This window comes from Halocatena marina (genome assembly GCF_023276375.1).
Lineage (GTDB): Archaea > Halobacteriota > Halobacteria > Halobacteriales > Haloarculaceae > Halocatena > Halocatena marina.
The window spans coordinates 1,151,914-1,209,332 of record NZ_JALLPK010000001.1; the positions used below are offsets into that span (position 1 = coordinate 1,151,914).

Sequence of the window (57,419 nt, forward strand, 5' to 3'; positions counted from 1 at the left end):
AAGATCTCGGTCGGTTCGGCCACTACCATATCGGAATGCCTCCTTCGGGAGCGATGGATCAGTTCTCTCACACGGTGGCAAACGCGCTCGTCGGTAACGAATCCGATGCTGCGACGCTCGAAATGACCTATGTTGGGGCAGATTTGCGGTTCGGCGCGGACTGTGTCATTGCTCTCGCAGGTGCACCCATGCCTGCCGAACTCGACGGTGGCGCTGTCCCGATGCACGAGGCGGTGCGTGTCGAGGCGGGACAGAAACTCGAAACAGAGTTCACGTCTGACGGTTCGCGCACCTATCTCGCAGTGAGCGGCGGTATCGATGTGCCGAAAGTGATGGGAAGCCGGTCGACGTATACGCTGGTTGGCATCGGTGGCTACGAGGGACGAACACTGGAAGCCGGAGACGAACTAGCTATTGGTCAAAACGGAGCGAACCACAATGACATCGTCGGCAATAGCGCTCCCGAAGAGAACCTCCATGACTTCGAAGATAATGGGCTGAGAATTGTGATTGGACTCTGTGACTACCGGCTTACGGACGAAAGCAGAGACGAGCTCTGTGAGGTTGGCTGGACGGTAACTCCCGAAGCCGATCGGATCGGATACCGTTTGGACGGTCCTGAACTCGAATTTGTCGAGCGTGAACAACCCTTCGGTGCGGGAACTAACCCTTCGAACGTCGTCGATGTCGGATATCCGATCGGTTCGATACAACTCCCTCAAAAACCAATCATTCTGATGTGCGACGCCGTGACTGGTGGGGGCTATGCCACCGTCGGGACTGTGATCAGCGCAGACCGAGATTTGCTTGCACAGCGACGGACACACGAAACTGTACGCTTTGATCCAGTAACCGTCGAGGAAGCTCTCGAAGCCCGCCAGACACGCCAAGAAGATCTGGACGCAATCCAGAATTCACTCGCGTAGTGTTCCAGCGACGATTGATTTGGAATGGTTAATGGTATATGTGTATCATTTTCAGAAGTGGGTCGATACTGGTAAGTAGCAAGACAACCTCATGCATGGCATGGCGACGGAATACGTAGCAGCCCCGATGCCCGGTGTGTTTTACCGACGCACGGCCCCGGATGAGCCTGCACTTGTCGAAGTCGGAGACGAAGTGAGCGAAGGCGACACGGTTGCACTCATCGGAGTAATGAAGAATTTTCACGACATTACTGTTCCCAGCGATGGCGTCGTGGCGGATATCCTAATCGAAAACGAGGCGGAGGTCGAGGCCGGACAAGACGTCATTGAGCTAACTATAGACGGCTGAATCACCTATCGTCAACGACGCTCGGCACCCCAAGTCATAGCGAAGCACAACCGACGTAATCTACAACGCACCAGATGTGCGTCAATGAACGAAAATTCACACACTGTCAAAAGCAGCCGTAAATAAAGAAGTCAGTGAATGGAATACAGATTTTCCATACTAAATTGATATAGTTGGGGACAATCTTTTTATTGAGGTACGATGTTGGGAGAATATAGGAATAGTTCATGATGAAACTGACCGTTGTACCTATCGACACCTCATCCGCTGCTGGAGGTCCAATCGATGGCTGAAAATGATATATCGCTGATCGTAAATGGAACCGAGCACGAACTGACCGTCGAGCCGCGGACATTACTTGTCACGGCACTCCGAGAGGAACTCGGGTACACTGGCGCGAACGTCGGGTGTGATACTGCACGGTGCGGTGCGTGTACCGTTCGGTTAGATGGAGATGCGATCAAGTCCTGTCTGCGCTTTGCCGTTCAGGTCGATGGTGCGGAGGTCGAGACAGTCGAGGGACTTGGAGAACACGGCGACCTTACACCGCTTCAAGAGTGTTTTCAGGAGCACCACAGTCTCCAGTGTGGCTTTTGCACACCGGGAATGCTCATGACAGCGGATACGTTCCTACAGGACGCAGAGGCTCCATCGCGCGAGGAGATACGTGAAGCGATCGAAGGGAATCTCTGTCGGTGCACCGGCTATCACAACATCGTCGACGCAATCGAAGACACGGCCAATCGACTGGGTGAACGCTAATGAGTGGGGCAGAATCAGAGCGCGAGGAGCCAGACGTCGAGGGGGTATTCGGTGCTGGCATCAAACGGGACGAGGACCTCCCGCTGCTGCTGGGTGAGGGAACCTACACGGACGATATCTCTCTTCCCGGAATGACATACCTTGCGATCAAACGCTCAGATCACGCTCACGCGCGAATCGTCGATATAGACACGAGCGAGGCCGAGTCGAAGGCGGATGTGGTAGCGGTGTACACCGGTGACGATGTCGAGGCAAGCGGCGTTCCAAACACCATCCCGACGGCTTGGGATCTCCCCGGTCTCGTTCAACCACAGTACCGTATGCTTGCTATCGACAAGGTTCGTCACGAAGGAGATGGTGTCGCCGCAGTCGTTGCCGAAACACCGCAGGCGGCCCACGAGGCCCGCAAAAGGATTCACGTCGAGTACGAAGAACTCGAAGCTGTTACTGACCCGGTTACGGCTGTCGAGCGTGACATACCACAGATTCACGAAGAAAGCGATGACAACATTGCATTCGACTTCGAACTCGGGGACGCAGACGCGGTCAATGAGTCGTTCTCTGCCGCCGATCGCACAGCATCGGTGACTCTTCGCCAGCCCCGTCTGATTCCGAACGCGATAGAACCGCGGGCGGCCGTTGCCGACTGGAACGATTCGACCCAGAAACTGCGCCTCTGGATGACGAGTCAAAATCCACATCTTCACCGAATGTTGCTTTCGGCGGGCACACTCGGCATTCCGGAAAACAACATTCGGGTTATTGCGCCCGAAGTTGGCGGCGGCTTCGGCAGTAAGATCTATCACTACCCAGACGAGGCTATCACCGCCTGGTGTTCGATGCAACTCGGACGACCAGTCAAGTGGCGAGCGAGCCGTTCCGAGGGGTACCTGACCGATTGTCACGGCCGCGATCACGTCACGGACGCCGAAATCGCCATCGATAACGATGGGACGATACAGGGTGTCCGTGTCGAAACTCACGCCGGACTCGGTGCACACCTTTCACAGTTCGGTACCGCAACGCCATCGTATCTGTATGCGACCGTCCTCTCCGGTCAATACACGATCCCAGCGATTCACTGTCGCGTCATCGGCGCGTTTACCACCACAACGCCTGTCGACGCCTACCGTGGGGCTGGTCGTGCAGAGGGGATCTATGTCATCGAACGGCTCATGGATGTAGCAGCGCGTGAACTCGGAATGGATCCCACCGAAATTCGACGGAAGAACCTCATACCAGCCGACGAATTCCCTTACGAGAGTGCTGCAGCCCTCGTTTATGATAGTGGCGAATACGAGCGTGCAATGGAGACGGCCCTCGAGCACGTCGATTATGAAACTCTTCGTGAGCAGCAGCAGACGCTTCGAGAAGAGGGCCGATATCTCGGTATTGGCGTTGCCAATTTCATCGAGTCGGCCGGGCTATCCCCATCGGGACTTGCAGGGCAGCTTGGTGCACAGGCAGGCGGATGGGAGAGTTCCATCGTCCGTTTCGACTCGACAGGCAGCGTAACCGTTCTCGCTGGGACAGCTGATCAAGGACAAGGTCATCGCACGACGTACGCACAAATTGCTGCCGAGGAACTCGGGATTTCGGTGGACGACGTCGAGGTTGTAGAAGGTGACACCGACCGGATTCCACAGGGAATGGGGACGTATGGGAGCCGGAGCGCCTCGGTTGGTGGCGGTTCCATCGCTCGTGGTGCCCGCGACGTGCGCGAGAAAGCCCGCCGGATTGCTGCCCACCAACTTGAGGCGAGTGTCGACGATATCGAGTTCGAAGACGGAGAATTTTACGTCGCTGGCGCATCTGACCGGTCGCTTCACATTCAGGCGATCGCCCACGAGGCGTATCTCGGGCACGATCTGCCCGAAGAGATGGATCCCGGACTTGAAGCGACGAACTTCTACGATCCGGAGAATTTCACCTACCCGTTCGGGACGCACGTTGCTGTCGTCGAGATCGATCCCGAAACGGGTGCAATCACCATCGAGCGATACGTTGCTGTCGACGATTGTGGTGAAATTATCAATCCAACGATCGTTGAAGGGCAGGTTCATGGTGGTATCGCACAGGGGATCGGCGCGGCGCTGTACGAGGGGGCTGCCTACGACGAAGATGGTCATCTCCAAACTCGCCGAATGGACGAGTACGCCGTCCCACACGCGACGTATCTCCCTGACTTTGAGACGGACTCCACGGTCACACCCAGTCCTCACAATCCGATTGGCGTGAAAGGCGTCGGCGAGTCAGCGACTATCGCGGCAGCGCCGGCCGTCGTCGCAGCTGTCACAGACGCGCTCGAACCGTTCGATGTCGATCATCTCGACATGCCTGTGACGCCGGAAACAGTCTGGCGGGCAATGGAGGAGGAGTAATGTACACGAACGATTTCGAATACTACTGCGCTGAGAGCACTGACGAGGCGATCGAGTTGTTGACCAACCACGATGGAGCCGAACTCATCGCAGGTTCGCACGGATTGCTCCCTCGAATGCGTACTGGCGAGGAGGAACCACCAGTACTCGTGGATATCAACGCTCTGGACGAGCTCTCACTCATTGAGCGGGCTGACGGAGAACTCTCCATCGGTGCACTCGCCACTCATGCCGAGATTAGCGCATCCGAGATGATTCGAGAGGACGCGCCGGCGCTTTCGGATGCTGCCAGCGAGGTGGGTGATGTGCAAGTGCGAAATGGGGGGACTATTGGCGGTAATCTCGCTCATGGTGATGCTCGGACCGATCACCCTGCTGCCGTGCTCGCACTCGGTGGTTCACTCTCTGTTCACGGACCGGACGGAGAACGGTTGATCAACGCTGACGATCTCTTCGAAGGTCACTTTGAAACCGCCATCAGCGACCACGAGATCGTAACCGAACTCCGAATTCCGATAGATGAAAACACTACAAGCACGTATCTCAAGCGACGTAACCCTGTCTCCGGCTATCCCCTAGTAGGCGTTGCGGTGTGGCTGCAAACCGACAGCGATTCGATCGAAAACGCCCGGATCGCGGCAACCGGTTCTCTTTCCCATCCCACTCGCCTCCACTCTGTCGAAGACGAACTCAACGATACGACAATTGACGAGGAGACGGTTGCTACCGCAGCAGATCGAGCAGCGGAATCCTTTGATGAAACCGATTTCCGTTCAGATATGCGAGCATCACCTGCGTACTGCAGCCATCTGCTCTCGGTCTATACCGAGAGAGCGCTTCGGACTGTGCTGGATTAGACCGAGCGTTGATCTGGAATTAGACAACAAACGATTAGCAGCCTCACAAGATACAAGACAACCGCTGCGAACCATATCATATGGTAGCAATAGACATCAACTGTGACATGGGTGAGAGCTTCGGCAACTACTCAATGGGGAGAGACGATGCAGTGATGCCCTTTATCACCTCTGCCAACGTGGCGGGGGGCTTGCACGCCGGTGACCCACACGTGATGCGCGAGACAGTCGCGCTCGCTACGGAGTACGATGTTGGTATCGGCATTCATCCTGGATTGCCAGATATGATGGGCTTTGGACGACGGACAATGGATGCTACGCCGGAAGAGGTACGCGATTACGTCGTGTATCAACTGGGTGCACTCATGGGGTTCGCCGAGTGGATGTCGGTTGACGTTCAGCACGTCAAGCCACACGGGGCGATGTACTCGATGCTCTCAACGAGCGAAGCTCACGCTCGGGCCGTCATGGAGGCCGTCCTTGAGGTCAACCCCGACCTTATCTATCTGGCAACAGATATGAACATCTACGAGATCGCACAGGAGTACGACGCTTTGGACGCGGTGTTCGAGGGATACGTCGATCTCGATTATCGGTCTGATCGCACCTTAATCGTCGAGAAAGAGAAAGCAGCACCTGATCCCGAACTAGTAGCTGATAGGTTCGTCAGCATCGCAACGCGTGGTGAAGTCGAAGCGACCGACGGAACAATGATCGACGTTCCTGCCGATAGCATCTGTATCCATGGTGATGCGTCGAACGCTGTCGAAGTCCTCGAAACGATCCACGAGCGTATCGAGAGCGAAAACATCGAACTAACTCGTCTCGACGAACTGGTTGCCTGAACGTCTATACCTGTTTGCTGTCATAGAACGAGAACTGCCACATTCTTGTTCGTCGATGATTAACGAGAGACCGATTCAGACGTTCGAATCGCTCCTCTCGTCGAAGTGAATATATTCAGATGAGGTGTTATAGACCGTACGCTCGTAGACGAGCGTGATGCTATGCAACCTATGCGGCAATCCGTCGAAGAGAACAAAAGCGCACTGGCTGTACTCGACAGTCGAACGCTCGGCCTCCTCGGTGAAGGCGCACTGCCCCATTAGAGCGAGATAGAATGAGTAACGAGCCAACTGATCAGAGCCGAAAGCTACTCGATCGCCCGACGGCTCAGCAGTCCCCAACAAATGAGCAGGCCGTAACCCAGATTGAGGAGCGCTTCGTAACGCTCGAAACCGGATTCAATCAGAACGACCCTACGATGCTCGATCGCCTGTTCACCGCCGATGCGGTTGTGGTCGTTCCCGATGGAACCGTGGTGCGAGGATGGGAGGAGATCTACGCCTACCACACGGCGCGGTTAGAGAGCCCTGCTAATAACTGGCATACAAACTATTCGATCCCCATAATTATGTTCCCGAATGAGGATATTGCTGTCGTGCATACACGCCAGACCACGACAACCCCAGAGCGGACATTCACCAATCACGGCACTTCTGTGATGATCGAGACGGATGATGAGTGGTGGATCTGTGCTATGCAAAACACCAATGTGGTCGACAGGAGTCCGGAAGACGGGAGAGGTGACCCGGGCTGAACGCACACTGCTCTCTCGTCCAGTATCAGCAGGTGTTGACAGCGTGCACATCGATGACGTCGACGTACGTGTGTGCGACTACAGACGTTACAGAGTCAGTTGTTTTCTTATTTTCAGTCGATAATTCGAATTCGACGCGCTCATTTCAGGGCGAATGACTGTACGAAAAGTATTTGTTTTACGTGTCTGTGGGTTTCTCAACGATCTTTGAGGGCTTCGGCTGCGTTGTCTTGGGGTTCGTATTCAAGTGATCGGAGCGTGTGCGTCAGCGCAAGGCACCGTTCGTCGTTTTGAGAGATGGCATGGACGGTGAGTGGGTTCTGCGGGATCGGTGCCGTAGCGGCAGCAAACATGGCTGCTCGACAGTCCCGGAGACTCAGCCACATCGCACGTGCAAAGCGGGCATTCGCCTTTGGGAAGGGATTCTCCGACTGTTGTGTCTCGTGGAGTTTTTCCTCTGACATCAACCATCCGATCCGAACGTTGACGGCCTCGATATCGTATCGTCGGGCGTAGTAGTTACCGATCGCCTCCCCTGCAACTTTCGTAATCCCGTAGCACGAATCTGGATGCGGTGGGTCGTCGTGGTCGATCACCGGGGCGTCTGATGCCAGCGTTTCTGGTTCTGTCGGATCAACAGTCTCCATCCCGTTCACCGCATGATTCGAACTAGCGTACACGACACGGTCGAGATTGTTTCTCACAGCCGCGTAGTACGCATTGTATACGCCGTTGATATTCACCTCGTACAGATCGTCCCACTCCGCGTACGGTGATGGGTTTGCTGCAAGATGGATCAGTACATCGATATCGGAAATCGCATCGACGAATGCGTCTCGATCCATGACATCGAAAACGGTACTGTCCATATCATCGTGATCACGGTGAGTGAACAGCGTCAAATCCTCGTTGTCGAACGCAGTTGAAAGTTCTTTTCCGACGTTACCAGCGGCACCCGTGATTCCAATGTGAACCATACGTAATCATCGACGAGGACATACATAAAAGATCATTAATGATTTCGGCAGAGTGGGACACATTATCAATACAGGACCGACATTCATCTAACACAGTGGGGTTTGGTTGGTGAAGAACGACGCTCAATTTCGGAGATACTGCTGCTCGAGAAGTCAGCGTGCTCACCCTGTTGGATGTCACAGTAATGCTGTTTATTTATTGAAATCATTCTACCACAAACCTATGTCGATGCTCTCCCTTCTAGATCACTGTCTGGGTCAAGTATCAATCGTAACTGAGTAGCAAATCGCGTTGATCCCTAATCGAATGCCGATCGCAATTCCCGTTGACAGTCCACCGAACTGCTCCAGCCGATACCAGTCTCAAAGCCCATGAATCCACGAAAGCGACTCGGTCAAAATCTGATTGCTGAATCGAAAGCATACGGCTATACACTCACCATTTGGGGCAGTGGGGTGATCCTGTTTCATCACTATGGAACGCCCGGTATTCTCCATATCCTCTCGTATGTTGGCGGTGCCCTCGTCGCGTTTGCCATTCTCGCATTCATCGCATTTGACGCGTTGTTCAGCGACGTTGACAAGGAAAAACGCCCTCGGCTGATCGCCATGTCTATGATTCACATATTTGCATCGTTTGGGAATCTCCTCGTGAGCCACATCGTCGTCGTTGCTGCAGTTGCGCTTACGATACCAACCCTTCCGACTTTTCTTCTTATCGGATTCCAAGCCACTTTCACCTATAATATTCTCCTCCTCGTAGAGGAAGGTCTCGAGTGATTGGTAAACGTAGTGAGTCTCTCGTAGATCTGCTTTCGTGTTCAGTGTTGGCCCTTCTCCATTGACTACTGACGAGCTGTCTGTCTGCTCGTTGAACGGCTCGATCGGCATCTCATCGAGAAGCCGAGCTGTTTTGTAATGGCATAAGCGTGTTGCTGTAAATTACAAGCATACGCTTGTAATGGATTGCGTTGGTGTGTCACGGATGTCTATGTTCGAGAGATGTTACTTTCAAAGCAATCGAATCGTTCACGGTGGTACTTACCGCTCTCCAATTCGAAATTCGGCATGTCAGAGATCGATGCATGGAATGTACTCCGAGTGGTGAGGACCATCACATGTATGGCCAGGCGCGAGCCGCACGTTGCCACGTTGAAATATCGCTGATCCAACGGGCACTGATCGCCTTTTTCAGGAAGCGAGCGGGATGACCGCTAAAGGTGTTGATCGGGACGCCCATGATGCCGTGTGCAACGGCACGATCGCCGATAGAAACGACTGTTCCTTTGTTCACATACTCCCAATCGATTGGTTCTTGCCCGTTCATTGATCGAACGACGTTACGACCCAACACGTCCCCTGCTTCCCAGGCGGCTTGAGATGTTGGCGGTGCGGCGTTCGTCGCCGGTGATCGGCGAGCGATCGACCGCCAAATGAGCTCTTCACCCACTGGTCCTCGTTCCTCGTCCTGATCCATGAGAGCAGCATCCCCAACTGCGAATACGTTATCAGCACTCGTTTCGAGTGCCGAATCCGTATACACTCTGTCGTGGTCTTTATCGAGAGCAGCGTCGTCGAGAGCGGGTGGACCAGTGATACCACCAGCCCAAACGAACACGTCGTAGTCGATCGGATCACGCTCCTCGATTTGAACTGTCGAATCATCGACCGCAGAGATGGCAGCCTCGGTTTCGATGTCGACACCACTCTGTTCCAAGTGGTTCCGGATTGCACCCTGAAGCTCGTGGTCGTGACCGGGAAAGAGCTCAGCAGATCGCTGGAGGATCGAAACGGTGAGAGACGCACTGCTGTGGCTGTTCCCAAACGCCGCGATCTCTCCTGCGACTTCGATTCCCGTGAGTCCTCCGCCACCAACGATGATCTTCGCGGGATCGTCGTTCGATGCCTCGATAGATGTCCATTTAATCTCTTCGTGGATCGAAAGAGCATCATCGAGCGACTTCACAGTCAACCCGTGCTCTTCGAGCCCGTCAATGCCGTAGTACGCCGTTTCGCTTCCAAGGCAGATAATCAGGTCATCGTACTCGATTGTTTCATCGTCGAGTTCGACAACGCGCTCGTCGACATCGACGGCATCTACTGTTCCTTCGATGAAGGTCGTCTCTGGTGGCGTTATCTCGTCGATAGGGATGACAATATGCTCACGAGCCGCTGGTGTTCGGATGCAGCGATGGACTTCGTGAAGAAGGAGGTGGTAATCGTGCTCAGATATCCACGTCAGATCCACATCGTCACCGTCATCCAGTTCTGATTCGATCGCTTTGATGGATGCTGCTCCCCCATAGCCAGCTCCGAGCACAACAATTTGATGTGCCATGTTATCACACACGTCGGAAGAGCACAAAGGAGTATTCCCTGCACGCCAAATGAACATTTGAGCGACTACATTCACAACCCGAATCAAGGTACGTACTTGATCCAGTCAAGTATCGAAGCGACGATGGAGTTATGTAAATAGATAACGTTGTTGAAGCTACTCCAACGAACGACGAGTTGCTAAGCTGTGATTCGTTCGTTTTTGGAGTGGGGAAACAAGAATGTCAACACAAGAGCTTGGAATAATTGGACTCGGTCACATCGGTGGAAATCTTGCGCGCCAAGCGCTCGAAAAAGATATTCGTATCGTCGGGATGGATACGACAGCGAAGCCCGATATCGAAGAGATGGGTGCAACTGTGCTCGATGCGGACGCATACGAGACCTTTGCTGAAGAGCTATCACAACCCCGAGTGATTTATCTATCACTCCCAGCGGGGCCACTGATCGACGACGAATTGAACAATCTCCTTCCACACCTCGATGACGGAGACGTCATAATGGACGGTGGGAACTCGTTTTGGCGGGATTCGATGCGACGAGAGCAGCAGGTTTGGGACGACGGAATCTACTATCTCGACACGGGAACGAGTGGTGGGCCACCGGGTGCCAGAACAGCAGCATGCTTCATGGTCGGTGGCCGTCAGGACGGATTCGACATTGTCGAGCCGATCCTCGATACACTCTCGGTCGACCAAGGGCTGGTATACACGGGCGGGCCGGGTACTGGCCATTTTGTGAAGCTCGTTCACAACGGCGTTGAATTCGGGATGCTTCAGGCAATCGGAGAAGGCATCGAACTGCTCGAAGCGAGCAGTTTTGATCTGGACATGGAAGAAATCCTTACCAACTGGTCACACGGCTCCGTTATTCGAAGTTGGCTCGTGGAACTGATGGCGAAAGGATTCCGTCACGAGGATCAGTTCGAAGACGCACCTGACTTCGAAGACGTTCCAAATTACATTGAAGACACCGGCGAGGTGAACTGGTTGGTCGAGGAGGCAATCAAGAGTGAGACACCCATCCCCGTTATCTCGCAGGCCGTTCAGGAACTGTTCAAGTCCCGCGGAAACCAGAAACACGCGTACCAAGCAATTGCGATGATGCGTCACGGTTTCGGCTACCACCCCTTCGGAGAGTCGGAAGCCATCGCAGCAGAGCGAGAAAAAGGAATGGTTGAGGATAAATCACGTATCGAGATTGAGCGATCACCGTACGAGGAGAATCCGCTTTGAGAGAGCCTATGTCCCTCAGCTATCGTTTGCATCTGGGATATGGGAGACGCCGATACCACGTGGCTCCGGACCGGGATGGACGACGCCCTTCGTTCGTGTGATGTAGAGTGCGCTGTTGATGAGTCCGATGTGACTGAATGCCTGCGGAAAGTTGCCGAGCTGGGAGCCGGTCTTGTTGTCGACTTCTTCGGCGAAGAGTCCCTGTGGACTGGCGTACTCGAGAACGCTTTTGAACATCGATTCGGCGTGATCGATACGACCAGACAGCGCGAGTGCGTCGATGAGCCAGAACGAACAGAGAAGGAACGAGCCTTCATCTCCCGAGAGTCCATCGTCCCCATCGTACCGCTTGACGAGTCCATCGGTCGTGACGAGTTGATCGAGCGTCGCATCGATGGTTCCTTGGACCCGTGGATCATCAAACGGGAGAAATCCTGTTATCGGTATCAAGAGATTCGATGCGTCCAGCGATGACTGATCGTCGAACGAGCGGACGAAGGTCTTTTTCTCCTCGTTGTAACCGTCATCGAGCACCCGTTGCTTGATTGCGTCTCGCTGTTCTTTCCAGTGATCTGTCGGTCCATCGAACCCGGCATCATCAACGAGCTTCAGACCGCGATCAATTGCGACCCAGCACATCACCTTCGAATAGACAAAATGACTCGGATCGCTTCGAACTTCCCAGATACCGCTGTCTTTTTGCGTCCACGTTTTGCAGACGAAATTCACGATATCACGGAGATACGGCCAGTCTTCGGGTGGGAGATCCTTCCCGTATCGTGACGTCTCGTAGATCGCATCGACCAGTTCACCGTAGGTGTCGAACTGTAGCTGATCTTTCGCTGCATTCCCGACTCGAACGGGCTGTGAGTGTTTGTAGCCATCGAGAGGGAGATTGCGTTCACTGAGGTCTGCCCGCCCATGGAGACCATACAACGGCTGCATCTTACTCGGCGTTGCTCCGTGACAGCGCTCAATCACCCAGTGTAGATAGTCCTCGACTTCCTCTTTGTGACCGAGTTTGTAGAGCGCCTGTATCGTGAACGCGGCATCACGGATCCAGTTGTAGCGGTAGTCCCAGTTGCGACTCCCGCCAATCGATTCAGGAAGGGAGGCTGTTGGTGCAGCAGCAATCGCACCGCTGTCGTGGTGTGTGAGCAGCTTCAGTGCGAGCTCGGATCGAACAACGAGATCGTGCCACGCTCCTCCAAAGTCACAGTCGGACGTATCTGGTTCGTCGTGAACCCAGTCCTGCCAGAATGCGATCGTTTCATCCAGTATCGCTTTGGGTGCGTCCGTCAAATCTGAATCGTCGTGTTTCAGCGTGAGCCATCGCGTTTCACCATCGTCCAACGAAAGGGTGGTAACCACGCTGTCACCAGCATCAGTATCGCTATCGTTGCCAGCATCTGTACTCTCATCATCACTGTCGCGGTCACTGTCACTGTGATTGGCGTCTGCTGGTTCCCACGACGGAAGTCCTTCAAGGACGAGTCGTGTATCGTCGCTTGTTGCGATAGCGCCCGACTCAATCGATTGAAATTCCGGTGTCGAATCGGCGTAATCGAACGCCGGAGCGAATGTAACGTTCAAATCTACTGGACCCTCATCCGCACGTATCCGACGAAAAAGCGTTCGGTGTGAAACGTCGTGTTCGTACTCGTGTTCAGCGACGGGCATGAAGTCCGTGACTGTCGCCTGTTGATCCTGTGTTTTGAAGACGGTTTGTAGCACGTTCGTTTTATCTACGTACTGCTGGTCCGATTCGAACGATTCTGTCGGTTGAATCGTCCAATGACCGCCACGATCGCTGTCAAGAATTTTAGCAAACACACTCGGAGACTCCACGTGCGGAACGCAGTACCAGTCGATGGCACCGTCACGTCCGACGAGTGCACACGTTTCGAGATTACCGATGAATCCGTAGTGTTCGATTGGCTTATAATCCATTGTGTCCCTCCCCAGAGCCTCGGATGTGTACCGAGCCGAACCTCACCCAACGTTCGACGGGAAATCGCAAAAAGACTTCGTCGGTCACGTCGTGATTCTGGATCGAAATTCCGCGACACCCGATCCTGCCGATGACAGGTGAAAGAGCGCGCCTGCGCTTTCACCCTCCGTGTCACGATCGTTCCCACCGGCGGTCGTTACGTAGAGGTCTGTGTAGTCCGGGCCAACGAATGTCGGACAGGATACTTTATCGACTGGGAGTTCGATCCGTCCGATCTCTGTTCCGTCTGGCGCGTACTGTACGACGCGATGGCCGTTCCAACGCGCAGACCAGAGATTCCCATCCGCATCGACGGTCATACCATCGGGAACACCATCGTCTGCCGGCGTCTCGACAACGATGCGGCGGTTGGACAACTCGCCAGTCGACGTATCGTAGTCAAAGCAGTAGATGCGCCGTGCATTCGATTCAGTGAGATAGAGTTTCGTTCGATCGGGCGTGAACCCCATTCCGTTTGGGATGTCGTACCCGTCATCGAGTTCGACGATCGATCCGTCACGATCGAGTCGGTAGAGACGACCGAGTCGATCGTCCGTCGGCATCGTGCCACAGAAGACGCGACCTGCGGGACTCGCAATAACGTCGTTGAACCGGGAGTCGCGCTCCTCTGGGATTTCCTCAACGATCGGCGTCGTTGAGCCGTCGTCCCACTGGATGATCTGACCGCGATCCATGAAGAGGAGGAGGCTCCCGTCCGCTTGTATCGTCGTTGCACTGATGACGGAATCCTCATAGCGCAGTTCGTGTTCTCCCGTTTCCGGATCGTAGCTGAAGAGTCGTCCCCGAGGGATGTCGACCCAGTAAACGACGTTCTGATCAGGATGCCAGAGAGGCCCTTCGCCCGTTCGACAACGAGTATTTGCGACTACTTCTGGGTCCATTAGCTAATGTACGCCGGTCTCGACAATCAAACTTTTGTCGATAGCGTGGGTCTGAATAATGGTATGACTGGCTCGACGACCCACGTCGATGACACCGACGGCACTGAGGACGCCAATGAGCACAGTCGGTGGCCAATCGTCGCCGCAATCGGAGTGGCGGGGCTCTACTTCGGGACGGCCCTCGCACTCGTTGGGCTCGCTTCTGATGTCATCCCGTACGTGGTCGGACTCGTCATCGCGGGAAGTGGGATCGTCGTTGCAATCACGGGGCTCGGTGGGTGGCTCGATCAGGCATATATCAGCCAGTACTGGCGACAGCAGATCAGCGAGCGAAAGCACGAGTCGTACGAAGCGACGATGGGGCTGTTCTTGACGACTGACGCTGCGACCTTCGGTGCCGGTTTCGTCTACTACTTTTTTATTCGTGTTGGTGGATGGCCGCCATCAGATCTCCCGAATCTTTTGAGTTCGATTTTGCTCGTCAACACAGCCATGCTCGTTGCGAGCAGTTTCACACTGTATGCCGCACACAAGTCGCTTGAGCGGGGGCTGCGAAAGCGCTTTCTCGGTCTTCTCGGTGTGACGATCGTTCTCGGTGGAGCGTTCGTCGCGGGACAGGTGTACGAATACTACGGTTTCATCGTCGAGCAAGGGTTCACCCTCACCTCTGGAATTTTTGGAAGCGCCTTCTTCGGTCTGACCGGACTCCACGGGCTGCACGTTACACTCGGTGTGATTCTTCTCAGCATCATTTTCATCCGAGCAGTCCTCGGTCAGTATTCGGATCATCGGGACACATCGATCGTAACTATCTCGTTGTACTGGCACTTCGTCGATGTCGTCTGGCTATTTTTGGTCGTCGTTCTGTACCTCGGAGCGTCAATTGGATCGTAGCGGTCAGTCCGACTCTCTGTTCAGTCGATCGCGCGATGCTTCGCGTTCGAGGAGCTTCCGGTACACGGGTGGTGTAAGTATGCCACCGATTCCGAGTAGGATCGAGACGATTCCCAACGGGAAAAGCAGCGGATCGACGCTGAGGCAGTTACTCGCCCAGACCGTCGTCGCATAGCGCTGTTCGCCTTGATAGGTGACGAGTGCACCCTGTTGAAACGCCTGTCGGTGCGGAAACGCACCTCGAACGTCGCCCTCCATCGACGGTTTCCCGACTGCCGTTGTGAACGCTGTCTGTTCGGCGGGTGATAGCTCTGAAAACTGAAACTGCGGTAAGTTCGGACCGGACGGACCAGTCATCGTCTTCGTCTGTTCGGCCGTGGAAACAGCCACTGTCGGATTGCCACAGAGATCGAGCTGCTGTTGGATGACTGCGTATCCGCCGAGGACAGCGCCCGCAATACCGATAGCAACGAGAATCGTCCCGAGCAACGGCACGCCGTACGTGAGAAGTGCGGATCCCCCCGTCTGCTCGGTGCCAGGGAAATCTCGTCTCGGTGGACGATCCGAACTCATGATTCGCCGACCACCCCCGTCGAGAGATATTCGAACGTCGCTGCGAGTCCGACGCCGTAGAACCAGTGGGCGATCAGCACGAACACCACGTACCCGAGGAGCTGAAGTCCGGTCTGGTCGGTGTAAAACGCGATCATGAATCCGGACGAGATGATCGTCGCATACACAAGTCCCGTCACAACGCGGGGTCGTCCCGGTATGTACTCAGCCAGTGTGGCAAACAGCAGCGCCCACGTGGTAATCCCACCGATGAAAAACAGCGCGTAGCCTGCAATAGTTCCTTGTACGCCGACGAGACTAGCAATATCGGCAAATGACGAGAGTTGGAACACGCCAATGACGGTCGCGGCGAACAGCACGCCGCTCATCAACGTTGTCCCGACCAGTCCAGCGACTGCGGCGGTGCCGACGATTCGTACCGACGTGTCCGCGACGGGAACCAAATCACGCCGGATATTCGGACTCCCGACAGATCCATCAGTCGTGAACGATTGTCGAACCGTCTCCGGCTCTGTCGGTTCGATGCCGTACTTCGATTCGAGTTGCCGTTCGAACCACTGCCATTCGAGTGTGAACTGATTTGTCGATTTCAGATCCCAGACATCCGCGTTCGTGACTGGTGACCCGTTCCAGTACGACCAGATCATGTTGTACAGCCACAGGAGGACGCTGAGTCCGATGAGAAACCCACCGATGGTTGCTACGCGCTGAATGGGAGCGAACTGGGCAGGATACAACGCATATCGTCGCGGCATTCCCATCAACCCAATGATGAGAATCGATCCAAACGTCGTGATCGACCCGAAAACGAGCAGCAGCGACTGGAAAAATGCGAGTTGACGGTCGTACATCCGGTGTGTTATGATCGGATACCAGTAGTAGCTCGCAGCGAACATCATGAACGGAATGATTCCCATCAGGATCAGGTGGAAATGACCAACGACGTAGTACGTCCCGTGGTAGTAGATATCCATTGGAATCGTTGCGAGGAACACGCCTGTCACGCCACCAATGACGAACACCCCGATACCACTGATACTGAGCAGCATCGGCGCGGTCAATCGGATATTTCCTGACCAAATCGTCGTGAGCCAGTTGAACACTTTGATCGCACTCGGTACCGCGATAGCGATAGAAACAGCCATGAAACTCGCGCGAAGTCGTGGATCGATCCCCGTCGTGAACATGTGGTGGGCCCAGACACCAAACGACATCACGCCGATTCCAAGCGTCGAGTAGACGATGAACCGGAATCCGAACAGTTTTCGTCCGGCAAACTTCGGGAGCAACTGGCTCATCAGTCCTGTCGCTGGGATAAAGATGATGTACACCTCAGGGTGACCGAAGAACCAAAAGAGATTCTGCCACAGAATTGGACCGCCGCCACCGTCTGTCGCGTAGAACGCCGTGCCAAACGTTCGATCCAGCAAGAGCATAATGAGCGCGCTGCCGAGCAGTGGGAACACAAACAGGATGAGACCGCTCGTCGTCAGCATGTTCCACGTGAAGATATCGAAGTTGGACCAGTTGATGTCCTCGCTGCGCTCGTAGATGATCGTGACGATGAAGTTGATCGCACCAAGTGTCGTCGCAATACCGCTCAAGTGCAACCCAATGAGTAAGACACTGACTTGTGGATTCGCCGACTGGGTCGATAGCGGTGTGTACAGCGTCCACCCGAGTTGTGGCTCCTGCAGCGTTTGGAAGAATCGAACGATCCAACCAGATGCAAAGAGACCGAATATCTGGCTGGCAATGTTCGAGAGCAGCCCTGTCCGTGCCAAGAGCAACGATGGGGGAAGGAGCCAGAACCCGATGGCGTTGAGACGGGGAAACGCCATGTCGTCTGCACCGACCAGGAGCGGGATGAAATAGTTTGCAATACCGAAGAACACTGGTGTCACAAAAAAGAACAGCATCGTGAGACCGTGCATCGTAAAGAGCGCGTTGTACGTCTCTGTTGCCCAAATGTCGGGCGTCGGCGTGAGCAGTTCCGTCCGAATCATCATTGCGTCCGTCCCGCCCCAGAGCGCTGCGAATGTACCAAATACGATGTACAGTATGCCGATGTCTCGGTGGTTCGTCGTCGTCGTCCAGTAGGTTATTCGGTCGATGAGTGACTCGAAGCCACGACCAAACTCTCGCTCTGTCGGGAGGCCTCCGTCGGGTTCTACGGCACGGTGGCGTGCAAGACGAGCGACCAGCCAGCAACCGGCCAGCACTCCCCCGAGTATCGATAGTTCCACGATGGCACGGCTCATATCAAAGAATCTACTGCCACACGCTCTTTCGACTCCCACCCGTCCATATCTACATACCGCAACGCGCAGAAATATAAATTCGCGGGCTTCACTACTGATTGTATTCAAACAGATCTTTGATGTGGTTGCTCTGTGAGTGACTGAACTCACGAGAGTAGTGTCTGTTTTCATGTAGTCACGTAGTGATACATACACTAAATGGATACAAACGGACTAGTCCGATCTCGAACCGACGTTTTGTGCCAACAAGGAGGATTTGTCCGATCGCCTTCGGAGAGCTTTCTGTTAGATGATCACATCACACAGCGCTCGTTAGTTATATGAATCAGTGTACCGACTTACAACGGGATGCGATTTCGTCGCGCAGGAGTTGTGGGTGGATATATCTGCTTCGTCCTGACGATGTTGTTAGTGACGCCAGCAACAGCGCAGTCGGTGAATAAAGAACTCATTGATCAGTTCAACGCTCAGCTACTCTACGTTGCACTTCCATTGATGTTGTTTGTTGAAGTGATTCTCGTGTATGCTGTTGTTCGCTTTCGAAACAACGACAATCCGCTGCCGACGACAAAGGATCGTTCGCTCGAAATCACGTGGACGGTGGCAACAGCGATTATTCTCCTGTTCGTCGGTGTCACGGCGTACGCAGTGCTCGCTAATCCCTACATCACGCCACAGCAACCAATGAACTCCCAACAATCCAATGCGGGCGCGTCCTTCTCTGATTTCTCCGAATCGTCAAGTGAATCTGATCCCGTCGTTGTCAACGTCCTCGCCTATCAGTGGGGATGGCAGTTCTCGTATCCCAACGCAAATATCACGACCCAAGGCGAGCTCGTCGTTCCGACGGACACGAACGTTCGACTCCGAATGACCTCTGTCGATGTGGTTCACTCGCTCTTCATTCCCGAACTCGGGGTCAAACAAGATGTTTTCCCGGAGCAAACGACCGTTATTCGAACGCACGTCTACGAACCTGGTCAGTACCAACTGTACTGCACAGAGTTCTGTGGCTCCGGTCACTCTCGGATGAAGGCGGATGTCCGTGCCGTGAACGAAAGCCAGTACCGTCAGTGGACCCAACAACACCGTGGACAACGGAACACCACGAACGCGACTTCACCAGCCCTCGTTCTGTGATATTTACATATCGTTCCACGCAGTGAGAGCGCGCTTCGGTGAGGAGATGGACGTGATCCAGCGTGCTGAGACCGCTCGTTTGAGTGTGCGCGCGGCGGGGCCGCTGAAGGTGTTCATCGGAACTCCAATAACGTTGTGGGCGACGACTTCGTCACCGACAGAGACGAGCGTTCCTTTGTTGATATACGCCCAGTCGACTGGCTCTGAGCCGCTGCGAACACGAGCGATGTTGTTCCCGATCTGTTTGCCCGCTTCTATTGCGGCTTCCGCAGTCGGTGGTGGGACGTTCTCCGTATCTGGGTTGACGATGCGCTGCCAGACGGTCTGTTCGTCAAACACGTTCTCTTCGATCTTAGGATGGACGAATGCCGCATCACCGATGGCGTACACGCGATCTGCGCTCGTCTCGAACGTCGAACTCGCATTCGCTCGGCTGTGATTCGTTTCTATCGTGGTGTCAGAAAGCGCATCCTGCCCGGTAACGCCACCTGCCCAAACGAGAACGTCGTAGTCTAAGTCGTCGACTTCCTCGAACTGCATCGTCCTCTCATCGACAGCGATACACGTCGCGCCGGTATGAACGGTGACGTTTGCCGCTTCAAGCTTCTTCCGGAGCGAACCCTGAAATTCGGGATCGTGGCCCGGAAAGATGTGAGCTTCCATCTCGACGAGATGGAGCTCGACGGGAGCACTCATTTCGTCGCGCCACGCAGCGATCTCACCCGCGGTTTGAATGCCCGTGAGACCAGCCCCCCCGATGACGATCTGTGCCGGTTCATCCCGTGTAGCGTCTTTCGCTGCGTTCGTGATCTGGTCGTGAATAGAGCGCGCATCGTCTGGACTCTTGAGCGTGAGTGCGTGTGCTTCGAGCCCCTCGATACCAAAGAAAGCGGTTTGGCTGCCGATGGCGATGATGAGGTAATCGTAGCCGATGGTGCGATCGCCGTCAATGATGACGTCGCGCGCTTCGGTTTCGATCCCGGTGACGGTTCCGCGGACGAAGCGAGTATGATCGGATTTGATATCCTCGATTGGGATCGTGAGTTTGTCACAGATGCTTGGATCTCGGATGCAGCGGTGGGCTTCGTGGAGCACGAAATGATGTGGTTCCTTCGACACCCAGACGAGATCTGGATGTTCGAGTTCGTTTTCGAGACTTCGTATCGCAGCGGTGCCGGCGTATCCGGCACCGAGAACGACAATTTGTGGTGGCATGTCCTGTAATACTCCCTGTTGATCTTTCGGTTGTGGTCGTCGATGCGAGCAGGCGGTTGACGAGCTTGCTCTGATCGAGAAGCGACGACTGCATCACCTGATGCGATTCTCCGAGACACCGACCGCAATCGAGTGACAGTAGTTCGGTTTCGCTTCCGATGACTGATTGTTTTGTGTCATACACTTTGCTGTCGTCTCATGCCCCCCTAATGATTGAGCCTACGAAAGCAAGGTCGTATCATCGATGGCACACCTCAGTTACGACGTTCGAGCGACACTCGGTTGGATTCCAAATCATTTCAATTGTAGCGATCGATAGGAACAGCATGCATGAACAGACTCAACGGTTAAGAAGCTGCTCTGTGACCATGGAGCATGGCACTTTCAGAGATCGACAGCCTCACCGATGAGATGGCCCAGTGTATCGACAGCTGCTTTGAAGCCGTGCAAGCGTGTGAGTGGTGTGCCGACGAATGTGCGGATCACGGTGAGGAGACGGCGCGGTGTCTCCGACACTGCCGGGACACAGCAGATCTCGCGGCCCAATGCGCACGGATGTGTGCTCGCGGATCGTCGTTCAACACACAGATGGCAGAACTCTGTGCTGAAGCCTGTGAAACGTGTGCCGATGAGTGTGACCAGCACGATCACAATCACTGTCAGGTGTGTGCCAGCGTATTGCGAAATTGTGCCGAACACTGTCGCAACGTGGCATAGACAGACAGCTCTACTCCGCTCCGCTCCACTCCACTCTGCTCTGCTCTGTGATTTCGTTTACAAAAATTTGATTTTTCCGTCTTGTTTAGGCCGATATGAGACCTTTTTCGCTATCCGCTATCTCACCGATCTGTCTCAGCGTGAGGTCCTCAACTCCGCTCGCGCGACAGTATCTACCCGGATGGGACCTGACCGTAATCGAACGCTTCACCGATTCCCGAGAGTTCATCAAGCGCGTCCTGTTCTTCTCGGAGATTTTGTTCAAGCAGATCGGCAGCATCGTCCATACCGAGCCGGGCGGCTATCGGGATGAGATTTCCGTAAGCGGCGATTTCGTAGTGTTCGGATTTCTGTCCTGCAGCGATGTTGTATCGGTCGAGAACGTGTTGGTCTGGATCGTGGGTGAGGAATTTCTCGTGATCTTCGATCAACCCTTTGACCGCATTGTCTGTCTTGGCCTCGGGTTGCTCATCCATCATCTCGAAGACCGTCTCGATACGATCGATGTGTTCTTGGGTTTCTGATCGGTGCTCTGAAAAGGCCGTTTGTATGGCTTCTTCCGAAGACTGACGTTTCATCTCTTCGAGGGCATCGACGAGCTGCTGTTCGGTGTAATACGTCTGCTTCAGTCCGTCTCGGAAGAGTTCATCGAGGTTATTTGCACACATGGGTACTCCCCATTCGCAACGACGATGATGATTTCAATAAGTAGTCTCCCTGCACACGAGCGCTGCTTGACGCTGTCCGATTTGAACAATGAATATCGGATGCGTCCGTTGAGCCGGTCGATGAAGCGGATTTTTTGGAGGAACGTGGAATTTGCTGGGCGATCGTAGCACAGCACTGAAGAAATGGGTATCCACAATCGCGTACGACTCAGATAGTACGAATATTCCGTCGGATTTCCTCTTCACTGACATCGAGGTGTGGATGGTTTCCTTGTCGATGTTGCTTAATCCGCATCATAAGCTCGTCTTCGGTTTTGCCCCGAGCGGTAAAGTCACAGTCCTCGATAAGACAGTCAAACTGTTGTATCATGATTTTCACCCCCTAACGGGGATTCGGCACAACAGAGCCGATGGAAGTAATAGTGGTGCTTTCCCATTCATGGCACAGATACTGCCTGTGAGGATCCATCCCACTGTTGTCGCCATCGTCGCGCTCCACTCTGCCCTACTGGCCATTTTTTGACTGCAAGCAGCAGATCTGCACAAGCAATACCGTTTAGTTGCTCCGATACTGTGTCATTATTGAGTGATAAACTCATGCTCGAACAGATCACGGTGGATCAGTTAGCGAAAAAGCTCGATAGCGAGAGCGAAGAATTCGCACTCATCGATACGCGACCCGAGGACAGCTACGAAGCGTGGCGTATCCCTGGCGCAGCGAACGTCCCGTTTGGGCCTGTCGAGACGCTGAGCGACGAACAGCAGACACGGATCGATACGATCCGAGATTCACGACCCATCGTGACAATCTGTGGAATGGGCGTCACATCGGCGAACCTCGCCACCGAACTCGATGCGAACGGCTACGATGATGTCACGGTCGTAAAGGGAGGGATGCGCGATTGGAACGCACGATACGAAACGGCTGTAATCGATGTCCCAAACGACGACTGTCTTCTCATCCAGTTCCAGCGCCGCGCAAAAGGCTGTCTCAGTTATCTCATCGGGTCACGACGTACTGGTGAAGCTGTCGTGGTCGATCCAACGCGCCACATAGACCAATACATTGTTGCTGCTGCGGAGGCGGGTCTCACAATCACACGCGTCCTCGATACACACATTCACGCTGATCACATCTCTGGTGGAAAACGGCTGGCCGACCGCCTCGATGTTCCCTATCATCTCGGTGCCCCCGCTGATCGCATGGAGCACGAATTTCAGCCGCTTGCTGACGGTGAGACCTTACACCTCGGTGATATCGAGATCACAGCGCTTCACGCACCCGGACACACCTCTGAGATGATGGTCTACCGAATCGACGGGACACTTCTCACTGGTGATGCGCTGTTCGTCGATTCTGTCGGACGTACCGAACTTGAATTCGGCGATGAAGGTGCTGAAAAGGGCGCACGCTTGGAATACGAGACTCTCCACGAAACGCTGTTCGACCACCCGGATGATCTGATCGTGCTTCCCGGGCATGTGACGGTCACCGACGAGGGGACGTTTGAGAACGGATCGCCCGGGGATCCCGTAAGAAAGACGCTTGCAGACATCAGAGAACAGGTGGACGTGTTGTCGCTAGACGAGGATGCGTTCGTCGATCAACTGATCTCGGATCGGGAGAAGCCCGCGAACTACGAGACGATCATCGAACTCAATCGTGGGACACGATCACCCGAAGACGAAGACGACATCACCGGTTTAGAAACAGGAGCGAACAACTGTGCCGCTTGATCGCTACGTCCCAGTACTATATCGCCAAGTCACGAGGGCAGAATAGATACTCCGATCCGAAGGTGAATAATCTTAACAACGTCTTCCCCGTACGTGTACAAGTTATGGGAACGATCGATTTCGATTTCGAGGGCGAGACGGTCATCGTCACAGGTGCAAGTTCGGGAATCGGTCGCGCCATTGCACTTCGATTCAGTGAAGCAGGTGCGACGGTCATCAATGCCGACAGACGCGAAGAGCCAAAGTCGGGTGGCATGCCGACACACGAGAAAATTATTGATGAGCACGATGAGACCGCCGAATTCGTCGAGACGGATGTCTCCAACTCCGATGAACTTGAGAGCGTAGTATTGGCCGCTCGTGAGTACGGTGGTGTCGATGTGATGGTGAACAACGCCGCGACACAACACAGCGAGCGCTTCCTCGATGTCGAAAAAGACGTATTCGATCGATTGCACCAGACCAACGTTGGAGGATATTTCTTTGGAACACAGGCCGCAGCCAGAGATATGATCGATCGTGATGAGCCGGGATGTATCGTCAACACCGCCTCAATTAGCTCTGAGGTAGCACAGTACGGTCAGGTGCAGTACGATTCGACGAAGGGAGCGATCAAGATGATCACGCGTGGAACAGCGCTCGAACTCGCAGAGCACGACATTCGCGTCAACGCCGTTTCCCCTGGTCAGATCGCAACGGAGTTCACAGAAGGGTGGAGCGAGGAGGCTCAAAACGCGGCTGGCGAGGGCGGTTTCCTCAAACCCGTCCCTCTCGGACGAGCCGGACTTCCGGAGGATATCACGGGCTCAGTGCTGTTTCTTTCGAGCACCGACGCCGCCTACATCACCGGCGAATTAGTGTATATCGACGGCGGATGGACGGCAATCTGAAGCTCAGTAGTTTTCGTAAACAGTCTTGATGATGGTGAAGTAATCCATCCCCGCCTCGCCTTGCTCGCGGTATGTCTCACTGGACGAGGCCTTCATGCCGCCGAACGGGACGTGAAGTTCGAGCCCGGTCGTCTTTTCGTTGACTTTCACGATGCCGTAGTCGGCGTCCCGTATGAAGCGATTCGCCTTCGTGTGGTCGTTCGTAACGATGCCTGCCGAGAGACCGAACGCCACGTCGTTCGCCAGTTCGATGGCTTCATCGAAGTCACTGTAGGACATGATGCCGACAAACGGCCCAAATACCTCTTCTTGCATGATGCGCATGTCGGACTCAACGTCGGTGAAGATGGTCGGCTCGACGAAGTGTCCAGCGTCGTATTCGCCATCTGTGAGCCGATTCCCACCGTACACCAGCGTTGCATCCTCGTTGGTTCCGACATCCACGTAATCAAGCGTGCTTTCGAGTTCGTCTTGGGAAACGTGTGGACCCATATCTGGATCGTCGAGACCGGAACCGATGACGAGGTTTTCGGCGTAATTGATGAGTTCATCGACGAACTCATCGTGCATCGAGTCGTGCACGATGACGCGCTCGGTTGCCGTACACGCCTGCCCAGTGACACCGAATGCGCCCCCACCGACGATATCGACCGCAGATTCGAGGTCGGCACTCGGTGTAACCACTGTTGGATTCTTGCTTCCCATCTCAGTTTGGGCACGCTTGTGATCGTCGGTCGCTTGTTCGTACACCATCTCACCAACGGAGCGGCTCCCGGTAAAGGAGACGGCATCGACCGCTTCGTGTCCGATGATGGCGCTTCCGACGTCTTCACCGCTTCCCACGACGAAGTTGAGGACGCCATCTGGAACGCCGATCTCGGAAGCGGCTTCGTCGAAACAGTCGATCACCGTTGCGAACGTGGTCGGTGCTTCCATTGCTGGTTTAAGCACAACTGTATTCCCGGTCGCCAGCGCGGGTGCGGACTTCCACGAGGGAATAGCGATCGGGTAGTTCCACGGGACGATGAGGCCAGCGACGCCAATCGGTTCACGAATCGTATAGAGGTTCCTGTCAGCAGTACTCGACAGCGTACGGGTCCCATCGTAGTCCATCGCTCGCTCGGCGTAGTAGTAAAATATGTCAATCGCCCGTTGGACTTCCGCTGCTGCCTCCGTTCGCGTCTTTCCTTCCTCTCGAACCAGTGTCTGCGTTAGTTCTGCCTTGCGGTCGTCCATTCGCTTTGCAGTCGCTCGCAACACCGCCCCGCGCGTCGGCCCGGGAGTATTAGCCCACGCCGCTTGTGCGCTCGCTGCTGCCTCAACCGCTTCGTGTGCATCATTCGCGGTCGATCGTGGGAACTGCGCGACGGTTTCGCCGGTTGCGGGGTTGTGAACGTCGAATACTTCGCCAGATTCTGATTCTTTCCACTCTCCCTCCACGTAATTGTTATGGGATTCAGACATCGTGCTCGATAGTATGGTCTTGCATCACTCCACTCTTGTGGCTGCTGTGTCATCCGCTCACGAAACGTACTATCGATGGACCATCGGGGATGGTGTGATACAATCCGCGTCATTAGCTCGATAGCGATTGAACAAACCGAAATGCGACAGAATAACAGTGTTGATACAATTGTCAGTGCCGTAGACGACTTCGTCGATCATCTTCACGAACAGCCCGAGCTTCTGCGCATCGGAGATTCACGATAACCGTTCGTTCCGGTCGGCCGAGTCGTCGATATCACCGATGTCACAAGCAATGATTGACGAAGTTATCGATTCGATCCGCTCCTCAAACGAGAGAGGTGGTCTTCACGCCAGACCGACCGTATTCGAGCCGGTCAGAGTCGTGAAAGCAGTACGTCTGTGTCTTCGATTCCATCGATCACGTACTCCATGAACTGGTTCGCAACCGCACCATCGATAAGACGATGGTCGTACGAGAGGTTCAGACCAATTCGGCTGCGAACTGCAACTGTTTCATCGTCAACCGCAACCGGACGATCCCGGATACGACCGATTCCCAAGATAGCTGCCTCGGGATAGTTGATTACCGGCGTCCCGAACGTTCGATGCTCACCGTACGTAGCAAGATTGGTAACCGTAAACGTCCCGTCCTGAAGGTCACTCGGGCTAATCGATCGATCACGTGCCTGTTCGACGAGAGACTCCAACTCCTCCGCAATTTCGACGATGGATTTCGTATCGACATCCTTGATAACAGGGACAATGAGACCATCTTCGGTGTGCGTTGCAACCCCAATGTTGTAGTATCGTTTTTCGACAATCTCGTCTGTCGTGTCGTCAATGCTGGCATTAACGATCGGGAATTCCTTGAGAGCCGGAACGACCGCTTTGACGAACAACGGCGTATACGTGATGTGAACGTCGTTTTTCTCGTCGAGGCGTTCCTTGAGCGCGACAAACTCAGTCGCATCGCACTCGAATCCAGATGTAAGGTGCGGGACGATGGTCTTTGACTCCGTCATATTCTCCGCAATGCGCTTTCGGAGACCCGATAACTCACGGCGTCTCGACCGCGACTCATCTTCATCTATCGACGTCGGCTCAATGCCAACCGTCGGATGTTCGATCTCGAACGTCGCTGACTCGGCTGCTGGTTCCTGCAACTGTGCATCGATATCCGCCTGTAGAACTCTTCCCTCCGGTCCCGACCCGTCGATCTCCGATAGTTCGACACCTTCTTTCCGGGCGTACCGACGAGTATGTGGCGCAGCGAAGACACGATCACTCTCGACTTCCGTCTCTTCTTTCTCTTCTGGTTCGTCTTCGTCCGCTGGTTTCGCTGTTGTTTCTTCAGCTTCTTCCTCTGCTGTTTCCTCGACTACTTCTTCTGTTTCTTCAGTTGGTTCTTCTGCTGTTTCTTCAGTTGGTTCTTCTGCTGTCTCTTCAGTTTCCTCCTCTGGTTCCTCTGTCTCGTCAGCTTCTTTCTCTGTTTTCTCAGCTTCCGCTTCAGTTTCTGTACGCCCTCCCACTTGTTGTTCTGGCGGATTTTCTGTTTCTATAACCACAATAACCGTACCGACGTCGACGGTATCTCCTTTGCTTGCTGTGCGTTCTTCGATCGTTCCGGGACACGGCGATGGAACGTCGGACACGGCTTTGTCGGTCTCGACTTCACAGAGTATGTCGTCTTCTTCGATATCGTCGCCTTCTTCGACGTGCCACTCGACGATTTCGGCCTCTGTCAACCCTTCTCCCGGATCGGGGAGTCGGAACTCGAACGCCGTCACTGGTCTCCCCTCCTATATCGAGTGACGTTCAACGACGAACTGATCAGCGAACAATTCGGTCGGTCGGTCGGCCACGGGTTAGAACTCATAGCTCATCACCGCCTCAATAGCGTATCGGGCTCGATCATCGTCTGGCAGATAATCGTCTTCGATATCGTGACCCGGGAAGTGAACGTCGTATCCGGTCGCTCGTTTGATTGGCGCTTTCAGCGCATCAAGTGCGTACTCGTTAATCAGTGCAGAGAGTTCCGCACCGAGACCGAGCGTCCGCCGAGCTTCATGGAGGATGACACACCGACCTGTCTTTGAAACCGACTCGAGAATCGATTCGACATCCAACGGAGAAAGCGAACACAGATCGATGATTTCAACGTCCGCATCGACATCAGCCACTGCAGATTTCGCATGCCGCACCATCGCCCCCCACGTAAGTAATGTGACATCTGACCCTTCTCTGACAATGCGCGCTTCGTTCAGCGAAAGCGTATACTCATCAGTCGGAACCGGCTCTGTCATCCCTCGGTAGATCTTCTTCGGTTCGAGAAAAATCACAGGGTCGTCGCTGCGGATGCTCGCAGCCAGCAACCCCTTTGTCTGTGACGGGGTACTCGGACAAACGACGCGGACACCAGGAGTATGAACGAAGTACGACTCGGTCGATTCTTGATGGTATTCAAGCGCTTTGACCCCACCGCCGTACGGCATCCGAATCGTCATGGGCATCTCTATCTCTCCCCCGGTTCGTTTGTACATCTTAGCAACAGCGTACATGAACTGGCCAAAGGCAGGGTAGAAAAAGCCCATAAATTCGATTTCAGGGACCGGGCGCTCGCCTCGCATCGCCATGCCTGCGGCAGTGCCAACGATCCCGTTTTCCGAGAGTGGCGTATCGATGACTCGCTTATTGCCGAACTCATCGAGCAATCCTTCTGTTGCACGATACACCCCTCCGAGCGGACCAATGTCGTATCCGAGCACGCGAATGCTGCTATCACGTGCTAGCTCCTGGTGTAGCGTTCGGTTCACTGCCGAAACGAGATTCATCTCCTCAGTGTTGTCTGTGTTCACGTCCGCAACTCGGTCTTGTATGCTACTCATCGAATCCCTCCCCTGTGAAGTCGATAAATGGATTTTTGCCGTTCAGTTCTCGCTGTAGTTCTTCGCGTTGGTGACGTTGGTGCCACGATTCCCCATGGAGGATGTGATCGAACATGCGATCGGGCTCCGAGTTCGACATCGAACGAACCTGTTCGACAGCATCGGCAACGCGTTCGTCGATTTCGTCATGAATCGCTTTGTCCGTCTCGTCATCGAGAATTCCTTCGCTACGGAGATATGTTTCGAACCGATCAACGGGATCCCGATCCTTCCAGTAGTCTCGTTGCTCGCTGTCGTCCCGATAGCGATCCGGATTGTCCGATGTATTATGTGCTCCCATACGGTATGTCACGCATTCGATAAACGTCGCACCTCCGCCAGTGCGAGCACGTTCGACCGCCTCACGGGCTTTTTCGTAGACCGCGAAGATGTCGTTCCCATCGACGCGCTCGCTGGGCACCCCGTATGCGTTCGCTTTCTGTGCAATCGTCTCCGACGCAGTTTGTCGCTGTGATGGCTCGGAGATCGCCCACTGATTGTTCTGGCAAACAATGACCGCTGGGACGTCGAACACGCCAGCGAAGTTCATCCCGTCGTGGAACGACCCTTCACTGGTCGATCCGTCACCAGTGAACACCATCGTGACGGTCTCTCGGTCGTTGAACGCGTCCGCCATGGCTGATCCGACAGCGTTGGTCACGTTCACACCGATCGGTGTGTAATCGGGTGAGAAATTCATGGGCGAATCCCCCATTTCGAGCTGTTCTGCAATTGTTTCGGGTTCGTGGCCAGTAGCGCTGGCAATTATCTCCGCCATGGACTGATCCCAGTGGAGTAGTGCTGGTGTCTGGCGATACGTGTAAAACATCCAGTCATCGGGCTGCAGAGCCGCAGCACCGCCCAGTGGCGTTGCTTCCTCTCCGAGGGTTTGCGCGACGAGACTGACCTCACCGCTGCGTTGCATGTTCAACATTTTCTCCTCAAGCACCCGTGTGGCGACAAACGTCCGATACAGTCCGAGTAGCTCGTCGTCTGCCAGTTCGGGGACATCTCTTTGAAGCTCTCCCTCTGGACCGAGGATTCGATAGAAATCCTCTGGCGGTCGCTCTTCTGCCCAGGTCTCTTGTGACATCGTTTCGAATAGGATATCTATTCTCTGCCCACTAATTCTCTCGGGTGACCACGTCAACTGCGTTATGAGTTGCGCCGGTGAATCGCGTGTCCGCGTGCGTTCGCTGCGGCCTCTCTTACTGCTTCCGAGAGCGTCGGATGCGTGTGAATCGTCCGGATGATATCTTCAAGCGTCGCCCCCATCTCGAGCGCGAGTCCGAGTTCACCGATGAGTTCAGACGCCTCGGGTGCGACGATCTGCCCACCGAGGAGATATCCCATATCGGACTCAGCGACGACACGAACAAATCCGTCGGTATCGTTCAGCGTGAGTGCGCGTCCACTCGCCTGCAGCGGCATCTTACCGACGGTCGTCGAGTACCCAGCGTCCTGCGCCTCGGCTTCTGAGAGTCCAACAGTACCAATTTCGGGATCGGTGAACACCACTGCCGGGATCGCTTGGTAGTCGAGCGCTGCGGGCTTGCCAGCAATGACTTCGGCTGCAATTTCACCTTCCATCATCCCTTTGTGCGCCAAGAGTGGCTCACCAGCGACATCTCCGATTGCGAAGACGTGTTCGTGGTTCGTTCGTGCTCGGTCGTCCGTCTTGATGAACCCATCCTCGTTCGTTTCAATACCGATTGCTTCCAAACCGACGGTGTCAGTGACGGGTTCGCGCCCGACCGCAACGAGGGTCTGGGACGCTTCATACTCAGTCTGTTCGCCGTCTTCTGTCTCGGTCGTGATTACAATACCGTCTCCGTCGCGTTCTTCCCATTCCGTGGCCTGTTCCCCAAAGTGAAAGTCGACGCCGATCGATTCCAATCGATTCCGGACGACGGCGGAAATATCGTCCTCGTAGTTCGGTAGCACGTCTGCAAGCATCTCGACAACTGTCACATCCGCCCCAGCTTTCGCGTACACCGAGGAAAGCTCCATCCCGATGTAGCCCGCTCCGACGATGAGGAGAGACTCCGGAACAGATTCTAGCGCGAGCGCGTGACGTGAATTGAGTATACGCTCACCATCGAACTCGAATCCAGGTATCTCGATAGCACGGCTTCCAGTTGCGATGATCGCGTGCTCGAACGTGAGTGATTCTGGCTCGTCGTTACTCTCTGGATGGATGTTGGCCGTTGTTTCATCCACGAACTCCGCCCGTCCGTCGATGAGTTCGACACCACTTTGCCGACAGAGATTCTCGACACCGTCTGTCAACTGTGAAACGACACCGTCTTTCCAGTCATTCATCGCAGCGGGATCGATGTCGGGATCGGCATGAACGCCCCGTTGTTCGGCTGTCGACGCTTGGTGAGCAACGTCCGTCGCCGAAATCAGGGCTTTCGAGGGGATACAGCCGTAGTTGAGGCACGTTCCGCCATACGCATCCTTTTCGACGAGTGTCACGCTATAATCGAGCTGCCCGGCCCGAATCGCCGCAACGTAGCCGCCGGGACCTGCACCGATTATTAATACATCTGTCTCGTTCGGGAGCTCGTGGTTATGATCGTGATTCGACATAGTTGTTGTGAGTGTATTGATTGTGTGTTGGGTGCGTTCAACGTATGAACCGTTTGCACTCGGATAGTCGTCTCTTCGAGACGTGCTTACTAGTTATTTTGCCACTCCAATAGATCTGCTGGCTGGAAGAATCACGGGCCGAAGGAATCGAATGGCTGATTTCGTCTTCCTGTGTCACTATTTTGGCGGACGTGGCACTGTCTTCGGACAAATCCGATTTCATTACCAAACGTGCTATTACAAACGTATGCTTGTAACAGCAAGCATGATGATTATTACCCCGCCTGCTCAGGCGGCGATCGACGAAGAGAGTTGGGATATGCCTGCCAGTCGTTACCGGTTACTACTCGGACACGAGCTCAGAGAGTGTTTTTCCTCTCGGTCGGGTCCGGTTGGGCGCGTCCTTGTGTTCGAATTCTTCCCAGCATTCTGGGTGCGTGGTGTGGTCGGTGACACATTCTTCGAGACAGTGAGGAGAGAGTTGCCTTTTCCATCAGCTATCGGCATCGTAATGAGCGACATCGTTTGGTCCGGCGTTGTTGTAACCACCGGTGACCACGCTATTAGCGTTTTGCCGCGTGCACTCTTCGAGGGAACGTTCTTACGCAGAGGAGACCAAACGAAAGGACATGAGAATCAGCGCTCCAGATGAGAATGATCTCCTCTTCGAGTTGCTCAATCCTCGCTCGTTGACTGTCGGGTTCAAAGGTGGTATCGTCGCAACGAGTGCAATGACTGTATTCCGGATGCCGATCTCGCGTTCACTGCCACCAACAGCGGAGTTCTGGGCACAGTACGTCGGCGGTGGAGAATTGGCAGATCACCGAGCCGAATCCCTACTCTTACACTTCTTATACGGGGCCATCGCGGGGAGCATTTTTGGCTCGATATTCGCCGTCGTCGACACCCGCAGTCCGTACGAGACAGAAACCAAAGGTCTTCTTGCAGGACTCCTCTACAGCATTCCATTCACACTACTGGGGGAGTCCATCATGTTAAATCACATGTTGGGGATGGATCTCGAACCGGATGAGTCGATGATCTTTCATGCGAGCCATCTCGTGTACGGTATTACGCTTGGTGCGTGGATTGGATCACGAATGTAACCAAGAACTCGGTCATCACCACTTTGTTCGGCCACAATCGATGTACAGCTGATCAACTAACTGACCGGGGGTTGGCCTATTGCATATGTATCATTAACGACGCAAGTAGAGCAGGTATGCATTTGATTATAGAACCAGCAGTAAATGACGAAATATTGGGCGATAGCTTGAATTCACTGTCCTCGGGCCCTCAATCGGTAGAATTTAGGCCATCCTAAAGAGAAAATTTATAGTACTTTAGGGCGTGGTAGTAGTTGTGATGAGCGCAGAAGGACTTGAACGGCAGACGCGGAACTACCTGAGCAACAACATCCCACAGATTCAGGAACACGGTGGACACTTCGAAATTGAGGATGTCAACGACAACACCGGTGACGTGACGGTCGCCATTGGGGGCGCTTGCTCGGGTTGTGGTATTGCACCGATGACAATAAAGGCAATTGAGCAGCGCCTGCCCACTGAAATCGAGGGTGTTTCCAACGTGACTGTTCGTCGAGCGGGTGGGCCGCGTGCAGCAGTCATGCCTTCGAAAATCGAAGTGATGGAAGATATGGAGGAGTACGAGGACTACGATCCACCGTTCTGAGCAACTCGGACAGATCAGCAAGCGATTTTCTACTCCATACGACTGCTGCTTGGTGACCCAGCACGCAGAGAGCGCGATCTCACACGCAGCGTAGATCGCTCATTCGTTCGTTCGGGAAACGACTTGCAGTTCGATTCCGTTCGGCACGTAGGCATTTGCCGCGTATCCGCCTTCGTTCCACGGATAGACGGAATCGGGGATTTCGTCCCAGTCATCGAGTACAGCGATAGTGGCTGGTTGAGTGCGGTCGTTCTCGTCTGTAGCACGCGAAAGGAGCGTGTATGTGTTGTCAGCGTCTTCAGCGATGATTGGTTCCCACGTGTATGTGAACAGCCGCCAAGCGCCGTCATAATCTGGCCCATACATCTCAGCATCGTCCCATGAATCACCGCCATCAGTGGACACTTCGACACGCCTCACGCGGTCATCTCCCGCCCACGCAACGCCTTGAATCTCGATTATCCCGCTTTCGTCTGGTGATACGGATGATTCTCCGTCAGGGTGCCCAATGAGCGACATCACGTTCTCATCGAACGTGTACGGGTGATCTACGTCTCCGATTAGTTGCTCCCATGTATCCGCTGTCGAGACCGTTGTCTTGATCTCTGGCTCGATACTGGCCGGATGTATCCGGTAGGCCTCGTGCTGCCAGTATGTGTAGGTCTGGTCCTTTCCATCCTCAGAGAACGTCTCATCGGTAACCATCGTGTCTGTGACACGGAGTTCAGTGACCCATTTGACACTGTTCGTTCCGTACCAGCCGGGGACGACGAGGCGAAGTGGAAACCCATGTTCCGGTGGGAGCTGGCGGCCGTTCATCTCATAGGCAAGGATGCAGTCATCGAAGATCTTCGATAACGGGATGGATTTCACGTACACATCGTTATCAGCCGGTGTATCACCTCCAACAACAGTGAGCCAGCGATCCGCGTGATCCGTTTCGACATCGATCTCCGGGAGCACTGACTGTACTGGCGTTCCGGTCCAGATGGCGGTCGCAACTGCATCCCACTCCCACTGGACGCTCCCTGTTTCAGGCTCGTGGTGTCCACGATCGTTCCCTGCACATTCCATCGTGTGTGCGACGGCGACCGTCGGATACGATTCTCGTAGCTCATCCACTGAGAGCGTCGCTTTGCTGTCACCGTTCACCATTCGGACGCTCCACGCATCCGGATCGGTATCGATGCGCGGAATGTCGTTACGATGGCAGACGAAATGATCTTCGATTGGAGTCAACCAGTTGATGAACGTCTGTCGGCTCGTTGCCCCGACTACTGTGTAGCGATCTTCCTCGTCGCGCACCTCCCGTGTTCCGGGCTTGTGTTCGAGGATTTCCTCGATCTCTGCTTTTCGGGTCTCGCTCCGGTCGCTCTTTCCCATGTGATATACTCACAAACCACCGACAAAACCGTTTTGCACCACGCGTCCGATCAGCCGAACGTAGACCAACTCTACTGTCCACGTACTCGAGCTGAGCGTAGACGATCTCTCCATCGATCCAGCATCGTCGTGTACGATCGTGCTGTTCGTCTCGACTACAGTTCGTTCAATTTTCGTAACAATTCACCCCGATACCGCTCGTCGCTTCGTTTCCCTTTTAATTCTAGAACATTACGCTCAAACTTATCGAGCGCGAGCGACAGCGCATCCTCCGCTCCGTACCCTTCCCCTGTTCCGGCTATCGAATCTTGATCGCTCCAGAGTCGCACCTGACACCTGATGAGATTCGTGTTTCGGAACTCTTCGTGATGCTCTTGTAATTTCACATGGACGTGATACACATTCATCGATTCGTGCTTCGTTACGATGTCCTCGATCCGATCGTGTATCTGTTGTTTAGTCGTCGTTCGGAGGAGTTCGGCATTCGTAATCTGAACATCAAGTACGTCTTCTTCGGTGTAGGTAAGCGCACGCAAAACGTCGGTCTTCGTAAGCACTCCGGCGACGAGCTCATCATACTCGGGGGTAACGATGAGTCCATCGTACCCTCGATCGAGCATCGTTGTGACGGCTTCATCGACCGTTGTCTCTAGTGTCGTCGTTTCGACCGGGGAGCTCATGAAGTCATAGACTGGCACTTCCAAGAGGCGTTCTGTATCGCTAGCGCGGTTACCCTTGTGCGGTTGATCTGGGTCTCGAACGATGAATTCTGCAAGGTCGTCAGTCGTTATAATCCCTGTGAGCGTTCCGTCATCCTCAACAACCGGAAGCCGAGAGATGCCGTGCTCTCGAAGACGATTGAGTGACTCACCAAGAGTTGCGTCTTCAGTAATCGCGATCACGTCAGAGGTGTGAATGTCACTCACTGAAAGCACAGAGAGATTCTCACGGACAGCCGCTATTATCGAGTCAGCGGTAATACATCCCCAAAGTTCGCCTTGTTGTGTGACCGGGGCGAGTACTGTCCTATTTTCAACAAGTAACCGGGCGGCTTCTCGGACGTTCGTTGACCGATCAATAGTGGGAACGGATCGGACAACAGACTGGGCATTCGTGTCGTCGTCGTACTGTGAACGAAGCAGGTCTCGTGGTTGGATCGCACCGAGACAATCATCATCTTCGACAACGAGCACGCCGTCTTGGTGCGTGTCCGACGTGAACGTCGATCGAACTTTTCCTAACCGCGTTTCTGGAGCAACTGTCAAGCACTGCTGGGTCGCGATGTCCGAAATGTCCATGGATGGAACATAACTCGTCGGCCGAACATGAAATGTAGCCCTGCAGAGACAAGCCTGTCCGACCGTGGATGCGGATCTTCTTTCGCAGTTTGTGCCGGTCAACAGTAGTGCTGTGCTGGAAATGCTAATGCGAGTAATTTGCGTTATTCTCAGTGCGATAACCGTACTGATCACAGACGCGCTCGGTCTGAAGTCAGATGATCAGAGACCGAAACCGTTGTTAGGCCGTCGCTTCGACCGGTGTTTCTTCGAGCACTCGAATGAACTCGCGCATAAATGCAGGCATATCGTCAGGATATCGTGACGTGACAAGGTTATCGTCGATGACGACCTCCTGATCTTTAAACGTCGCTCCGGCGTTTTCGACATCGATGTCGAGTGGCCAGTAGGCGGTTGCATTCCGTCCTTCGAGCACATCTGCACTGATGAGCAACTGTGCACCGTGACAGACCGACGCGATCGGCTTACTTGCGTCATCGAACGCGGTAATCAGCTCTTTCGCCTCTGGCGCTTCTGTACGGAGACTCTCTGGTGCGCGACCGCCGGGGATGACGAGAAAGTCGTAGTTGCCCGCAGCCGCATCCTCAATCTGCATATCGGCCTCGAATGCTTGCCCGTGTTTGCTCTCGAACGATCCGCCGTCGGGTGTTGCGACGTCGATTTCGAACCCCGCTTCGCGGAGTCGGTACAGGGGGTACGTGAACTCTGCGTCTTCGAACCCGTCACCAGTTATGATCAATCCGTTCATACCATTTCGTGCTTGCTGCGTGAGCTCCATAAACGCCGAGGTGGCATACGCAATGCATCTAGCGGGAGGCACACAATATGATCTCTCACGTCATCAGGGGGCTGTTACTGAAGTGGGTTTCCAGAGACGGTATACGAGTTCGAACTCATGCTTGATCGTGGCTGTTCACACTGTTCTGTGCTGTCAGTCACAGTGATTCTGGATCCTCCTCTTCGCTCGTGCCGGTCATCGACGTGCCACGGTCTGTATACTCGCCACGACCGACTGCCTCGTCTCCGACCATATTGAACACTGCTTGACGTACTGATTCTGCTGATTCGTACGATTCATCCCCAAGTGGCTCAAGAACCTCATCGAATCTCTGTGTGCCATCCTGAAGCTCTAGTTCGTAGTGTCCGTACGCATCAATGAGTTCCTGACTCGTGGCTGGATACTCGTGTGCGTCGATTTTCTCGCCGAGTTCGCCGAAATCGACCCCCTGCTCTCTGTTATCGGTACTGTTGGAATCCGTCATTTGTCATCGCCTCGTATTCTCGAACACGAGGGAACCCTAAATCGCTTGTGCCTATCAGCACCCAGCGCCATTGGCTGTGAGACGTTTTCTTTTGCTGTACGCGTGCAATCGTGGACGTTCCCGTTACAAATGGGATTCATCGATAACTGATCAAGCACGCAGATAACCGATTTAAAAGGCACGATTAGGATGCAAGGGACCCTCTTTTACTGAGTCCACCTGTACAATCAGCCACAACCATGCAGACGTATATTTGCCAAATAGACGTTAATGAGCGTGAATACCAGAACCCCCAAGAGTTAGTGTCGGTGTGGGGGACTGTACACGAGGATATCGAACGCCTCGGGGGGGATGTCAGATCAACGTATGCCGTCCTCGGAAATTTTGATTTTCACCTCATTGTTGATGTTCCCGATGATGAGGTCGCTTTTCAAATTTCTCAATCAATCGAACGCTACGGTCTCAACACGACGACTGTGCGCGCGCTTCCCCTTGAGCGAATTAGTGATCTCGTCGACGATATCTAAGTTTCTTCTCGTGAAGGTCCATCTCACTGCGAGACGGTCCGTCCCGAACCTCCAACAGGCTCAATTGTCGTGACGGTGTATGAACAATAGATGGGGCTTACGCTCACAACACGGGATCGGATCGTGCTTCGCTTGCTCGCCGAAGCTCCAGTGAGTTGTAATGAGATCGCTGCAACTGTCGAATGGTCCGCCACTGATCTCGAAGGTCGACTCGAAAGCCTCGAAGAGAACGGGCTGCTGTGGGAGCGAGACAACGGAACATACACCCTCACCGGGAGTGGCTTCCGCGTTCTCGAAACATCGGGCAGTGACAACAGAGACTGTCAGATTGATGTCTCGGACCAGATCCAACAAACAATAGGAGAGTTGAATCTCCGGCCGGATCGAGCGAAAGCGGTCCAAAGCGCGGCTGCGTTTCTCCAGTATTGGGGTCAAGCAAGCGAGAGTGAGATCATCGACGGGATCTACAGCGAACGTCCCAGTGGATACGAATCGGCTGATGGGTGGTGGCAGACGTTTATGCGAGAAACACTCGCCAGCCTTCCAGACATCAAGCCGCCAACGAACGGTGCTACCGTCTGGCAGTACGCTGGGACTCCCGAGATCGAAGAGCACACTGAGGATGGTCGAAGCTTTCTCGAGAGCTCTCCCACGTCGTATGGAAGCGTCAAACACGCGCTCGAAACGCTCGCCCTCACGGCCGATCAGCGAGCAGCTGTCCACGCAGCGTTCGTCGTGCTTCGTCACAACAGCACGGCCAGCGAAACAGCGCTCAAGCGCGAGAGCTACGAGCGGGTAAAACCTACCACTATGTCTGCAGAGGCGTGGTGGAGTCTGCGTATCGAGCCCATTCTCCAGAAACTTCCGGGTATCGAGCGAGTAGACGAACAAACGTTCCACTACACCGGCGATGACGTTGGATCGGGGCAGCACCCAGACTCAGAATGAATTAGTTACTATCTATTCACGTACGAACGTCCGGTCCCTTGCTTTCCGAAGCACTCGAGCAAGACGAACTGTAATTGGTTAGCGTCTAGCCACGTCGTATTCGACCCACACGTAGGTGTCACTTCATAGTACGAGCAATCGATTAATCGCCTGTCAGTCAGAAAACCCCGCTCGAATCTTCGCTGCGCAGGCGAGTGCAGGCACTACACTCACTAAATGTGGATCGGAAACACCCACGCACGGCAAAAGTCACAAAGCTGGACAACGACGGCCGTCCGGTACTCAAAAATTGTGGCTGTTGTGGGGAGCGCACGGTTGGAATCGGAATTGATCTCCTCCGGCGTACGAGAGTGAGAACAGACGATACACGGTACACAACGTGGTAATTGATATGGCAGACAACCCCAGGATCAATACGGTTGCAACGGAAGATGACTACATCCACGTCCAGTTTAGAGAGCCGAATCAATTCGATGAGATTCGGACACCGGATTGGGCCTCGAACGCGGCCCAGTCAGTGTCAGACGGTGCCAAGGTTCGGACTGGGAAACGAGAAGACAGCAACGACTGGATGGTCGAATCCGTCTTGCTCGAAAAGCACATCGGGGAGGAAAAAGCACGAGAGCAAGCGACAGACATTATCGAAAAGATCGAATCGTGAGTGGATACGGTGGTCGTTCTTTCTTGCAGAGGTACGCCCGAGACACAGTGCGTTTAGCAGTCCGCTCTCTGCCGGACAGAGTCAACGTGCTCGCTCGTCGAGCGGATTGAGTAGACACTCGACCGATAGCGAGTATCGTTCGTCCCTCACACATGCAAGCAGCGGAGTTAGACAGGAAAGGGCCGAGTGTTGGATTGAGGCAACGATGTTCTTTCATGAAAACTCACTCCAGTACGAAGTTGAGGTAGAGCAGCCAGATCCGTACTTCGCAAAGATGCTCCAGCAGGCAATTGGCGGAGCCGAAGGCGAAATGCGTGTCGCGCTCCAGTACATGTTTCAGGCGTTCGCAGTGCCACAAGAGAAACAGGAATATCGAAATCTCTTGATGGAAACCGCGGTCGAAGAGCTCGGTCACATCGAGATGCTAGCGACTGCCGTCACTAAGAACCTCGAGGGCGCTCGTGACGAACAGATTGAGGATGCGCGCGAAGACCCCGTGATTGCAGCGATGTTGGACGGTGGACAGCCTCGTCAAGCACTCTCTGCGGGACTTCACGCAATGCCAGTTGACAGCAACGGCGTGCCGTTCAGTGGTGGGTATGTTGTCGCAAGCGGAAATCTCGCGGCAGATATGTACGCGAACGTTATGGCCGAATCCACGGGCCGACTCCTCGCGACGCGACTCTACGAGATCACGGACGATCCCGGGATGGAACACATGCTTGAGTACCTCATTGCGCGCGATACGATGCACCAGAATCAATGGCACGCAGCTCTTGAAACTATGGACGATCACATCCCTGTCCCGGCCAGCTTCCCGCAGGAGAAAGAGAATCAGGACGTGAACTATCAGTTCATGTCGACGTTCAAAGAAGAGCACAGTAATCCACGACAACGCTGGACCGAAGGCGAATCCATCGACGGGAAAAGTGAATTTTCCTATGGCCGCCAGCCCGGTATCGATACCGCCGATATCGAGGAAATGATCGACGAGATGTACAACGAAGCGAACTGAGATCACGCCGACACCACAAACGATCCGTTCCAATCTATGGACAGGCAAGAGAGACAGCGGCCCAATCGATCGCGCGAAGCCGCGACGAATGTGCCGGCACGAGCACTTTTTGCGGCTGGAATCTTCGGATTTGGATTCAGTGGTCTCATCGACGTGATTGTGCTCCACCACATTCTCCAGTGGCACCATCTCGTATCAGCGATCTATCCGATGACCACGCTCAGTGGGCTTCGGATGAACATCTTTGCGGATGGATTGTTCTCGATCGGAATGATACTCGTGATGGGGATCGGCGGGGGTCTCGTGTGGCGATCCGAGCGACGAACTAGTGTTCCGTTAGCGTTCCGGCCGCTGGCTGGGGCAGCTGTGATCGGTCTTGGGGTGTTCGATCTCTTCGATGTCGTTGTGAACCACGCAGTGTTAGGGCTTCATCACGCAGTATCCCGCGGAGGTAGATACGATCCCCATTGGGCCATAGTGAGCATCGGCATCATTCTTGTTGGCGTTTACGTCTATCGAACAGGGCTGAAAAATGAACGGGGAGCAGTGGACAACTCGTGACGACTCGAAACGAGCGAGTGCAACGTGATTCATAGCCCTTCCGTGCTCGTGTGGTTGCTATTGGTGTCCGTACCGCTTCATGGCAGGGTATCGTCTCCGCCGGTTCCCCACTGGGTAGTGCTTATCATTGCTGTGCTCGGTCTCTGGCTGATCATCGGAGGTGGTGTGTTGCTCGTCGATCGACTGCTCGACCGGCTTCTGAGCACGAGCTGATCCACAAAGCGGACTCAGTCAGCGATTGTTATTGATACGCCGAGTGGAACATAGGCATTGTTTCCGTAGCCCTTCTCATTCCAGGGATACCGATTCGATTCGATTCCGCGGAGTCCCTCCTCCGGAGCTGAAACGGTCGCTGGCTGACGCCGTCCTTTTTCATCAGTTGCTCGTGAAAGGAGTGTATACTCTCCCTGTGGAGCGTTCCAGACGTAGCGAAACTTTCGTACGGAATGACTGCCGAGATCGGGACCGATAAACTCAGCGTCATGCCACGTGTCACCACCATCCACCGAGACGTCGACACTCTCGACCGCATCGTCGCCGGACCATGCAATGCCAGTGATTTCAACACAATTGTCAGGGGACGTGAAGATCTCATCGCCATCCGTCGGTGACGTAATGAGCGACTTGGTCAGTTGATCGAAGAGGTAAGCATTTTCAATTTCATCGGGGCTTAGCAGCTGTTCGTGGGTATCGAACACATCAAGTGAGGAGTATCGCTTTGGTTTTTCGTCCTGTGCCGGGATAATGCGATACGAGGATTGCTGGTACTTGGTGTAGTCACGACCGTTGTTCGACTTCCACGCCTCACCCGAGACCATGCAATCCATCACGTGCAGTCGTTCGACCCACTTTACACTGTTATTTCCGAACCAGCCTGGGACGAGTAACCGTATTGGATAGCCGTGCTCGGGGGTCATCGGTACGCCATTCATCTCGTAGGCTAACAGGCAGTCGTCCACAATTTTTGACATTGGGATCGAGCGACAAAATACGTCTTCGTCGTCGATTGCTTCCCCACCCATGATAGAAAGCCAGAAACCGTCGTCTGTTACAGCCCCATATTCGTGAAGGATTTCCCGGACTGGTGTGCCGGTCCAAATGGCATTGCCAACTGCACCCGTGGTCCACTGATCTCCCGCAGCAGCTGGCTCGAAATACGCTCGACCGTTGCCCGAACACTCCATCATGTGAACCACTGATTCGGTTGCGTACTCGTGTTTGATTTCGGCGATCGAGAGTTCAGTCTCCTCATCGACCAGACCGGTCAGCGATATTTCCCACTCAGCTTCGTCGATTTGTGGGGTGCGATGGTGATTTCGGATATAGTGTTCCTCTCGTGGCGTGAGATAACTCTCAAGTTGGCTTCGAGACGCCACTTGCGCGTTTTCCGGCTTCGCCGAAAGGACCTCCAATCCGGGATATCTTTCGGAGAATGGTTGCTGTTCTGTGTTCTTCGCCGAATCATCGTCGGTCATAGCACGGTAGATCACGATACGGAGGATTTCCCGTGTTTTGCTTGCAGTCGAATGTAACTACACAGCTGTATCATACAACAATCACAAACTACTGTAATTTGTGCAACATTTTTCGAACGTCTCGAAGAGAGCAACAAGGGATCTGTCTTCGGCTATCCTTTGGGCACCGTGGCAAGCGATTGTGAAGGAAAGTTCGGTTTCGAGCCAGAAGCGTGTCACTCCAGATACAACGACAATGTTCTGGTAGACAACGCTATATTGGGTAGACGTCTTCTTATTAGTATGGCTACAGTTATTCAAGCTCGTATTCCAGTCGATCAATTTGCACTCACTGAAACGTTCCAGAGCTGTCCTGATGTGATTTTCGAGTGTGAACGCATCGTTGAGAGCTCACAGACCAGCGTCATGCCGCTCATTAGAATATGGGCCAGCGACACTCCCCGCCAGACGCTTGAGGCGGCCCTCTCGGATGACCCCTCTGTCGCAGAGTACACATTGATTGCAGACTACGAAGACGAGTGGCTCTATCGAATGGAATGGACGAGACACATTCAGTTGATCCTCACGATGCTCACGAATGCTGAGGCGATTATCCGTAATGTCTACGGAACCAGTAGTGGCTGGTCTCTCCAAATTCTGTTTCCGACCCGTGACGAACTCACAGTCACGTACGAGTTCTGTGGCGAGCACGACCTCTCATTCGATGTGGTTTTGATTCGAGATTTCGACAACGATCAGTTTGATTCTCGCTATACGCTCACCCACGAACAGTACGAAGCGCTGATGCGTGGCTTCGAGCACGGCTATTTCGCTGTGCCTCGTGATATCACCGCCGAAGAGTTGGCGGACGATCTCAAAATCTCTCACCAAGCACTCTCAGAACGGTTTCGACGCGCACACGCTGCTCTCATCGAAGATACACTCGTCGGACGACCCATTCGACGTCCTCGGTGAGAACATTTGCTAGTAGTGAGACGTGTGTAATCAAAGCTGCTCTTCTGGAGGAACGAACGGACCGACCGACACTGTGTAGCGAGCGACCGAGGCGGCTCTCAGAATGAAGCTGAGTAAGATCGATACGGGAATAAAGACAATAGCGATGCCGAGACTAACAACTTCGGCCAGCAAGGGCTGTGCGACAGTCGTACTCGGAATTGTCGTATACATTGTTGTCACGAGGAAGGTACCAAGCAGGACAGGAACACCGATATATGCCAGCAGACGCGATAGTTGTGCGAGATCTTGTTGGATCGCAATTGTCTTAAAAAACTGCCGAGCGATCGCAACCGATTTAATGAGCTCTAGAATCGACTCAAGTTCATCGCGGGCTTCTTCGGAAAACTTCACGTTGTCTGTCCGAAGAAGGCGGTCTGTCGCTGTAAGATTCTGCGCGTATGCTGGTCCAAGTAGTGTCGAGACAATCTGGAGGGTATCTTCGGTCCCCTCCACGCTCTCAATATTGCTTGCATAGGTACGGACATCCGAGAGATATTCGTCGATGTCGTTTTCCGCGTTCCGATCCGTTTCACTGAGTGCGTTCTCGAACGCATTCGCTCGCTCGGTAATCGTCTCACCAATGAGGACGAGGAACTTGTCTGGTTGATTCGGGCTTCCCGGCTTTCCGGCAAGATCTTCGACCGTATGACGGAAATCAAGTGAGCCATCAATTCGGTCTGTGAGTCCGTTAATCGTCCCAAACACCCGTGAGAGAATCATCTGATTCACTGTGAGTGTGATCGTTATGAGCGAGAATATCCCCGAAACGATGCCACTGCCGAACATCGTTGAGACAGCACTTGCTGGTCGAAACGTGATGAGTCCAAGTGTCGTGAGGCCGTACGTGACGAGAAACGAGCCAATCACGAAGAGACTAGCAACGATCAACCGGTCTCCATCGATCAACACCCACTTTTTTGCGCTATTCATGTTGTTTTAGACGTAGATGTACTCCCATCTCATACCATCTGATCGCCAGTGATTGTGACGTTGCGTGACTCAACTGTTGTTGCATTGATTGTGTTAACAGCGACAACTGTCGCGGTGCCGTTCGTCGGAAGCATCACCGTTGTTGTCGATTCACCGCTATCGAGTGTGGTCTTGTAAAACGATTTTCCGTCCGAGGTGATTACGTTCAGCTGCGTTACTCCGTGACTTGTCGTCGCATTGGACGAGAGCGTGACTGTCGTTGCGACCTGCCCAGTTGCGAGAGCTCCAGAAACAGACGCTGTCTCGAAAACGGTTGAACCAGCCGTATCGAAATTGACGCTCGGATTGAGAGTGAGACAACCACTGCTCGCAGTGATCATGATTACGGCGACGGTAAGTAGTAGATATCGTCGTTGGATCACGATACTTACAGACGGTAGTTGGGTGCTTAATACCAACGGTGACGTGTGCAGAGGTTGGAATGATCCAACAGGTTGCAGAAGCATGCACCAATTATAGGTAACGTCGTCTTGCTAGTGCAAGGTGCTATGGCAATGATTGATGAAAGTGACGAGGGTAAGACTGTCGTCGATCCCTCGGGCGAGACTGTCGGTATCGTCGTTGACGTCGACAACACCATCGCGCACGTCGAACCAGACCCCGGATTGACCGATCGAATTGCTACGGAACTCGGTTGGGGTGACTCCGATGAAGAAACCTACCACCTAGAGAGTGATGCGGTCGATACCATCACGGATGACGAGATCCGACTCGAACGTCACCACTGACCGAGACAACGCGATCATCCTCCCGATTATTTTTGATCGTTGGCGTTGACCAACAGCAGTGCTTGTATTCTGTGAAAGCTGCCAAAGAACACGTTTGAAAGGACCGGTCATCCACCCTCTTCGATGATCCGTCGTGAGTTGGTGGCAAGGCCTCAGTCTTCGTTAACAGCACCCTTCTCGTTTTCCCCTGACTGTTGGCTCTGTTCGTACACTTGCATATAACCGCCAGTAAGGCCAGTCTCGCCAGTACTCCCACGAGCGACGTGTCCGTATTTCACCAATGCAACGAAGAAGACACCACCAATTGCATTGCCGAGCGTTGCGACCAGCAGAAAGTGACTGTACGCCCCGATTCCCAGAGGAGTCGCCAGTACGGCGGCAGTCATCTCGATATGACCAGCAATGGAGTGTGGGAGATGCGTAAATCCGATCAAAAGCGTCGTGAACCAGACGAAAAAGATACGTCCAGACGAATCACGAACAGCCGTCACGAGCCACGATAAGAGGCCCATCAACCAGCCAGCGAGCACTGCACCCCCGAAGAGCCCGAGCGTACTATGTGTTGTATAGGGGGCCACGATTTTTCCCAGCACCGAGAGCTCAAAAATCCCGAACTCGGGACCGATGACAACAGCAAAGCCAGCGAAAATAAGACCACCGAGGATATTGCCAGCGTAGATGATCCCCCACGTGCTTGCGAGATCCCAGATTGATCGCTGTCGATCTAACACAGGAAGGACTGCAAGTGTCGTATGCTCCGTGAACAGCTCCGAACGACCGAGAATCACGAAAATGAATCCAACGGTGTAGGCATTTGCAGTAAGGAGCTGACTCACCAACTCCGACTGTCCATGTGCGAGTGTTGCGACGGCTGCAACTGCGATGAGCGTAAAGCCGAGATCTAACCCGGCAGACACGGCCGATAAGAAGAGACTACTAGACGACCGGTTGAACTCCCGCAACCCAGCTCGTATCTCCTGTGCCAAGACCTGATTGTACGATTTCTGAGTGTCGGATGGATCTACCGAACGATTGCCCATATTGCTACTGTGTGTCTGATGGATATTGATGCTTTCCCACTGATGTCGTCTGCGTACCGTTTGATAAAGAGCGTCCGATTTATGTTCTCTCCGGAGCGTCCCGTTACACCGCTTGCGTTAGGCTATCGTGTCATGCGTCGTCTGGCTCGCTTCTGTCGACCATTTATTGTGTGGATGATAGGATCTCGTCCATCCATGCATAGATGTCGTTTGATGCGACGGATTCGCGCATCGATGTCATTCTGTTGTTGCGATCTGTCGTCTCCATCATCACCGCTTGCTCGATAGTGGTGGCGAACGCATCCGTATCGTATGGATTGACCGTGAGTGCGTATTCACCGAGTTCTTCGTGTGCGCCAGTCTGATCGGAGAGCACAAGCACGCCACAGGTTCTGATGGCATCATTTTGGTTGTCCCATTCCTTGTCTGTTGCGTCTCGCTTTGGGTCACCACAGTCGACTTGTGCTGCGATGAACTCTTTTGCGACAAGGTTCATTCCATCCCGGAGAGCACTGACGATCATCACGTCGCTATAGCGGTAGAGACCATAGAGTTCTTCATCGGTGAGCCAGTCGTCGATGTAGACAATTGGTTGCCACGTATCTGTACTGAATCGATCGTTGATGCGCTTGACTGCCTCGACCACAGTTTGCTGAAGATCCCGGTACTCCGGAATAAGAGAACGGCTCTCGTCAGCTTTTTGTACATAGGTCAGTTCACCTCGCCACTCTGGACTCGTCTCCCACAATCGTTCGAGTGTATTGAGGCGCTCAACGATTCCTTTTGTATAGTCGAGCCGATCAACACCGACGGCAATTCGGGTGCTCCTGTCGATGTCATACGTGTCGGTGAACTTCGACCAGAACGACGGGGAGACCGATTCAGCGGTTCGTTCGATTGCAGGGGCATCAACACCCATTGGGAACGACTTGACGTGTGTCGTGTGTCCGTCGTACCGAACACGATTGTTGTCGTGGTCGACAAATGCGTTCTGTAGTCCGTTGTCCACGCAGTCGAGGAAGTTCTCGCAGTAACGATCGATATGGAATCCAAGTAAATCGTTTCCGAGCAGTCCTTCGAGCAACCGCTCTGCTTGTGGACACGCGCGAAAGGTATCCCACCCTGGCCACGTGATGTGCCAAAAATGCAGCAGGAACGTCGATTCAGGAACTGATTCACGGACCATCTGGGGTGCCAGCGCGAAATGGTAGTCCTGAAACCACACAACCGAGTTGGATGTCGTCCGTTCTTCAACCACCTCCGCAAACGTTTCGTTCACCTGTCGGTAGCGTTGCCAGTAGCGCTCTGCGAACTCGGTCTTCCAGACACCGCCGTGACAGAGGGGCCAAAGAACACGGTTGCTGTAGCCATAGTAGTACCCTTCAATTTCGTCGTCGGAGAGCCAGATCCGTCTGAGCGTGTAGGCCTTCGACTCGGGCGGCATTTTCACTGTTCCGTCACTACCGGTCACCTCGCGGTCAGCTTCGCCATCCCCCCACGCGACCCACGTTCCACCAACTTGCTGAACAACCGGATCGAGACCCGCTGTGAGTCCGCCAGCAGGTCGATCAACTGATACCTCTCTGTTTCCGTCGTCTCCTGCTTCGTAGTAGTGACTGTACGGTTGCCGGTTCGAGACGATGACGAGATTCTGGTCTTCACCGAGCACTGGTTCAGAGTCGCCTCGCTCTGTGCCGTTGGAATCGGTCGGTAGACTGTCGCCATTTGCACCAGTCATGATCGATGAGTCGAGCAGAGCAACTTCCTGAATGAAGATGCGTCGCTACGGACCAACAGAACCCTTGTCTGCCGATCGGATCGGGCTGCCGATGAAGGATCGACATCGTTCATATGTTTGGAATTTGGTCTGGGAACATATATTCTCTGACCCTGCAACAACCAGTGTGTCTGCGTTCCCATTGCACCGTTGCTGTACATCACATGCAAGTCCGATCCATCCTTGCTCGACACGAATCTCACAAAAACATTGACTATCTATCGATCCAATTTGTGTTCGCTGTCGGGTTGTGGATTGCTTTGTTATATATCCCTTGCTGTTACAAGCATACGTTTGTAATGCATTCGTGCAGTAAGGACCCCCGCGTTCTCACGTCCATACGATCATATTTCATGTCTGATTTGGTGGTGAGAGTGTTTCTCTACAGCAGCAATCTGTGGCCGGGATGGGGACGTTCTGGATATTCGTTTCGTTCACAATGAGTTTCGGCATGGTCTCAGCTGCACCGAATTCATTTTTCGCGGATAAACGCAAAAACAGCAATATGTCTCCACAGCGCATTCGAACAGGATCACGCGACGATGCAACTGGTCCACACGCCGGTACGAATCACTCTTTTAGAGCACCCTCCGTGACATGATAAACAATCCGATCAACAGGAGTCCGATACCCCAGTATAGCGAATCGTACGGAAGAACTTTCAGTGCAAGTGTGACGACGCCCGAAGTGAACAACGACCAGCCAATGGTAGTATCGTATCCCACACGGTGAATCGATGCCGAATATACTTAGGATTGTAGCTTGATTATCTCACTCATTCACTCACAATTCACCATGAGAAACTGTTCTCGTGACTGTCGTGATTCGACCACAACAACTAACCGACCCACCTGCGTTACTCCGTTGATGCGACTATCAACTCCGATCCTAGTACTTGGTGCAGTCCTATTCGCGCTCCCTGTTCCCGGTACCTTCGTCGCTGGGGGGATCGTTCTCGCTATCGGTGTGATCGCACGGTTGCTAGGAGAATGACTGGATATCGGTTAACCAATATTTGTTCTATAACTGTATCAGTCGATGAATAGTAGCTGAGCGACGAGATAAACGAAACATCTCGACGAAATGCGGCTATGCTGTTGGTTCTGGAGTGTATTCCGGACCAACGACGATCTCTAGTGCACGGGGACGGACGTGCAGAGACAGCTGTTTGTGGTTGCTTATCTCGCCGTCGAGGCTAAACTCGATGGGCTTCTCTTGCTGGTGTTTGATTTCGAGATGTTCGGACGTGATATGCGTCACGTGCTCGGTTTCCCCGCCAAAGAAGCGCTGTATTGCAGCCTCTGTGAGCATCTCGTTTGTCGGCATTTCTTCGACAATCGTGATATCAAAGCGGCCATCTTCTACGTTCGCCTGCCCACCACCCGGAAATCGACGTGCATTGCCGATAAGAATACACAGTGCGTCGCCGGTCCACGTCGATCCCGCTGCTGTGGATTCGTTTGTATCGATCTCAACGTGGAGCGGATCAAAATCAGCCGCATGTTGTAATCCTGTGATCGCGTATGCAAGCGTACCAAAGCGCTCTTTTAGATTGGAATCTGTTTCTGAACTCGTTTTTGCCGTAAGTCCTGCAATACAAGAATTCATAAACGGCTCTGTGTCAGCGACACCCAGATCGATGCATCGTTTTTCCCCAGCATCGAGGAGTTCGAAGGCCTGCTCGATACTCATCACACCGATATTCTGTGCGAAGTTGTTTCCTGTTCCCCCCGGAATGACTGCAACCGTGACGTCGTCGAGCGCATCTGCCTGATCGAGTCCGTGGATAACGTGGTGTATCGTTCCATCACCACCGCACGCCGCGAGCAGTCGAACGCCGTCCTCGGCGGCCTCTTTTGCGAGCGTAACTGCGTCTCCAGGCTCCGTTGTTTCCACAACCGTGTATCCACGTTCCGTAGCGCGTGAATGCACTTCATCAGCGTGATCTTCTGTTCCGCTTGCGGGATTTAGGATGATTCGACACTGCTTACCAGTGGTGTCAGAACCAGCAGTGCCTGTGTGTTCATCACCGCGGATATTGTCTTTATCTGTCATTATACAGTGTGAATATTGAATTGGTTATCGACGAAATAGTTGTATATCGAATACGTTGTCAGCGCTATCGAATGCAACGAGAGTCGTCGTCGAGATACCCGTTATCGTCTGCATCATCGTTTCCGGCTGAAGCTTCAGCAATCAATAACAGGATTGCGTCCTGTAAATAGGTACTGGCTCTGGTGGAATGAGTTTTCGACGGTCGGACATGGCACAGCTATCCAGTCTGATCTCTGCAGCGAGAACGGTCATTGAGCACGCTCGATGTTCATGTTGTGCTACTCACGCGAAGTCGGACGGCTCAGTACCAATCCCCGAATTCGGTCACAAAAGCCGATGGTTGGGTACTTTCTTCGATGGACAGTATCAGGGTGAATCCTATGGTGTGAATTGGTGTTGTGGTTGGTGATACAATACCTGACGTCAGATGATCGACGGAGCAACATTGTTATTTGTCCGCCTCCGATTGTTGGATCAGTGACGATGCACTGGCGTGGACAATCCGCAGCGATCAACGACAAACACTCGTATCTCGGAATGAAGAATACGTCTTACATATCAATGGTGGCGTTTTTGTGATTACGCTTTTGTCGGCGCGATCGATGAACGGTGCATCAACTCCTTCGATACCCAGCTTTCTGAGCTGTTACGTTCATCTGGTTCAGGATCAATGGTCACAGTAGATCTTCACACTCACTCTCGATTTTTTCATGGCTTCAGTGGTCGCCCAACTGCGTTCGATCCACTCGGTGTACGACTTCTGATGGCCTTCGCGAAGTGGCACGACCTCGATGCAGTTGCAGTGACCAACCACGACTACTACAGTCAGTTCGACATCGACACAGGAGACGTAACCGTCGTCCCAGGCATCGAGATTTCGACGACTGATGGGCACGTTCTAGTAATCGGTCCAAATCCTCCTGCTCGGACCACAGCAGGCACACTCACACCGGAGGAAGCTATCGATATCGCGCACGATCGAGGATGTGCTGCGATTGTTGCTCACCCCTTCCGAAACAGTTCGGTTCGGAAGTTAGACCTCCCGTTCGATGCTTACGAAGTCAATGGGAAGCGTTCAGTTGCAATCGAGCATCTGCAACAGCTAGCTAATTCGAATGGACTGCCGCTCGTCGGCGGTAGTGACGCTCATTACCCCTTTGAAGTCGGACGAGCATACACCGAAATTGAGGTTGATGAGATCACACCAGAATCGGTCGTTGATGCTGTTCAGGACGGTCGCGTCGAATACCAGCTGAACGAATCCTTATCGACACGTCTGATAGGACGGCTCTATAAGCTAATCCATCAATACAAGGGCCATACTAGTGGATAACTTGTACGTCCTCAACCACATCTTCAAGACTATAAGAAATATTCGGTGATTATTCAATAGGACGTTTTGAAATGAATTGGATATCATAGTGAGAATGATAGTACAGTAGAAGTATTTACTCACACAACAGCTGTGAGTTACATTCTTTAGAAAATCTTATCTCAATCGACACCTCAGAGAATATCTCTCTACCCACAGGGTTTAGCGCCCATTGTTGTGGGATTGGGACGCGAGAATTAGTCCCCGATCAGTGTGGGCCGTGGACATGAATCTCGATTCTTATCACGGGGCGGTATTGTGCTGTTGCCGGAGATTGTACTATCCAGACTCGCCGACAGATAATTCTCGAACAGCAATTAATTTGCGCTGTTATCTCCAATATTGGTCGGTGATTCTTGATAACAGAATCTATCATTCACTTCTCATCCATATAGCACACCATAATCTGAATAGATTGAGGATTATCAATCTGTCATCATCGCAAGAACCATCGGCTTATGAAAACTCTGAAGTATAATCGATACGATCGTTATTCGACCGTAACCCTCTAGATAGTTATCACAGATAGATTCATCGACGAACTGGTTCTCCAGAGTTAATGGGTGGATACTTTCGAGGTAAATCGAGACAATGGTGCAATTGCTACGATGATCCAGAGATTCCACAAATTAGTCTATCCGCTTTTTAGAATGTCTCATCCGCACTAATGGGGTTTAGTTCATTCAGGGAATGTTACCTACGGACTATGATAAGTCATAGCAATTCAATCTCTCAACCGATGTACAAGCAATAGATCGTCTCCGTCCGATATTAGTGGATGCATGAGTGGCTATCATTATTCCCGAGATCCAAAGAATCAATCAGACATCTACTATATCACTGAGAGACCTCCGTCCTCTCCTCAATACGTATCAATGTCTATATACAGACATAGATTCCAAACGACGATGAATTCTATGTTGTAGTGTGATAATAACAATTTTGGCGGGTTTACATCCGTACTGCTGTAAATCACACCGGAATCGGACAGTCGATATGGATAATAGTGTTACTCTGATCTTAGTTTTTCGAACTGCACGAGTTGGAAATGATCTGTATGGAGAAAGTGACTCCAAATTGAATCTCACTACAGCAACCTCACAGAACATAGCGTGTTGTGGGAACATAGAGTTATCCAATATTATTGGAAACAGCGTCCATATAATCGTTGACACAATAAGATTTATACGGACAGGCGGGATGAATCGCTGTTCTACCGTACCATGCAACGAGAGCCAACAAACCTCATCCATAAGCAACGGATGTCAGTTAGACCAGTTCCGACCGTATCTTTCTCTCCTCGTGAGATCTCGCAGAAGATTGCTTGATTTACTTCCTAACAGTATATGAGCAGGTTGGCGGCCATCATAACGCTTTGACTCAGTAATGTATCATATTTCGGTGAACGATTCGGACATGCTCTGACATGTATACAGCATTTAATCTCGCTAAGGCGAATGCACGGTAATTATCCCGACGGATGCTACCGATGGTGAATACAGCACGGGAGAGCAGTAACTGTATCCTTCATTTTAATATTTTACCATATGATATTCAAATATCATATTAGAACGTAGTCTGTGTCTACCTTTTCTGACTCATATTGGAATGTATTTTGTCACTATAAAACAAAATGTGAGAGTTTTAGAACTATGGTATTGATGACACTTCGGTTATTCATGAGTATCGCACGCCCCAAAAGATAGAAGAGTGTGGTCGCGAGATCCGGTAACGATGGCTGATAACGAATCGATGAATCTCGACTGTCGAGTCGATGACCTCCTTTCTCAGATGACTCTCGATGAGAAGGTCGCTCAACTCGGATCAGTGAATGCGAACAAACTGCTTGGCGACGGAACGCTCGACCGGGAGCGAGCCGAAGAGCTTCTCTCCGATGGAATCGGTCACCTCACCCGTATCGGAGGTGAGGGAGGACTCTCTCCAGAGAAAGCAGCAGAAACGACGAACGAACTGCAGATGATTCTTCAGGAGTCTACTCGTCTTGGCATCCCTGCAATTCCTCACGAAGAGTGTCTCAGCGGGTATATGGGTCCCGAGGGGACGACGTTTCCCCAGGCGATCGGACTTGCGAGCACGTGGTCGTCAGATCTCGTCCGCGAAATCACCGATACCATCCGTGGCCAACTCGAAGCGATCGGGACGAGACACGCCCTCTCTCCCGTACTCGATGTGGCACGTGATCTCCGATGGGGTCGCGTAGAGGAGACCTTTGGCGAGGATCCTACATTAGTTGCAGCACTGGCCTGCGGGTACGTCGACGGCTTACAAGACAATGGAGACGGTATTTCTGCGACACTCAAACACTTCGCTGGCCACGGTGTCAGCGAGGGTGGGAAAAATCGCAGCTCGGTCAATATCGGCCGACGTGAACTGCGCGAAACACACCTGTTCCCGTTCGAGGCTGCCGTACGAACGGCCAACGCTGACGCCGTGATGAACGCGTACCACGACATCGATGGCATTCCATGTGCGAGCGACGAGTGGTTATTAACCGATGTCCTTCGTGGAGAATGGGGATTCGATGGAACGGTCGTATCTGATTACTACAGCGTTGAATATCTTCGAAGCGAGCACGGCGTTGCCGCTGATCGAACAGAAGCAGGTAGTGCGGCTGTCGAGGCGGGGATCGACGTTGAACTTCCGTATACGGACTGTTACGGTGAACATCTCGTAAACGCTGTCGAAGCCGGTGATGTCGCTGAGGCGACCATCGATCAGGCGGTTCGACGTGTTCTTCGTGCAAAGGCACGATCGGGCTTGCTCGACGATGCTTTGGTGGACCCCGATGTTGCAACCGAGCCGTTCGAGGCAGAGAAAGCAATAGCGCTCACCACGCGCGCTGCCCGCGAGTCGATGACTCTACTAAAAAATGAGGATGATCTTCTCCCGCTCGTTGGTGAGGATGTGAGCTCTGTCGCAGTCATCGGGCCGAAGGCCGACGACGCCCACGAGCTCATGGGTGATTACGCCTACGCTGCTCACTACCCCGAAGAAGAAGTCGAATTAAACGCCACGACACCGCTCGACGCCATCCGTGCTCGTAGTGAGGAGTTCGGATTCGGTGTACATCACGAGCGAGGATGCACGACGACTGGTCCCAAGATGGACGAATTCACCAGTGCTGTAGACGCTGCCGAAGATGCAGACATCGCCGTCGCGTTCGTCGGTGCTCGATCCGCTGTCGATTTCTCAGACCTCGATAAAGATCAGGAGGACTTGCCCAGTGTTCCCACTAGCGGCGAAGGCTGTGACGTAGTTGATCTTGGTCTCCCTGGTGTCCAACAGAAACTCGTCGAACTCGTCCACGATACCGGAACGCCCCTTGTCGTCGTCGTCGTAAGCGGAAAGCCTCACTCCATCGAGTGGATTGCTGAGGAGGTGCCCGCCATACTTCAGGCGTGGCTTCCTGGTGAACACGGTGGTGAAGGCATCGCTGCTGTCCTGTTCGGCGAACACAATCCCGGTGGACATCTCCCTGTTTCTATCCCGCGTGCGGTCGGGCAGCTACCGATCCACTACAATCGGAAACCCAACACTGCAAACGAAGCGCACGTCTACACAGAGAGTGACCCGCTCTACGCCTTCGGCCACGGTCTGAGTTACACTGATTTCGATTACGCTCTGTCATTGGAACGTGACGAACTCGCACCGGCCGGGACGATCGTTGCTGACGTTACAGTCAGGAACACCGGTCGTCGTGCGGGTCACGATGTTGTTCAGCTGTATGTCAGCGCTGAGAATCCAGATCAGGCACGACCAGTCCAAGAACTCGTTGGATTCGAGCGTGTCTCTGTCGACGCGGGCGAATCGAAGTGTGTCAGCTTCGAGGTGGATGCTTCGCAACTCGCCTACTACGACCGCGATTTCAACCTCGCTGTCGAAGAAGGACCGTACGAGTTCAGGGTCGGTCACTCGGCAAGTGACATCGTCACGACCGCGTCGTTTACAGTGAATAAAACAAAGGAGGTGCCTTCTACGGGACGGACGTACTTCACCGAGACACGCGTCACAGACCTCGAATAATCGGCTCGTCGATTCACGGCAGCCGAACCCTCACGTATTTACATAGTCGAACGTATCGTACGTTCGTGACGACGGACTCATCGCATCCACTCGACGAAATCGATCCGGAGTCGATTGCGCCTGAAGACATCGACGAAACAGAGGTACACACCGCGCTCAGTTCCTCGGATCCGATGGTTCGACAGCGAGGCATAGCGGTTTGTGAGACCCTCGCAGGGGACGGAATCGACACCGTACGATTGTTCCTCGATGACGTCGCAACACTCGCAGTCGACAGCAATACAGTGGTCTCGCTACGCGCGATCTCCGTCCTTGACAGCGTAGCCGAGATGGATCCGGCAGCGCTTGAGGACAGGCTGTCTGATCTCGTTGGTGTGCTCGACGCCGACGTCGTAGACGTGCAACTGACCGGTGCGACCATCCTCGGAAAGCTCGTCGTCGAGCGATCCGATCTCCTTGAGCCGTACACCAAACAGTTGATTGAGGCCATCAACATCACAGAACTCGACCAAGAGATCGAAGATGTCAGTGATGTCGTCGACGACCGCGTGACCCGGCAAACACTTCAAGAACACGTGATGGGAGAGCGCAGACGGCGCATGGCCAGCCGCCGAACGTTGATCAACGTCGTAGTCGCGCTCATCGAGGAGGAACCGCGATCAGCGTTCGATGCGGTCGATAGTCTTGTTACGCTGCTCGACGACGTTGACCCGGCTGTCATCGGAGGTGCTGTCAACGCGCTTGGCGAGCTAGCTGCCGTCAACCCAGATGTTGTTGCACCGGCTAGCGATCATCTGATCGACTGTCTCGACCACGACCGAACAGCCGTCCGTGTTCGTTCTATCTGGGCACTTGGCCACCTTGGGGACGACGCAGTTGTACCAAAATTGCGAACAATCGCAGCAACAGACGACGACGAAGACGTTCGGGAGATCGCCGAAAAAACCGCAAACTTTCTCGCCTGACACCGTAACGGATGCAGAAGCTCAGTTGTCCATCGCTCGTTTTGTACAAAACCAGTAGGTCACGCTGAAGAAGATGAACGTCCCGATCACTAAGATGATATCGATGACGAGGATCGGAAACGACTGATCGCCAGGCCCGACGAAGAGGACTGAGAGCATAAGAAAGAGTCCCATCGAAACAATGAGTGCGAGGATCACCTGTATCTGCTTGCGCTGGGCACAGACGAGATCGAGGAGAGTCGTTGTCTTCGACATGATGTGTGTTCGGCGGACACATTAGAAAAGTTTGGTGGTACTAAAGACTGCTCCATCCATGACTGTCCACAGGCACCGTCAAGTGCGTCCAATGGAGAGTAGGTGAGTAGGTCACCAAATCCGAGCACGGAGGTCGGTTCCCAAATTCTTCATTGAAATTCCTGAACGCTCATCCACAATGCTTATGACTAATTATTGCTACGCTACATATGTTATGCCACGTGATAGCAGTCAAAACGAATATGATAACATAATAAGCCGCAGGAAATTGTTAACAGTAGCCGGGGCGACAGGTATGGCGGCACTGGCTGGGTGTGCTGGTAAGGAAGCCAATAGTGGTGATAATGGTGGTGGCGGCGGTGGCGGTGACAGCGGGATGCAAGTTCATGACGCCACGTTCGTCAATGCTTACACGGGTAACCCGGTTGACCTTCACTTCAATTCTCAGGCAACTCAAAACTACAGTTGGACCGCGGGGAGGTGTGTCTTCGCTCCGTTTCTCAAGTACTCATTCAACGAGAAGAAGTTTATTCTCGGGGCACTCAAGGACCTCCAGATCGAAGATAAGGAAGTCACGCTCACGTTCCGCGATGATCTGAAGTGGAGCAATGGGGACGACTGGACAACAGACGACTTCGAAGTCCAGATCAAGCTGGCGAAGAAGACCGAACAGTCCATCTGGGGCTACCTCGATGACTACGAAATCGTCGATAAGAGCACTGCTCGGCTGATTCTCTCCGGTCCGACGAATCCTCAGATTGTCAAATTCGAACTCACAAACTTCTTCGTGGACACGAAGGCAGAAACCCACAGCCAGTGGCTGGATAAGCCCGCAGAGGAATTCCTGCAGTGGGCGTGGGAGGATCCCGTCTCCAGCGCCATGATGAAGTTCGTGAACAAAGACCAACAGGCGTTCGAATTCGAGCGCAATCCCGAATTCTATAAGGCAGACAACGTCAACTTCAGCACGTACTTGCTTGA

At 53.5% G+C, this 57,419-nt stretch carries 56 protein-coding genes (2 of these 56 only partly in view); 30 read left to right on the forward strand and 26 right to left on the reverse strand.

Annotated features, from left to right (window positions below; translation table 11 throughout):
- The 7 genes from MW898_RS05345 to MW898_RS05375 all read left to right on the forward strand — a co-directional run.
- On the forward strand, nt 1–926 hold the 3' portion of the coding sequence (locus MW898_RS05345) for a 5-oxoprolinase subunit C family protein (protein ID WP_248905260.1). The gene continues 40 nt to the left of window position 1, outside the view; only the last 926 of its 966 coding nucleotides appear in the window; its start codon lies beyond the left edge, outside the window; the stop codon is at nt 924–926.
- Between the two features lie 100 nt (nt 927–1,026).
- Complete coding sequence (locus MW898_RS05350; protein ID WP_248905263.1) at nt 1,027–1,275, forward strand: acetyl-CoA carboxylase; 249 nt, start codon at nt 1,027–1,029, stop codon at nt 1,273–1,275.
- Nucleotides 1,276–1,560: 285 nt separating this feature from the next.
- Entirely contained in the window at nt 1,561–2,037 is a 477-nt protein-coding gene (locus MW898_RS05355; protein ID WP_248905265.1) for a (2Fe-2S)-binding protein, read from the forward strand.
- Nucleotides 2,037–4,418 carry a xanthine dehydrogenase family protein molybdopterin-binding subunit gene (locus MW898_RS05360; RefSeq protein ID WP_248905266.1) on the forward strand — a complete coding sequence of 794 codons (2,382 nt, stop codon included), beginning with the start codon at nt 2,037–2,039 and terminating at the stop codon, nt 4,416–4,418. Before MW898_RS05355 ends, MW898_RS05360 begins: the two co-directional genes overlap by 1 nt.
- Complete coding sequence (locus MW898_RS05365; RefSeq protein WP_248905269.1) at nt 4,418–5,275, forward strand: FAD binding domain-containing protein; 858 nt, start codon at nt 4,418–4,420, stop codon at nt 5,273–5,275. The genes MW898_RS05360 and MW898_RS05365 overlap by 1 nt, the downstream gene beginning before the upstream one ends.
- Nucleotides 5,276–5,355: 80 nt before the next feature.
- On the forward strand, nt 5,356–6,120 hold the full coding sequence (locus MW898_RS05370) for a LamB/YcsF family protein (RefSeq protein ID WP_248905271.1): 765 nt from the start codon (nt 5,356–5,358) through the stop codon (nt 6,118–6,120).
- 275 nt (nt 6,121–6,395) lie between these two features.
- Entirely contained in the window at nt 6,396–6,875 is a 480-nt protein-coding gene (locus tag MW898_RS05375) for a YybH family protein (RefSeq protein ID WP_248905273.1), read from the forward strand.
- Nucleotides 6,876–7,072: 197 nt separating this feature from the next.
- Here the strand turns inward: MW898_RS05375 and MW898_RS05380 are convergent, their stop codons facing one another.
- Nucleotides 7,073–7,852 carry an NAD-dependent epimerase/dehydratase family protein gene (locus tag MW898_RS05380; protein WP_248905275.1) on the reverse strand — a complete coding sequence of 260 codons (780 nt, stop codon included), beginning with the start codon at nt 7,850–7,852 and terminating at the stop codon, nt 7,073–7,075.
- Between the two features lie 372 nt (nt 7,853–8,224).
- Here MW898_RS05380 and MW898_RS05385 point away from each other — a divergent pair, with 372 nt between their 5' ends.
- Nucleotides 8,225–8,632: a hypothetical protein gene (locus MW898_RS05385; protein WP_248905277.1), complete on the forward strand. Its 408-nt coding sequence runs from the start codon at nt 8,225–8,227 to the stop codon at nt 8,630–8,632.
- A gap of 334 nt (nt 8,633–8,966) precedes the next feature.
- On the opposite strand, the gene MW898_RS05390 is transcribed toward MW898_RS05385, so the two are convergent.
- Nucleotides 8,967–10,190: an NAD(P)/FAD-dependent oxidoreductase gene (locus MW898_RS05390; protein WP_248905280.1), complete on the reverse strand. Its 1,224-nt coding sequence runs from the start codon at nt 10,188–10,190 to the stop codon at nt 8,967–8,969.
- 220 nt (nt 10,191–10,410) lie between these two features.
- On the opposite strand from MW898_RS05390, the gene MW898_RS05395 reads away from it, so the two are divergent.
- Nucleotides 10,411–11,424 (forward strand): NADP-dependent phosphogluconate dehydrogenase, encoded by a 1,014-nt coding sequence (locus MW898_RS05395; RefSeq protein WP_248905282.1) that lies wholly within the window; start codon nt 10,411–10,413, stop codon nt 11,422–11,424.
- A 15-nt stretch (nt 11,425–11,439) separates the two neighbouring features.
- On the opposite strand, the gene MW898_RS05400 is transcribed toward MW898_RS05395, so the two are convergent.
- Both MW898_RS05400 and MW898_RS05405 read right to left on the reverse strand, forming a co-directional pair.
- Nucleotides 11,440–13,374: a glycoside hydrolase family 15 protein gene (locus tag MW898_RS05400; RefSeq protein WP_248905284.1), complete on the reverse strand. Its 1,935-nt coding sequence runs from the start codon at nt 13,372–13,374 to the stop codon at nt 11,440–11,442.
- Nucleotides 13,375–13,458: 84 nt separating this feature from the next.
- Nucleotides 13,459–14,316, reverse strand: a complete 858-nt coding sequence (locus tag MW898_RS05405) for an SMP-30/gluconolactonase/LRE family protein (protein WP_248905286.1) — start codon at nt 14,314–14,316, stop codon at nt 13,459–13,461.
- Between the two features lie 63 nt (nt 14,317–14,379).
- Between MW898_RS05405 and MW898_RS05410 the strand changes: the two genes are divergently transcribed.
- Nucleotides 14,380–15,210: a cytochrome c oxidase subunit 3 gene (locus tag MW898_RS05410; protein ID WP_248905288.1), complete on the forward strand. Its 831-nt coding sequence runs from the start codon at nt 14,380–14,382 to the stop codon at nt 15,208–15,210.
- Nucleotides 15,211–15,213: 3 nt separating this feature from the next.
- Here the strand turns inward: MW898_RS05410 and MW898_RS05415 are convergent, their stop codons facing one another.
- Both MW898_RS05415 and MW898_RS05420 read right to left on the reverse strand, forming a co-directional pair.
- Nucleotides 15,214–15,783: a DUF7979 domain-containing protein gene (locus tag MW898_RS05415; protein ID WP_248905290.1), complete on the reverse strand. Its 570-nt coding sequence runs from the start codon at nt 15,781–15,783 to the stop codon at nt 15,214–15,216.
- Nucleotides 15,780–18,044, reverse strand: coding sequence for a DUF6789 family protein (locus tag MW898_RS05420; protein ID WP_248905292.1), 2,265 nt, complete (start codon nt 18,042–18,044; stop codon nt 15,780–15,782). The genes MW898_RS05415 and MW898_RS05420 overlap by 4 nt, the downstream gene beginning before the upstream one ends.
- A 348-nt stretch (nt 18,045–18,392) precedes the next feature.
- On the opposite strand from MW898_RS05420, the gene coxB reads away from it, so the two are divergent.
- Entirely contained in the window at nt 18,393–19,184 is a 792-nt protein-coding gene (gene coxB, locus MW898_RS05425) for a cytochrome c oxidase subunit II (RefSeq protein ID WP_248905294.1), read from the forward strand.
- A 3-nt stretch (nt 19,185–19,187) separates the two neighbouring features.
- Here coxB and MW898_RS05430 read toward each other — a convergent pair whose 3' ends face one another.
- Nucleotides 19,188–20,399 carry an NAD(P)/FAD-dependent oxidoreductase gene (locus tag MW898_RS05430; RefSeq protein WP_248905296.1) on the reverse strand — a complete coding sequence of 404 codons (1,212 nt, stop codon included), beginning with the start codon at nt 20,397–20,399 and terminating at the stop codon, nt 19,188–19,190.
- Between the two features lie 375 nt (nt 20,400–20,774).
- Here MW898_RS05430 and MW898_RS05435 point away from each other — a divergent pair, with 375 nt between their 5' ends.
- Nucleotides 20,775–21,116: a four-helix bundle copper-binding protein gene (locus MW898_RS05435; protein WP_248905298.1), complete on the forward strand. Its 342-nt coding sequence runs from the start codon at nt 20,775–20,777 to the stop codon at nt 21,114–21,116.
- 173 nt (nt 21,117–21,289) lie between these two features.
- Here MW898_RS05435 and MW898_RS05440 read toward each other — a convergent pair whose 3' ends face one another.
- Together MW898_RS05440 and MW898_RS05445 are read right to left on the reverse strand one after the other, a co-directional pair.
- Entirely contained in the window at nt 21,290–21,784 is a 495-nt protein-coding gene (locus tag MW898_RS05440) for a YciE/YciF ferroxidase family protein (RefSeq protein ID WP_248905300.1), read from the reverse strand.
- Nucleotides 21,785–21,992: 208 nt separating this feature from the next.
- Nucleotides 21,993–22,154, reverse strand: coding sequence for a DUF1059 domain-containing protein (locus MW898_RS05445; protein WP_248905301.1), 162 nt, complete (start codon nt 22,152–22,154; stop codon nt 21,993–21,995).
- 227 nt (nt 22,155–22,381) lie between these two features.
- On the opposite strand from MW898_RS05445, the gene MW898_RS05450 reads away from it, so the two are divergent.
- Together MW898_RS05450 and MW898_RS05455 are read left to right on the forward strand one after the other, a co-directional pair.
- Nucleotides 22,382–23,521 (forward strand): MBL fold metallo-hydrolase, encoded by a 1,140-nt coding sequence (locus MW898_RS05450; protein ID WP_248909716.1) that lies wholly within the window; start codon nt 22,382–22,384, stop codon nt 23,519–23,521.
- 104 nt (nt 23,522–23,625) lie between these two features.
- Nucleotides 23,626–24,411 carry an SDR family NAD(P)-dependent oxidoreductase gene (locus MW898_RS05455; RefSeq protein WP_248905302.1) on the forward strand — a complete coding sequence of 262 codons (786 nt, stop codon included), beginning with the start codon at nt 23,626–23,628 and terminating at the stop codon, nt 24,409–24,411.
- A gap of 3 nt (nt 24,412–24,414) precedes the next feature.
- On the opposite strand, the gene xacF is transcribed toward MW898_RS05455, so the two are convergent.
- The 5 genes from xacF to lpdA form a co-directional block, all read right to left on the reverse strand.
- On the reverse strand, nt 24,415–25,875 hold the full coding sequence (xacF, locus tag MW898_RS05460) for a 2,5-dioxovalerate dehydrogenase (protein ID WP_248905303.1): 1,461 nt from the start codon (nt 25,873–25,875) through the stop codon (nt 24,415–24,417).
- Nucleotides 25,876–26,252: 377 nt separating this feature from the next.
- On the reverse strand, nt 26,253–27,665 hold the full coding sequence (locus MW898_RS25965) for a dihydrolipoamide acetyltransferase family protein (RefSeq protein WP_248905304.1): 1,413 nt from the start codon (nt 27,663–27,665) through the stop codon (nt 26,253–26,255).
- A 78-nt stretch (nt 27,666–27,743) separates the two neighbouring features.
- On the reverse strand, nt 27,744–28,763 hold the full coding sequence (locus MW898_RS05470) for an alpha-ketoacid dehydrogenase subunit beta (RefSeq protein ID WP_248905305.1): 1,020 nt from the start codon (nt 28,761–28,763) through the stop codon (nt 27,744–27,746).
- Nucleotides 28,756–29,895, reverse strand: coding sequence for a thiamine pyrophosphate-dependent dehydrogenase E1 component subunit alpha (locus tag MW898_RS05475; protein WP_248905306.1), 1,140 nt, complete (start codon nt 29,893–29,895; stop codon nt 28,756–28,758). Before MW898_RS05475 ends, MW898_RS05470 begins: the two co-directional genes overlap by 8 nt.
- Nucleotides 29,896–29,957: 62 nt before the next feature.
- Complete coding sequence (gene lpdA / locus MW898_RS05480) at nt 29,958–31,394, reverse strand: dihydrolipoyl dehydrogenase (protein ID WP_248905307.1); 1,437 nt, start codon at nt 31,392–31,394, stop codon at nt 29,958–29,960.
- Between the two features lie 265 nt (nt 31,395–31,659).
- Here lpdA and MW898_RS05485 point away from each other — a divergent pair, with 265 nt between their 5' ends.
- From MW898_RS05485 to MW898_RS05495, 3 genes are all read left to right on the forward strand, one after another.
- Nucleotides 31,660–32,046, forward strand: coding sequence for a hypothetical protein (locus tag MW898_RS05485; RefSeq protein WP_248905308.1), 387 nt, complete (start codon nt 31,660–31,662; stop codon nt 32,044–32,046).
- The gene (locus tag MW898_RS05490) at nt 32,024–32,500 is read left to right on the forward strand and encodes a DUF6789 family protein (RefSeq protein ID WP_248905309.1); all 477 of its coding nucleotides are present in this window, start codon (nt 32,024–32,026) and stop codon (nt 32,498–32,500) included. The genes MW898_RS05485 and MW898_RS05490 overlap by 23 nt, the downstream gene beginning before the upstream one ends.
- 259 nt (nt 32,501–32,759) lie before the next feature.
- Nucleotides 32,760–33,086 (forward strand): NifU family protein, encoded by a 327-nt coding sequence (locus tag MW898_RS05495; protein WP_248905310.1) that lies wholly within the window; start codon nt 32,760–32,762, stop codon nt 33,084–33,086.
- A gap of 99 nt (nt 33,087–33,185) precedes the next feature.
- Here MW898_RS05495 and MW898_RS05500 read toward each other — a convergent pair whose 3' ends face one another.
- The 4 genes from MW898_RS05500 to MW898_RS05515 form a co-directional block, all read right to left on the reverse strand.
- On the reverse strand, nt 33,186–34,469 hold the full coding sequence (locus MW898_RS05500; protein WP_248905312.1) for a molybdopterin-dependent oxidoreductase: 1,284 nt from the start codon (nt 34,467–34,469) through the stop codon (nt 33,186–33,188).
- A gap of 155 nt (nt 34,470–34,624) precedes the next feature.
- Nucleotides 34,625–35,767, reverse strand: coding sequence for a CBS domain-containing protein (locus tag MW898_RS05505; protein WP_248905314.1), 1,143 nt, complete (start codon nt 35,765–35,767; stop codon nt 34,625–34,627).
- Nucleotides 35,768–35,987: 220 nt separating this feature from the next.
- Nucleotides 35,988–36,515, reverse strand: a complete 528-nt coding sequence (locus MW898_RS05510; protein ID WP_248905316.1) for a type 1 glutamine amidotransferase domain-containing protein — start codon at nt 36,513–36,515, stop codon at nt 35,988–35,990.
- 187 nt (nt 36,516–36,702) lie between these two features.
- The gene (locus MW898_RS05515) at nt 36,703–37,029 is read right to left on the reverse strand and encodes a DUF5789 family protein (RefSeq protein ID WP_248905318.1); all 327 of its coding nucleotides are present in this window, start codon (nt 37,027–37,029) and stop codon (nt 36,703–36,705) included.
- Nucleotides 37,030–37,268: 239 nt separating this feature from the next.
- On the opposite strand from MW898_RS05515, the gene MW898_RS05520 reads away from it, so the two are divergent.
- The 6 genes from MW898_RS05520 to MW898_RS05545 all read left to right on the forward strand — a co-directional run bounded on the left by MW898_RS05520 (nt 37,269) and on the right by MW898_RS05545 (nt 40,954).
- A complete protein-coding gene (locus MW898_RS05520) occupies nt 37,269–37,556 on the forward strand; it encodes a GYD domain-containing protein (RefSeq protein WP_248905320.1) in 288 nt (95 codons plus the stop codon).
- Between the two features lie 90 nt (nt 37,557–37,646).
- Complete coding sequence (locus MW898_RS05525) at nt 37,647–38,504, forward strand: winged helix-turn-helix domain-containing protein (protein ID WP_248905322.1); 858 nt, start codon at nt 37,647–37,649, stop codon at nt 38,502–38,504.
- A 391-nt stretch (nt 38,505–38,895) separates the two neighbouring features.
- Nucleotides 38,896–39,165 (forward strand): hypothetical protein, encoded by a 270-nt coding sequence (locus MW898_RS05530; RefSeq protein WP_248905325.1) that lies wholly within the window; start codon nt 38,896–38,898, stop codon nt 39,163–39,165.
- Between the two features lie 205 nt (nt 39,166–39,370).
- Nucleotides 39,371–40,180: a manganese catalase family protein gene (locus MW898_RS05535; RefSeq protein ID WP_248905326.1), complete on the forward strand. Its 810-nt coding sequence runs from the start codon at nt 39,371–39,373 to the stop codon at nt 40,178–40,180.
- A gap of 36 nt (nt 40,181–40,216) precedes the next feature.
- Nucleotides 40,217–40,741, forward strand: a complete 525-nt coding sequence (locus tag MW898_RS05540) for a DUF2243 domain-containing protein (RefSeq protein WP_248905329.1) — start codon at nt 40,217–40,219, stop codon at nt 40,739–40,741.
- Nucleotides 40,742–40,804: 63 nt separating this feature from the next.
- On the forward strand, nt 40,805–40,954 hold the full coding sequence (locus tag MW898_RS05545; protein ID WP_248905331.1) for a hypothetical protein: 150 nt from the start codon (nt 40,805–40,807) through the stop codon (nt 40,952–40,954).
- Between the two features lie 14 nt (nt 40,955–40,968).
- Here MW898_RS05545 and MW898_RS05550 read toward each other — a convergent pair whose 3' ends face one another.
- Nucleotides 40,969–42,216: a sulfite oxidase gene (locus MW898_RS05550; RefSeq protein ID WP_248905333.1), complete on the reverse strand. Its 1,248-nt coding sequence runs from the start codon at nt 42,214–42,216 to the stop codon at nt 40,969–40,971.
- 282 nt (nt 42,217–42,498) lie between these two features.
- On the opposite strand from MW898_RS05550, the gene MW898_RS05555 reads away from it, so the two are divergent.
- Nucleotides 42,499–43,170, forward strand: a complete 672-nt coding sequence (locus tag MW898_RS05555; protein WP_248905335.1) for a helix-turn-helix domain-containing protein — start codon at nt 42,499–42,501, stop codon at nt 43,168–43,170.
- A gap of 30 nt (nt 43,171–43,200) precedes the next feature.
- Here MW898_RS05555 and MW898_RS05560 read toward each other — a convergent pair whose 3' ends face one another.
- Nucleotides 43,201–44,142: a DUF7972 family membrane protein gene (locus MW898_RS05560; protein WP_248905337.1), complete on the reverse strand. Its 942-nt coding sequence runs from the start codon at nt 44,140–44,142 to the stop codon at nt 43,201–43,203.
- Between the two features lie 29 nt (nt 44,143–44,171).
- Nucleotides 44,172–44,522 carry a hypothetical protein gene (locus MW898_RS05565; protein WP_248905339.1) on the reverse strand — a complete coding sequence of 117 codons (351 nt, stop codon included), beginning with the start codon at nt 44,520–44,522 and terminating at the stop codon, nt 44,172–44,174.
- A gap of 174 nt (nt 44,523–44,696) precedes the next feature.
- Here MW898_RS05565 and MW898_RS05570 point away from each other — a divergent pair, with 174 nt between their 5' ends.
- A complete protein-coding gene (locus MW898_RS05570; protein ID WP_309242229.1) occupies nt 44,697–44,930 on the forward strand; it encodes a DUF8593 domain-containing protein in 234 nt (77 codons plus the stop codon).
- Between the two features lie 152 nt (nt 44,931–45,082).
- On the opposite strand, the gene MW898_RS05575 is transcribed toward MW898_RS05570, so the two are convergent.
- The 3 genes from MW898_RS05575 to MW898_RS05585 form a co-directional block, all read right to left on the reverse strand.
- Complete coding sequence (locus MW898_RS05575) at nt 45,083–45,970, reverse strand: formate/nitrite transporter family protein (protein WP_248905344.1); 888 nt, start codon at nt 45,968–45,970, stop codon at nt 45,083–45,085.
- Nucleotides 45,971–46,133: 163 nt separating this feature from the next.
- Nucleotides 46,134–47,708 (reverse strand): alpha,alpha-trehalose-phosphate synthase (UDP-forming), encoded by a 1,575-nt coding sequence (locus MW898_RS05580; protein ID WP_248905346.1) that lies wholly within the window; start codon nt 47,706–47,708, stop codon nt 46,134–46,136.
- Between the two features lie 617 nt (nt 47,709–48,325).
- Entirely contained in the window at nt 48,326–48,472 is a 147-nt protein-coding gene (locus MW898_RS05585) for a hypothetical protein (RefSeq protein ID WP_248905348.1), read from the reverse strand.
- Between the two features lie 142 nt (nt 48,473–48,614).
- On the opposite strand from MW898_RS05585, the gene MW898_RS25510 reads away from it, so the two are divergent.
- The gene (locus MW898_RS25510; RefSeq protein ID WP_264383111.1) at nt 48,615–48,740 is read left to right on the forward strand and encodes a hypothetical protein; all 126 of its coding nucleotides are present in this window, start codon (nt 48,615–48,617) and stop codon (nt 48,738–48,740) included.
- A 96-nt stretch (nt 48,741–48,836) separates the two neighbouring features.
- On the opposite strand, the gene MW898_RS05590 is transcribed toward MW898_RS25510, so the two are convergent.
- On the reverse strand, nt 48,837–49,802 hold the full coding sequence (locus tag MW898_RS05590; protein WP_248905351.1) for a diacylglycerol/lipid kinase family protein: 966 nt from the start codon (nt 49,800–49,802) through the stop codon (nt 48,837–48,839).
- A gap of 670 nt (nt 49,803–50,472) precedes the next feature.
- Between MW898_RS05590 and MW898_RS05595 the strand changes: the two genes are divergently transcribed.
- The 3 genes from MW898_RS05595 (at nt 50,473) to MW898_RS25970 (ending at nt 56,183) form a co-directional block, all read left to right on the forward strand.
- The gene (locus MW898_RS05595) at nt 50,473–51,135 is read left to right on the forward strand and encodes a CehA/McbA family metallohydrolase (protein ID WP_248905353.1); all 663 of its coding nucleotides are present in this window, start codon (nt 50,473–50,475) and stop codon (nt 51,133–51,135) included.
- Nucleotides 51,136–52,908: 1,773 nt separating this feature from the next.
- Entirely contained in the window at nt 52,909–55,218 is a 2,310-nt protein-coding gene (locus MW898_RS05600; RefSeq protein ID WP_368409141.1) for a glycoside hydrolase family 3 N-terminal domain-containing protein, read from the forward strand.
- Nucleotides 55,219–55,283: 65 nt separating this feature from the next.
- The gene (locus MW898_RS25970) at nt 55,284–56,183 is read left to right on the forward strand and encodes a HEAT repeat domain-containing protein (RefSeq protein ID WP_248905355.1); all 900 of its coding nucleotides are present in this window, start codon (nt 55,284–55,286) and stop codon (nt 56,181–56,183) included.
- A 21-nt stretch (nt 56,184–56,204) separates the two neighbouring features.
- Here MW898_RS25970 and MW898_RS05610 read toward each other — a convergent pair whose 3' ends face one another.
- Entirely contained in the window at nt 56,205–56,438 is a 234-nt protein-coding gene (locus tag MW898_RS05610) for a hypothetical protein (RefSeq protein WP_248905356.1), read from the reverse strand.
- A 295-nt stretch (nt 56,439–56,733) separates the two neighbouring features.
- Here MW898_RS05610 and MW898_RS05615 point away from each other — a divergent pair, with 295 nt between their 5' ends.
- On the forward strand, nt 56,734–57,419 hold the 5' end (the start) of the coding sequence (locus tag MW898_RS05615) for an ABC transporter substrate-binding protein (RefSeq protein WP_373689875.1). The gene runs 1,012 nt beyond the window's last position; 686 of the gene's 1,698 nt are visible here — the first part of the coding sequence; it begins with the start codon at nt 56,734–56,736; its stop codon lies beyond the right edge, outside the window.

Excerpts from the sequence above, each read along its gene's own strand:
- MW898_RS05350 (WP_248905263.1), top strand. The coding sequence starts at position 1,027 with ATGGCGACGGAATACGTAGCAGCCCCGATGCCCGGTGTGTTTTACCGA.
- MW898_RS05355 (WP_248905265.1), top strand. The coding sequence starts at position 1,561 with ATGGCTGAAAATGATATATCGCTGATCGTAAATGGAACCGAGCACGAA.
- MW898_RS05360 (WP_248905266.1), top strand. The coding sequence starts at position 2,037 with ATGAGTGGGGCAGAATCAGAGCGCGAGGAGCCAGACGTCGAGGGGGTA.
- MW898_RS05365 (WP_248905269.1), top strand. The coding sequence starts at position 4,418 with ATGTACACGAACGATTTCGAATACTACTGCGCTGAGAGCACTGACGAG.
- MW898_RS05370 (WP_248905271.1), top strand. The coding sequence starts at position 5,356 with ATGGTAGCAATAGACATCAACTGTGACATGGGTGAGAGCTTCGGCAAC.
- MW898_RS05375 (WP_248905273.1), top strand. The coding sequence starts at position 6,396 with ATGAGTAACGAGCCAACTGATCAGAGCCGAAAGCTACTCGATCGCCCG.
- MW898_RS05380 (WP_248905275.1), bottom strand. The coding sequence starts at position 7,852 with ATGGTTCACATTGGAATCACGGGTGCCGCTGGTAACGTCGGAAAAGAA.
- MW898_RS05385 (WP_248905277.1), top strand. The coding sequence starts at position 8,225 with ATGAATCCACGAAAGCGACTCGGTCAAAATCTGATTGCTGAATCGAAA.
- MW898_RS05390 (WP_248905280.1), bottom strand. The coding sequence starts at position 10,190 with ATGGCACATCAAATTGTTGTGCTCGGAGCTGGCTATGGGGGAGCAGCA.
- MW898_RS05395 (WP_248905282.1), top strand. The coding sequence starts at position 10,411 with ATGTCAACACAAGAGCTTGGAATAATTGGACTCGGTCACATCGGTGGA.
- MW898_RS05400 (WP_248905284.1), bottom strand. The coding sequence starts at position 13,374 with ATGGATTATAAGCCAATCGAACACTACGGATTCATCGGTAATCTCGAA.
- MW898_RS05405 (WP_248905286.1), bottom strand. The coding sequence starts at position 14,316 with ATGGACCCAGAAGTAGTCGCAAATACTCGTTGTCGAACGGGCGAAGGG.
- MW898_RS05410 (WP_248905288.1), top strand. The coding sequence starts at position 14,380 with ATGACTGGCTCGACGACCCACGTCGATGACACCGACGGCACTGAGGAC.
- MW898_RS05415 (WP_248905290.1), bottom strand. The coding sequence starts at position 15,783 with ATGAGTTCGGATCGTCCACCGAGACGAGATTTCCCTGGCACCGAGCAG.
- MW898_RS05420 (WP_248905292.1), bottom strand. The coding sequence starts at position 18,044 with ATGAGCCGTGCCATCGTGGAACTATCGATACTCGGGGGAGTGCTGGCC.
- coxB (WP_248905294.1), top strand. The coding sequence starts at position 18,393 with ATGCGATTTCGTCGCGCAGGAGTTGTGGGTGGATATATCTGCTTCGTC.
- MW898_RS05430 (WP_248905296.1), bottom strand. The coding sequence starts at position 20,399 with ATGCCACCACAAATTGTCGTTCTCGGTGCCGGATACGCCGGCACCGCT.
- MW898_RS05435 (WP_248905298.1), top strand. The coding sequence starts at position 20,775 with ATGGCACTTTCAGAGATCGACAGCCTCACCGATGAGATGGCCCAGTGT.
- MW898_RS05440 (WP_248905300.1), bottom strand. The coding sequence starts at position 21,784 with ATGTGTGCAAATAACCTCGATGAACTCTTCCGAGACGGACTGAAGCAG.
- MW898_RS05445 (WP_248905301.1), bottom strand. The coding sequence starts at position 22,154 with ATGATACAACAGTTTGACTGTCTTATCGAGGACTGTGACTTTACCGCT.
- MW898_RS05450 (WP_248909716.1), top strand. The coding sequence starts at position 22,382 with ATGCTCGAACAGATCACGGTGGATCAGTTAGCGAAAAAGCTCGATAGC.
- MW898_RS05455 (WP_248905302.1), top strand. The coding sequence starts at position 23,626 with ATGGGAACGATCGATTTCGATTTCGAGGGCGAGACGGTCATCGTCACA.
- xacF (WP_248905303.1), bottom strand. The coding sequence starts at position 25,875 with ATGTCTGAATCCCATAACAATTACGTGGAGGGAGAGTGGAAAGAATCA.
- MW898_RS05470 (WP_248905305.1), bottom strand. The coding sequence starts at position 28,763 with ATGAGTAGCATACAAGACCGAGTTGCGGACGTGAACACAGACAACACT.
- MW898_RS05475 (WP_248905306.1), bottom strand. The coding sequence starts at position 29,895 with ATGTCACAAGAGACCTGGGCAGAAGAGCGACCGCCAGAGGATTTCTAT.
- lpdA (WP_248905307.1), bottom strand. The coding sequence starts at position 31,394 with ATGTCGAATCACGATCATAACCACGAGCTCCCGAACGAGACAGATGTA.
- MW898_RS05485 (WP_248905308.1), top strand. The coding sequence starts at position 31,660 with ATGATGATTATTACCCCGCCTGCTCAGGCGGCGATCGACGAAGAGAGT.
- MW898_RS05490 (WP_248905309.1), top strand. The coding sequence starts at position 32,024 with ATGAGAATCAGCGCTCCAGATGAGAATGATCTCCTCTTCGAGTTGCTC.
- MW898_RS05495 (WP_248905310.1), top strand. The coding sequence starts at position 32,760 with ATGAGCGCAGAAGGACTTGAACGGCAGACGCGGAACTACCTGAGCAAC.
- MW898_RS05500 (WP_248905312.1), bottom strand. The coding sequence starts at position 34,469 with ATGGGAAAGAGCGACCGGAGCGAGACCCGAAAAGCAGAGATCGAGGAA.
- MW898_RS05505 (WP_248905314.1), bottom strand. The coding sequence starts at position 35,767 with ATGGACATTTCGGACATCGCGACCCAGCAGTGCTTGACAGTTGCTCCA.
- MW898_RS05510 (WP_248905316.1), bottom strand. The coding sequence starts at position 36,515 with ATGAACGGATTGATCATAACTGGTGACGGGTTCGAAGACGCAGAGTTC.
- MW898_RS05515 (WP_248905318.1), bottom strand. The coding sequence starts at position 37,029 with ATGACGGATTCCAACAGTACCGATAACAGAGAGCAGGGGGTCGATTTC.
- MW898_RS05520 (WP_248905320.1), top strand. The coding sequence starts at position 37,269 with ATGCAGACGTATATTTGCCAAATAGACGTTAATGAGCGTGAATACCAG.
- MW898_RS05525 (WP_248905322.1), top strand. The coding sequence starts at position 37,647 with ATGGGGCTTACGCTCACAACACGGGATCGGATCGTGCTTCGCTTGCTC.
- MW898_RS05530 (WP_248905325.1), top strand. The coding sequence starts at position 38,896 with ATGGCAGACAACCCCAGGATCAATACGGTTGCAACGGAAGATGACTAC.
- MW898_RS05535 (WP_248905326.1), top strand. The coding sequence starts at position 39,371 with ATGTTCTTTCATGAAAACTCACTCCAGTACGAAGTTGAGGTAGAGCAG.
- MW898_RS05540 (WP_248905329.1), top strand. The coding sequence starts at position 40,217 with ATGGACAGGCAAGAGAGACAGCGGCCCAATCGATCGCGCGAAGCCGCG.
- MW898_RS05550 (WP_248905333.1), bottom strand. The coding sequence starts at position 42,216 with ATGACCGACGATGATTCGGCGAAGAACACAGAACAGCAACCATTCTCC.
- MW898_RS05555 (WP_248905335.1), top strand. The coding sequence starts at position 42,499 with ATGGCTACAGTTATTCAAGCTCGTATTCCAGTCGATCAATTTGCACTC.
- MW898_RS05560 (WP_248905337.1), bottom strand. The coding sequence starts at position 44,142 with ATGAATAGCGCAAAAAAGTGGGTGTTGATCGATGGAGACCGGTTGATC.
- MW898_RS05565 (WP_248905339.1), bottom strand. The coding sequence starts at position 44,522 with ATGATCACTGCGAGCAGTGGTTGTCTCACTCTCAATCCGAGCGTCAAT.
- MW898_RS05570 (WP_309242229.1), top strand. The coding sequence starts at position 44,697 with ATGATTGATGAAAGTGACGAGGGTAAGACTGTCGTCGATCCCTCGGGC.
- MW898_RS05575 (WP_248905344.1), bottom strand. The coding sequence starts at position 45,970 with ATGGGCAATCGTTCGGTAGATCCATCCGACACTCAGAAATCGTACAAT.
- MW898_RS05580 (WP_248905346.1), bottom strand. The coding sequence starts at position 47,708 with ATGACTGGTGCAAATGGCGACAGTCTACCGACCGATTCCAACGGCACA.
- MW898_RS25510 (WP_264383111.1), top strand. The coding sequence starts at position 48,615 with ATGCGACTATCAACTCCGATCCTAGTACTTGGTGCAGTCCTATTCGCG.
- MW898_RS05590 (WP_248905351.1), bottom strand. The coding sequence starts at position 49,802 with ATGACAGATAAAGACAATATCCGCGGTGATGAACACACAGGCACTGCT.
- MW898_RS05595 (WP_248905353.1), top strand. The coding sequence starts at position 50,473 with ATGGTCACAGTAGATCTTCACACTCACTCTCGATTTTTTCATGGCTTC.
- MW898_RS05600 (WP_368409141.1), top strand. The coding sequence starts at position 52,909 with ATGGCTGATAACGAATCGATGAATCTCGACTGTCGAGTCGATGACCTC.
- MW898_RS05610 (WP_248905356.1), bottom strand. The coding sequence starts at position 56,438 with ATGTCGAAGACAACGACTCTCCTCGATCTCGTCTGTGCCCAGCGCAAG.